At 66.1% G+C, this 54502-nt stretch carries 59 protein-coding genes, 1 tRNA gene and 1 riboswitch (2 of these 61 running past the window's edge); of the genes, 33 read left to right on the top strand and 27 right to left on the bottom strand.

The annotated features are described in order from the left end of the window. The 6 genes from DF286_RS10940 to DF286_RS10920 form a co-directional block, all read left to right on the top strand. Positions 1 to 232, top strand: the final stretch of a protein-coding gene (locus tag DF286_RS10940; protein WP_109271461.1) for a serine hydroxymethyltransferase. The gene continues 1079 nt to the left of window position 1, outside the view; the window shows 232 of its 1311 coding nt (coding positions 1080-1311); its start codon lies off the left edge, out of view; it ends in the stop codon at positions 230 to 232. 12 nt (positions 233 to 244) lie between these two features. Then, on the top strand, positions 245 to 706 hold the full coding sequence (gene nrdR / locus DF286_RS10935) for a transcriptional regulator NrdR (RefSeq protein ID WP_109271460.1): 462 nt from the start codon (positions 245 to 247) through the stop codon (positions 704 to 706). Positions 707 to 910: 204 nt separating this feature from the next. Further along, on the top strand, positions 911 to 2038 hold the full coding sequence (locus DF286_RS10930) for a TrmJ/YjtD family RNA methyltransferase (protein ID WP_243444872.1): 1128 nt from the start codon (positions 911 to 913) through the stop codon (positions 2036 to 2038). Positions 2039 to 2128: 90 nt separating this feature from the next. Beyond that, entirely contained in the window at positions 2129 to 2380 is a 252-nt protein-coding gene (locus tag DF286_RS14970) for a hypothetical protein (protein ID WP_146193604.1), read from the top strand. Between the two features lie 245 nt (positions 2381 to 2625). Continuing rightward, a complete protein-coding gene (locus DF286_RS10925) occupies positions 2626 to 2901 on the top strand; it encodes a hypothetical protein (RefSeq protein ID WP_109271459.1) in 276 nt (91 codons plus the stop codon). Between the two features lie 79 nt (positions 2902 to 2980). Then, on the top strand, positions 2981 to 3232 hold the full coding sequence (locus DF286_RS10920) for a hypothetical protein (RefSeq protein WP_109271458.1): 252 nt from the start codon (positions 2981 to 2983) through the stop codon (positions 3230 to 3232). 50 nt (positions 3233 to 3282) lie between these two features. Here the strand turns inward: DF286_RS10920 and DF286_RS10915 are convergent, their stop codons facing one another. Next, on the bottom strand, positions 3283 to 3594 hold the full coding sequence (locus DF286_RS10915; RefSeq protein ID WP_109271457.1) for a chorismate mutase: 312 nt from the start codon (positions 3592 to 3594) through the stop codon (positions 3283 to 3285). Positions 3595 to 3769: 175 nt separating this feature from the next. Between DF286_RS10915 and rpsD the strand changes: the two genes are divergently transcribed. Next, positions 3770 to 4384, top strand: coding sequence for a 30S ribosomal protein S4 (gene rpsD, locus DF286_RS10910; protein WP_109271456.1), 615 nt, complete (start codon positions 3770 to 3772; stop codon positions 4382 to 4384). A 51-nt stretch (positions 4385 to 4435) separates the two neighbouring features. On the opposite strand, the gene DF286_RS10905 is transcribed toward rpsD, so the two are convergent. Next, complete coding sequence (locus DF286_RS10905) at positions 4436 to 6430, bottom strand: S9 family peptidase (RefSeq protein WP_109271455.1); 1995 nt, start codon at positions 6428 to 6430, stop codon at positions 4436 to 4438. 144 nt (positions 6431 to 6574) lie between these two features. Between DF286_RS10905 and DF286_RS10900 the strand changes: the two genes are divergently transcribed. The 3 genes from DF286_RS10900 to aguB all read left to right on the top strand — a co-directional run bounded on the left by DF286_RS10900 (position 6575) and on the right by aguB (position 10262). Continuing rightward, complete coding sequence (locus DF286_RS10900) at positions 6575 to 8266, top strand: M28 family metallopeptidase (RefSeq protein ID WP_109271454.1); 1692 nt, start codon at positions 6575 to 6577, stop codon at positions 8264 to 8266. Between the two features lie 75 nt (positions 8267 to 8341). Then, positions 8342 to 9319 carry an agmatine deiminase family protein gene (locus DF286_RS10895; protein ID WP_109271453.1) on the top strand — a complete coding sequence of 326 codons (978 nt, stop codon included), beginning with the start codon at positions 8342 to 8344 and terminating at the stop codon, positions 9317 to 9319. 94 nt (positions 9320 to 9413) lie between these two features. Continuing rightward, positions 9414 to 10262, top strand: a complete 849-nt coding sequence (gene aguB / locus DF286_RS10890; protein WP_109271452.1) for an N-carbamoylputrescine amidase — start codon at positions 9414 to 9416, stop codon at positions 10260 to 10262. Positions 10263 to 10282: 20 nt separating this feature from the next. Here aguB and DF286_RS10885 read toward each other — a convergent pair whose 3' ends face one another. After that, on the bottom strand, positions 10283 to 10945 hold the full coding sequence (locus DF286_RS10885; RefSeq protein ID WP_109271451.1) for a uracil-DNA glycosylase: 663 nt from the start codon (positions 10943 to 10945) through the stop codon (positions 10283 to 10285). Between the two features lie 112 nt (positions 10946 to 11057). Here DF286_RS10885 and folK point away from each other — a divergent pair, with 112 nt between their 5' ends. The 3 genes from folK (at position 11058) to DF286_RS10870 (ending at position 13336) form a co-directional block, all read left to right on the top strand. Continuing rightward, positions 11058 to 11549, top strand: a complete 492-nt coding sequence (folK, locus tag DF286_RS10880) for a 2-amino-4-hydroxy-6-hydroxymethyldihydropteridine diphosphokinase (protein ID WP_109271450.1) — start codon at positions 11058 to 11060, stop codon at positions 11547 to 11549. A gap of 16 nt (positions 11550 to 11565) precedes the next feature. Then, a tRNA-Lys gene (locus DF286_RS10875) sits at positions 11566 to 11641 on the top strand. A 150-nt stretch (positions 11642 to 11791) separates the two neighbouring features. Continuing rightward, positions 11792 to 13336: a TIR domain-containing protein gene (locus tag DF286_RS10870; protein WP_109271449.1), complete on the top strand. Its 1545-nt coding sequence runs from the start codon at positions 11792 to 11794 to the stop codon at positions 13334 to 13336. Positions 13337 to 13370: 34 nt separating this feature from the next. On the opposite strand, the gene DF286_RS10865 is transcribed toward DF286_RS10870, so the two are convergent. Beyond that, positions 13371 to 13805, bottom strand: coding sequence for a very short patch repair endonuclease (locus tag DF286_RS10865; RefSeq protein ID WP_243444801.1), 435 nt, complete (start codon positions 13803 to 13805; stop codon positions 13371 to 13373). Here DF286_RS10865 and DF286_RS10860 point away from each other — a divergent pair. Further along, a complete protein-coding gene (locus DF286_RS10860; protein WP_109271447.1) occupies positions 13804 to 14649 on the top strand; it encodes an HNH endonuclease in 846 nt (281 codons plus the stop codon). The two genes, DF286_RS10865 and DF286_RS10860, sit on opposite strands and share 2 nt — an antisense overlap. Here DF286_RS10860 and DF286_RS10855 read toward each other — a convergent pair. After that, on the bottom strand, positions 14624 to 15577 hold the full coding sequence (locus DF286_RS10855) for a DNA cytosine methyltransferase (protein WP_109272149.1): 954 nt from the start codon (positions 15575 to 15577) through the stop codon (positions 14624 to 14626). The genes DF286_RS10860 and DF286_RS10855 overlap by 26 nt on opposite strands. A gap of 390 nt (positions 15578 to 15967) precedes the next feature. On the opposite strand from DF286_RS10855, the gene DF286_RS10850 reads away from it, so the two are divergent. Both DF286_RS10850 and DF286_RS15165 read left to right on the top strand, forming a co-directional pair. Next, entirely contained in the window at positions 15968 to 16180 is a 213-nt protein-coding gene (locus DF286_RS10850) for a hypothetical protein (RefSeq protein WP_146193603.1), read from the top strand. A gap of 125 nt (positions 16181 to 16305) precedes the next feature. Continuing rightward, positions 16306 to 16461 carry a hypothetical protein gene (locus tag DF286_RS15165; protein ID WP_158274667.1) on the top strand — a complete coding sequence of 52 codons (156 nt, stop codon included), beginning with the start codon at positions 16306 to 16308 and terminating at the stop codon, positions 16459 to 16461. A 68-nt stretch (positions 16462 to 16529) separates the two neighbouring features. On the opposite strand, the gene DF286_RS10845 is transcribed toward DF286_RS15165, so the two are convergent. The 6 genes from DF286_RS10845 to DF286_RS10815 form a co-directional block, all read right to left on the bottom strand. Beyond that, positions 16530 to 17255 (bottom strand): hypothetical protein, encoded by a 726-nt coding sequence (locus tag DF286_RS10845; protein ID WP_109271445.1) that lies wholly within the window; start codon positions 17253 to 17255, stop codon positions 16530 to 16532. 69 nt (positions 17256 to 17324) lie between these two features. Beyond that, the gene (locus tag DF286_RS10840) at positions 17325 to 17546 is read right to left on the bottom strand and encodes a hypothetical protein (RefSeq protein WP_146193602.1); all 222 of its coding nucleotides are present in this window, start codon (positions 17544 to 17546) and stop codon (positions 17325 to 17327) included. A 58-nt stretch (positions 17547 to 17604) separates the two neighbouring features. Continuing rightward, positions 17605 to 17877 (bottom strand): hypothetical protein, encoded by a 273-nt coding sequence (locus DF286_RS10835; protein WP_109271443.1) that lies wholly within the window; start codon positions 17875 to 17877, stop codon positions 17605 to 17607. A gap of 53 nt (positions 17878 to 17930) precedes the next feature. Then, positions 17931 to 18758, bottom strand: a complete 828-nt coding sequence (locus DF286_RS10830) for a hypothetical protein (RefSeq protein WP_146193601.1) — start codon at positions 18756 to 18758, stop codon at positions 17931 to 17933. A gap of 303 nt (positions 18759 to 19061) precedes the next feature. Continuing rightward, positions 19062 to 19493: a hypothetical protein gene (locus tag DF286_RS10820; RefSeq protein ID WP_109271440.1), complete on the bottom strand. Its 432-nt coding sequence runs from the start codon at positions 19491 to 19493 to the stop codon at positions 19062 to 19064. Between the two features lie 303 nt (positions 19494 to 19796). After that, a complete protein-coding gene (locus tag DF286_RS10815) occupies positions 19797 to 20462 on the bottom strand; it encodes a helix-turn-helix domain-containing protein (protein WP_158274666.1) in 666 nt (221 codons plus the stop codon). Positions 20463 to 20702: 240 nt separating this feature from the next. Here DF286_RS10815 and DF286_RS10810 point away from each other — a divergent pair, with 240 nt between their 5' ends. Continuing rightward, positions 20703 to 21098: a hypothetical protein gene (locus DF286_RS10810; RefSeq protein WP_146193600.1), complete on the top strand. Its 396-nt coding sequence runs from the start codon at positions 20703 to 20705 to the stop codon at positions 21096 to 21098. Positions 21099 to 21651: 553 nt separating this feature from the next. On the opposite strand, the gene DF286_RS10805 is transcribed toward DF286_RS10810, so the two are convergent. The 4 genes from DF286_RS10805 to DF286_RS10790 form a co-directional block, all read right to left on the bottom strand. Further along, on the bottom strand, positions 21652 to 23976 hold the full coding sequence (locus DF286_RS10805) for a DUF5906 domain-containing protein (RefSeq protein ID WP_158274665.1): 2325 nt from the start codon (positions 23974 to 23976) through the stop codon (positions 21652 to 21654). A gap of 66 nt (positions 23977 to 24042) precedes the next feature. Next, positions 24043 to 24300, bottom strand: coding sequence for a helix-turn-helix domain-containing protein (locus tag DF286_RS10800; protein WP_109271436.1), 258 nt, complete (start codon positions 24298 to 24300; stop codon positions 24043 to 24045). Positions 24301 to 24445: 145 nt separating this feature from the next. Continuing rightward, positions 24446 to 24676, bottom strand: coding sequence for a helix-turn-helix domain-containing protein (locus tag DF286_RS10795; RefSeq protein ID WP_109271435.1), 231 nt, complete (start codon positions 24674 to 24676; stop codon positions 24446 to 24448). A 45-nt stretch (positions 24677 to 24721) separates the two neighbouring features. Next, positions 24722 to 25936, bottom strand: coding sequence for a site-specific integrase (locus tag DF286_RS10790; protein ID WP_109271434.1), 1215 nt, complete (start codon positions 25934 to 25936; stop codon positions 24722 to 24724). A gap of 276 nt (positions 25937 to 26212) precedes the next feature. Here DF286_RS10790 and DF286_RS10785 point away from each other — a divergent pair, with 276 nt between their 5' ends. Continuing rightward, complete coding sequence (locus tag DF286_RS10785; RefSeq protein WP_109271433.1) at positions 26213 to 26842, top strand: phosphatase PAP2 family protein; 630 nt, start codon at positions 26213 to 26215, stop codon at positions 26840 to 26842. A gap of 85 nt (positions 26843 to 26927) precedes the next feature. Then, entirely contained in the window at positions 26928 to 27143 is a 216-nt protein-coding gene (locus DF286_RS10780) for a hypothetical protein (RefSeq protein WP_109271432.1), read from the top strand. Between the two features lie 117 nt (positions 27144 to 27260). On the opposite strand, the gene DF286_RS10775 is transcribed toward DF286_RS10780, so the two are convergent. The 7 genes from DF286_RS10775 to DF286_RS10745 all read right to left on the bottom strand — a co-directional run bounded on the left by DF286_RS10775 (position 27261) and on the right by DF286_RS10745 (position 34113). Then, positions 27261 to 27863 carry a DUF938 domain-containing protein gene (locus DF286_RS10775; RefSeq protein ID WP_109271431.1) on the bottom strand — a complete coding sequence of 201 codons (603 nt, stop codon included), beginning with the start codon at positions 27861 to 27863 and terminating at the stop codon, positions 27261 to 27263. Further along, positions 27860 to 29428, bottom strand: a complete 1569-nt coding sequence (gcvPB, locus tag DF286_RS10770; protein WP_109271430.1) for an aminomethyl-transferring glycine dehydrogenase subunit GcvPB — start codon at positions 29426 to 29428, stop codon at positions 27860 to 27862. Before gcvPB ends, DF286_RS10775 begins: the two co-directional genes overlap by 4 nt. Further along, positions 29425 to 30783: an aminomethyl-transferring glycine dehydrogenase subunit GcvPA gene (gcvPA, locus tag DF286_RS10765; RefSeq protein WP_109271429.1), complete on the bottom strand. Its 1359-nt coding sequence runs from the start codon at positions 30781 to 30783 to the stop codon at positions 29425 to 29427. Before gcvPA ends, gcvPB begins: the two co-directional genes overlap by 4 nt. Beyond that, on the bottom strand, positions 30783 to 31547 hold the full coding sequence (locus DF286_RS10760) for a class I SAM-dependent methyltransferase (RefSeq protein WP_109271428.1): 765 nt from the start codon (positions 31545 to 31547) through the stop codon (positions 30783 to 30785). The genes gcvPA and DF286_RS10760 overlap by 1 nt, the downstream gene beginning before the upstream one ends. 136 nt (positions 31548 to 31683) lie before the next feature. After that, the gene (gene gcvH, locus DF286_RS10755) at positions 31684 to 32055 is read right to left on the bottom strand and encodes a glycine cleavage system protein GcvH (RefSeq protein ID WP_109271427.1); all 372 of its coding nucleotides are present in this window, start codon (positions 32053 to 32055) and stop codon (positions 31684 to 31686) included. Next, the gene (gene gcvT, locus DF286_RS10750; protein ID WP_243444800.1) at positions 32052 to 33167 is read right to left on the bottom strand and encodes a glycine cleavage system aminomethyltransferase GcvT; all 1116 of its coding nucleotides are present in this window, start codon (positions 33165 to 33167) and stop codon (positions 32052 to 32054) included. Before gcvT ends, gcvH begins: the two co-directional genes overlap by 4 nt. A 149-nt stretch (positions 33168 to 33316) precedes the next feature. After that, positions 33317 to 33408: riboswitch (glycine riboswitch) on the bottom strand. 60 nt (positions 33409 to 33468) lie between these two features. Continuing rightward, the gene (locus DF286_RS10745) at positions 33469 to 34113 is read right to left on the bottom strand and encodes a hypothetical protein (protein ID WP_109271425.1); all 645 of its coding nucleotides are present in this window, start codon (positions 34111 to 34113) and stop codon (positions 33469 to 33471) included. Between the two features lie 100 nt (positions 34114 to 34213). Here DF286_RS10745 and ispH point away from each other — a divergent pair, with 100 nt between their 5' ends. Both ispH and rnhA read left to right on the top strand, forming a co-directional pair. Continuing rightward, positions 34214 to 35167: a 4-hydroxy-3-methylbut-2-enyl diphosphate reductase gene (gene ispH, locus DF286_RS10740; protein ID WP_109271424.1), complete on the top strand. Its 954-nt coding sequence runs from the start codon at positions 34214 to 34216 to the stop codon at positions 35165 to 35167. 2 nt (positions 35168 to 35169) lie between these two features. After that, positions 35170 to 35637, top strand: a complete 468-nt coding sequence (gene rnhA, locus DF286_RS10735) for a ribonuclease HI (RefSeq protein WP_109272148.1) — start codon at positions 35170 to 35172, stop codon at positions 35635 to 35637. On the opposite strand, the gene DF286_RS10730 is transcribed toward rnhA, so the two are convergent. Together DF286_RS10730 and DF286_RS10725 are read right to left on the bottom strand one after the other, a co-directional pair. Further along, positions 35610 to 36722, bottom strand: coding sequence for an NAD(P)/FAD-dependent oxidoreductase (locus DF286_RS10730; protein WP_109271423.1), 1113 nt, complete (start codon positions 36720 to 36722; stop codon positions 35610 to 35612). The genes rnhA and DF286_RS10730 overlap by 28 nt on opposite strands. Further along, positions 36719 to 37657 (bottom strand): alpha/beta fold hydrolase, encoded by a 939-nt coding sequence (locus tag DF286_RS10725; protein WP_109271422.1) that lies wholly within the window; start codon positions 37655 to 37657, stop codon positions 36719 to 36721. Before DF286_RS10725 ends, DF286_RS10730 begins: the two co-directional genes overlap by 4 nt. A gap of 48 nt (positions 37658 to 37705) precedes the next feature. On the opposite strand from DF286_RS10725, the gene DF286_RS10720 reads away from it, so the two are divergent. The 8 genes from DF286_RS10720 (at position 37706) to DF286_RS10685 (ending at position 45108) form a co-directional block, all read left to right on the top strand. Continuing rightward, entirely contained in the window at positions 37706 to 38176 is a 471-nt protein-coding gene (locus tag DF286_RS10720) for an A24 family peptidase (RefSeq protein ID WP_109272147.1), read from the top strand. Positions 38177 to 38222: 46 nt separating this feature from the next. Continuing rightward, the gene (cpaB, locus tag DF286_RS10715; protein ID WP_109271421.1) at positions 38223 to 39227 is read left to right on the top strand and encodes a Flp pilus assembly protein CpaB; all 1005 of its coding nucleotides are present in this window, start codon (positions 38223 to 38225) and stop codon (positions 39225 to 39227) included. Next, complete coding sequence (locus DF286_RS10710) at positions 39228 to 40799, top strand: type II and III secretion system protein family protein (RefSeq protein ID WP_109271420.1); 1572 nt, start codon at positions 39228 to 39230, stop codon at positions 40797 to 40799. A 32-nt stretch (positions 40800 to 40831) separates the two neighbouring features. Beyond that, on the top strand, positions 40832 to 41488 hold the full coding sequence (locus DF286_RS10705; RefSeq protein ID WP_243444799.1) for a CpaD family pilus assembly protein: 657 nt from the start codon (positions 40832 to 40834) through the stop codon (positions 41486 to 41488). Beyond that, positions 41485 to 42762, top strand: a complete 1278-nt coding sequence (locus tag DF286_RS10700; protein WP_109271418.1) for a P-loop NTPase family protein — start codon at positions 41485 to 41487, stop codon at positions 42760 to 42762. Before DF286_RS10705 ends, DF286_RS10700 begins: the two co-directional genes overlap by 4 nt. Positions 42763 to 42820: 58 nt before the next feature. Next, entirely contained in the window at positions 42821 to 43789 is a 969-nt protein-coding gene (locus tag DF286_RS10695; RefSeq protein ID WP_109271417.1) for a type II secretion system F family protein, read from the top strand. Between the two features lie 13 nt (positions 43790 to 43802). Beyond that, on the top strand, positions 43803 to 44801 hold the full coding sequence (locus DF286_RS10690; protein ID WP_170303956.1) for a type II secretion system F family protein: 999 nt from the start codon (positions 43803 to 43805) through the stop codon (positions 44799 to 44801). Positions 44802 to 44871: 70 nt separating this feature from the next. Continuing rightward, positions 44872 to 45108 carry a hypothetical protein gene (locus tag DF286_RS10685; protein WP_109271416.1) on the top strand — a complete coding sequence of 79 codons (237 nt, stop codon included), beginning with the start codon at positions 44872 to 44874 and terminating at the stop codon, positions 45106 to 45108. Between the two features lie 112 nt (positions 45109 to 45220). Here the strand turns inward: DF286_RS10685 and ppdK are convergent, their stop codons facing one another. The 3 genes from ppdK to DF286_RS10670 all read right to left on the bottom strand — a co-directional run bounded on the left by ppdK (position 45221) and on the right by DF286_RS10670 (position 51322). Beyond that, the gene (gene ppdK / locus DF286_RS10680) at positions 45221 to 47899 is read right to left on the bottom strand and encodes a pyruvate, phosphate dikinase (protein WP_243444798.1); all 2679 of its coding nucleotides are present in this window, start codon (positions 47897 to 47899) and stop codon (positions 45221 to 45223) included. Between the two features lie 72 nt (positions 47900 to 47971). Continuing rightward, complete coding sequence (gene glyS / locus DF286_RS10675) at positions 47972 to 50266, bottom strand: glycine--tRNA ligase subunit beta (protein WP_109271414.1); 2295 nt, start codon at positions 50264 to 50266, stop codon at positions 47972 to 47974. Positions 50267 to 50452: 186 nt separating this feature from the next. Further along, a complete protein-coding gene (locus DF286_RS10670) occupies positions 50453 to 51322 on the bottom strand; it encodes a glycine--tRNA ligase subunit alpha (RefSeq protein WP_109271413.1) in 870 nt (289 codons plus the stop codon). Positions 51323 to 51442: 120 nt separating this feature from the next. On the opposite strand from DF286_RS10670, the gene DF286_RS10665 reads away from it, so the two are divergent. The 4 genes from DF286_RS10665 to DF286_RS10650 form a co-directional block, all read left to right on the top strand. Beyond that, positions 51443 to 52369, top strand: a complete 927-nt coding sequence (locus DF286_RS10665; protein ID WP_109272145.1) for a TraB/GumN family protein — start codon at positions 51443 to 51445, stop codon at positions 52367 to 52369. A gap of 273 nt (positions 52370 to 52642) precedes the next feature. After that, complete coding sequence (locus DF286_RS10660) at positions 52643 to 53326, top strand: 50S ribosomal protein L25/general stress protein Ctc (protein WP_109271412.1); 684 nt, start codon at positions 52643 to 52645, stop codon at positions 53324 to 53326. Positions 53327 to 53455: 129 nt separating this feature from the next. Next, positions 53456 to 54025 (top strand): aminoacyl-tRNA hydrolase, encoded by a 570-nt coding sequence (gene pth / locus DF286_RS10655; protein ID WP_109272144.1) that lies wholly within the window; start codon positions 53456 to 53458, stop codon positions 54023 to 54025. Between the two features lie 66 nt (positions 54026 to 54091). After that, positions 54092 to 54502: the 5' portion of a TIGR02466 family protein gene (locus DF286_RS10650; RefSeq protein WP_109271411.1), read on the top strand. Its footprint extends 192 nt past the window's final position; 411 of the gene's 603 nt are visible here — the first part of the coding sequence; it begins with the start codon at positions 54092 to 54094; the stop codon falls past the right edge of the window.

The raw sequence follows: 54502 nt of genomic DNA, 5'->3' as shown, positions 1-54502 counted from the left end.
CGGCATCCCCTTCGACCCGCTGCCCCCGATCAAGACCAGCGGGATCCGCGTCGGCTCTCCGGCTGGCACCACCCGCGGCTTCGGCGTCGCCGAGTTCCGCGAGATCGGCGACATGATCGCCGACGTGCTCGACGGCCTGCGCGACAAGGGCGAGCATGGCGATCCGGCCGTGGAAGCCGACGTCAAAGCGCGGGTGCGCGCGCTCTGCGCCCGTTTCCCGATCTACCCGTAAACGGAACGAGCATTGCGCTGCCCCTTTTGCGGACATGAGGATAGCCAGGTGAAGGACAGTCGTCCGACCGAGGACGGCGCGTCCATTCGCCGCCGCCGCCAGTGCGAGGATTGCGGCGCGCGCTTCACCACCTTCGAGCGCGTCCAGCTGCGCGAGCTGACGGTGGTGAAATCCGGAGGCGGCCGGGAGGCGTTCGATCGCGCGAAGCTCGAGCGTTCCGTCTCGACCGCGCTCCGCAAGCGCCCGGTCGCTCAGGAACGGATCGACAAGCTCCTTTCCTCCATCCAGCGCCAGCTCGAGACCAGCGGCGAGAGCGAGGTGGCCGCGACCACCATCGGCGAGATGGTGATGAACGGCCTCAAGGCGCTCGACCCCGTCGCCTACATACGCTTCGCCTCGGTCTACAAGGATTTCCGCGAAGCCAAGGACTTCGAGGACTTCGCGGGAACGGTGAAAGAGGCAGCCAAGGAATAGGAGCGTTCTTCGATTCCTTCGAGATGCCGCTTCGCCAGGCTCAGCGGCTCCTCAGGATGAGCGGGATCGAGTGATTCTTGTCTCCTCCCGTCCCCGCTCAGCCCCAATACTGTCCCGCCCCGTTCATCCTGAGCACTTGTCCCGCTCCGCTCATCCTGAGTAGGGACTGAGGGCGGCGAAAGCCCGTATCGAAGGACCCGGCTCATTCAAGATTTCTATGCCTACCTCCTGCGCTGCTCGGACGGCAGTTACTACGCAGGCCATACGGACAATCTCGACGAGCGCATGGCGCAGCATCAAACGGGCGCGATACCCGGCTACACGGAGAAGCGCCGCCCCGTCACCCTGGTCTGGTCTGAGCGCTTTCCGGATCGCGACGAGGCCTTCGCGGCGGAACGTCAGATCAAGGGCTGGAGCAGGGCCAAGAAGGAAGCGCTGATACGGGGCGATTGGGACGCGGTGCGCCACCTTGCGAAACGCGGGCCCGTCCTTCGAGATGCCGCTTCGCCAAGCTCAGCGGCTCCTCAGGATGAGCGGGGACACCAGCATACCGACAGACCTCAATTCCTTCCCGCTCATCCTGAGGAGGGACTGAGCCACGGCGAAGGCCCGTCTCGAAGGACACCCGCCATCGTCCTCGTCCGTCCCCAGCTCGGCGAGAATATCGGCAAGGCGGCGCGGGCAATGCTGAATTTCGGGCTCACCGACCTCCGCCTCGTCAACCCACGCGATGGCTGGCCCAATCCTTCCGCCGGTCCCGCCGCGTCGGGCGCCGATGCCGTGCTCGAGCAGGCGCGCGTGTTCGACAGCGTCGCCGAGGCGGTGGCGGACTGCCCGTTCGTCTACGCCACCACCGTCCGCAAGCGCGGCCTCGTCATCCCGGTCGTCACGCCCGAAGAGGCGGCGAGGGAGATAAGAACGAACGGTGGCCCGTCCGCCATCCTGTTCGGCGCCGAACGCTCCGGCCTGGAGACGGAGGAAGTGGCCGTCGCCCAGAAGATCGTCACCGTCCCGATCAATCCCGAGTTCCGTTCGCTGAATCTCGCCCAGGCGGTGATCCTCGTCGCCTATGAATGGTCGAAGCACGCCGCGCTGATGATGCCGACCGAAGGCGAGCCCGCGGAGCCCCGCGCCACGCAGGAGCAGCTGGAGGGGCTGATCGGCCAGATGGACGCCGCCTTGGAGGCGGCGGGCTATTACCACCCACCCGACCGAAAGCCCGCGACCAAGAAGACGATGCGCACCATTCTCACCAAGGCGGGATGGTCCAATCGAGAGATCCAGGCCCTGCGCGGCATGATCCGCGCGCTCGTCCATCCGCGCCCGCGGTGACAATTTTGGAATGATATGTTATGACCTACGTTACGAAACGATCGGAGCTACTCGATATCGATTGAGGTCACAGCGACAGGGAGAAACCTGATGAGGATCATCGCCGCAGTATTGTGTCTGACCCTAGTTCCAGCAGCCGGTGCCCTAGCGCAAAGAGCGAATCTATCCGAAGACATGGGCAATTCCGATCGCATAATCTGCAAGGAAATCACCAAACCCGGCAGCCGCATCGCCAAGTCCAGAAGCTGTCACACCGCTGGCGAGTGGGCCGACATTCGTCGTCAGCAAAGGGACAATACCAGCCGGATCCAGTCGGCCATTCCGCGCCCGGGCGGCGGGTAATCGGCGAGCACTGGCGACCAGACGCCGGGATTCGGCGCGTCGGCGCAACTCGGGTCTGCACCATATAAGTGAGGTTGGGCGGGCTTGATCGATCTTGGAAGAGTCCTCGTGCCAATGCACGAGCATCGCTGCAAGCCGAGGCGGTTCGCCGGTTTATACTTGCCTTGACGGTGCCTTTATGCTGACATTTGTTGTGCCTTGTGGTAAGGCTTAGTCTTCGGGATTTCGATACTAAGGTTGGCCGGATGAGAGGATTTATTATCGCGGCGCTTTCTCTTTCGCTGACGCCTGCCCCGGCCCTCGCGGAGAAGAAGGCGGATCAATCGGCCGACATGGGCGATTCCAGCCGCATCATCTGCGAAAAGGTCGAGATAATTGGTAGCCGTCTTGCCGTGAAGAAGACGTGCCACACGGCTGCCGAATGGGCCGACATTCGCCGCCAGCAGCGTATGCAGACCGATCGCATTCAAGGATTCAAGCCGTGCCAAGTGGGCGGCGGCGGCTTAGGCTGTGCACAGTGATGGCGACATAGCGCCATGGCTCCGGAGCGTGACGGAGAGATCACACATTTAGAACGACACAGATGTTAGGAAGACTTTGATGAAAAAGATAATTGCCGTCGCCGTGGCCCTGTCGCTGGTTCCGGTTGCCGCCCTGGCTTCCGAGAAGAAGGACAAGTCGGCCGACATGGGCGATTCAAGCCGCATCATCTGCGAGAAGGTCAAGTTGACCGGCAGCCGGCTCGCCGTGAAGAAGACCTGTCACACGGCCGCCGAGTGGGCCGATATCCGCCGGCAGCAGCGGGACAATACGACCCGCATTCAGTCGGCCGTCCCGCGGCCGGGCGAATAATCACCCTATCGCGAGGGCCAGGAACGCCGAGGTCAGCGCCTCGGCGGTCCTTATCCGCTGCGCTCGTCGAAGCGCTCAAACTCGTAGGCGATCGAGCTTTCCACGAGCGCGTCGTAGAGGAGCGCGATCCGGGCCGCCGGGCCGCCTTCGCGCGCGGCCGTCGCTTTCACCTTGGCGATCACCTCTGCCTTGCGCCGTTCGTCGCGCACCGCGTCCCGATCCGGCTTGATCCGCGCAGCCGCCTCCATATAGCGGAAACGCTCTGCGAGCCGCGCCGCGATCTCTTCGTCCAGCCGATCGACGCCGTGGCGGACTTCGGCCATGGTGGTGCAATCCGCGGGCTTCACTCTGTTCTCGGTCATGCCCGCTGTTTAGCGTCCTCAAACCGGCTGTCGAGGTTGACTTCTCCAGCGCGAGCGGCCAAGAGCCCGCCTTCGCAATTGGCTCCGCACCCCTGGTGAAGCGGATGCCGCGCCGGGCCCTCGGTCCGGTGGTGCGGTTCCAGGGAATCAGACGCAAGCAAATTGGAGTAATCTCATGTCGAAGCGCAGCAGCGCCAAATACAAGCTCGACCGCCGCATGGGCGAGAACGTCTTCGGTCGTCCGAAGTCGCCCGTCAACAAGCGTGAATATGGCCCCGGCCAGCACGGCCAGCGCCGCAAGGGCAAGATTTCCGACTTCGGCCTCCAGCTCCGCGCCAAGCAGAAGCTGAAGGGCTATTACGGCGACGTCACCGAGAAGCAGTTCAAGCGGACCTTCACCGAAGCCGCCCGCATGAAGGGCGACGCCTCGCAGAACCTGATCGGCCTCCTCGAGCGCCGCCTCGACATGATCGTCTATCGCGCCAAGTTCGCCCCGACGATCTGGGCCGCGCGCCAGATGGTCAGCCACGGCCACATCCGCGTCAACGGCGTGAAGTGCAACATCGCCTCGCGCCGCGTGAATGTCGGCGACGAGATCTCGCTCGGCTCCAAGGCGCAGGAAATGGCGCTGGTTATGGAAGCCCAGAGCCTCGCCGAGCGCGACATCCCCGACTATGTCGTCCCCGACGGCACCGCCAAGGTCACCTTCACCCGCGTCCCGACGCTGGACGAGGTTCCCTACCCGGTGAAGATGGAGCCGAACCTGGTCGTCGAGTTCTACTCGCGCTAAGCGGCGGCCATCACCAGGACATGCAAGGGGGGCTCTTCGCCCCCCCCTTTTTTATGGAGCCAACCGTTCCGACGATGCGAGGTTGTCGGAGAGGAACGCGCCGATCTTCGTCAGCATGTCGGTACGGGCGTCCGAGTCCACCAGACTGTGGGCCAGCCCCTCGTAGACGACGAGCCGGCTAGGCTTGCCTGCCGCCCGAAGCGCTTCGTCCATGGCGCGGGCCTGGGCGATGCCGACATTCGCGTCGCGATCACCGTGGAACATGAGCACCGGCGCCGAGATGCTGGCGACGTTGCGCAGCGGCGACCCTTCCGCGATATGCGGGCCGCTTCCGATATAATCCAGATTGATCCGGGCGTTGGTGTAGTCCTTTCGCTCGGTCTTGAGCATGCCGAGGTCCGTCACCGGCGCGATCGCGACCACGGCCTTGAAGAGGTCCGGCGCGATCACCGAGGATTGAAGCGCAGCATAGCCGCCATAAGACCAGCCCAGAATGGCAAGACGCTTGGGATCGGCGATCCCTTGGCTTACCAGCCATTTCCCGGCCGCCGTCACGTCGCCGATGGAGGTCCGCCACCCCTGGTAGCCGTTCTTGGCGAGCCATTCTTCGCCATAGCCGGCCGATCCCCGATAGTTGGGCTGTATAACGGCATAGCCGAGGCTGGCGAGATATTGCGACAGCCAGTCGAAGCCCCATTCGTCGCGGGCCTGGGGCCCGCCGTGGGGAAGCACGATCGCCGGCAGGTTTTTCGATCCTTCCTTGCCGGGCGGCAGCGTCAGATAGGCGGGAATGGAGACGCCATCGCCCGCCGGATAGGAAACCGGCCTGACGTCGGCGAGCTTCACATTTTCGAGCTGCGGACGAACCAGCATGATCTCGTTCAGGGTCCGCGCCGCCTTGTCGTAGACATAGTAACGGCCGGGATCGGAATCGCTGCCGGCATAGACGAGCAGGCGGTTCCCATCGGCGCTCGATCCGGGGAACTGGATCAACGGCAGGTTGGGAATGGCCTTGGAAAGCGACGCGGCGAGCGTCTTATATTCCTCGTCGAAATAGACGACCTGACGCAGCTCCTCGGCGAAGGTGACGCCGATGACCCGCTGTCCGTGCGCGGCGCGCACGACATTGTCCACGTCGACCCTGTCGTTGGCGTAGACCAGCTCGCTCGTCCCCGATCCGTCGAGCTTCACCCGATAAAGCGCATCGCGCCCATTGAGCTTCTTGAGCACATAGGCAGCGTCAAGATCGGCCTCGACCGCGATCGGCATGGCGCCCTCGCCGGTGAGCACATTGTAGGTGGAAAACTCCACCCAGTCCGAACGCCCGGTCGGCCGATAATGATAGCGAATCATGGGCGACAGCTGTCCCGTCGCCCCTTCCGCCCGCGCCGTCTCCATGATCCGCACATGGCCGCGCGCATCGGTGATGTAGCTGGCCGCATGCTCCGCAGCGGGCTCGATTACGGAGCGCTTCAGGCTTCTCGTGTCGATCCGCTCGACCGCCAGGCCCCGCTTGCTCCGGATCAGCCGCGTCCCGATCCTGCCGGCTTCGGGTATATATTCCCGGCTCATCAGCACGTCGCCGCCTTCGCCCGGCAACCAGTCCAGGATGGAGCCGTCGAACTGGCGCAGATAGGCGTCATATTCGGACCGGCGCTCGCCCAGCTCTTTGGGATCGCTGCCGTCGGTGTCGATCGCGAGCAGCCGGGTTTGGCCGACTAGCGTGCCGTAGAAGTCGGTGAGCGCGTTGATCCTGCAGATCAGTCGATCGTCGGTGACGAAACTGCACCATGACAGGTTCTGCGGATTGGCATCGGAGGCCATGACCGGCTGCGGCGCGCCCCCGTCCAGCGACGCGACATAAGCCACCGTCTGCCGGCCAGGTCCGGGCGCGACATAAACGACCTTCGTTCCGTCCGGCGAAATGTCGATCGCCTGGACACTCTCCCTCTGGCCGAACATGGTCGCCTTGGAATCGACGGACTGGGCCTGGACCGGCGCCGCGGCAAGCGTGACGGCGCCGAAAGCGAGCAAAGACTTCAACATGTTAACCCCCCTGTACCCCGAGCCGGAATAGATCAGGCAGCGGGCAAATTCGCAAGGGACAAAAACCTCCTGAACCTTGCGCGGGGCCCGGCCCCTTGCCTATAGCGGCCCCTCGTTCCACCACCGCCGACGAGGAGATTTGGCATGCGCTTAGGGTTGATTCCGGCTGCACTGGTCGCTGCCTCGATCGGAGCCTGTGCTCCAGTGGACACGCCCCCGGCCCCGGCGGCCGCGCCTCAGGCCGTGAGCGCGCCGCCAGCAGCGCAGCCGGAGATCTCGCTGGAGACGCTGAAGACGGTAACGCAGACTCTCTCGTCCGACGAGTTCCAGGGCCGCGCCCCCGGCACGCCTGGCGGCGAGAAGACGGTCAGCTATCTCGCCCAGCAGTTCGACAAGGCGGGGCTGCAGCCCGGCAACAATGGCAGCTGGTATCAGGAAGTGCCGCTCGTCCAGGTCTCGCTGGAGGGCGATCCCGACCTCAGCTTCACCGGCGGCAAGCAGCCTCTCTCCTTCGACTATAAGGAAGACATGGTCGCGGTCAGCTACCGCTTCACGCCGCATACCGAGGTCAAGAATTCCGACGTCGTCTTCGTCGGCTACGGCATCAACGCGCCCGAGCGCGGCTGGAACGACTATGCCGGGCTCGACGTCAAGGGCAAGACGGTCATCATCCTGGTCAACGATCCGGATTATGAGACCCAGGGGCTCGAGGGTCCGTTCGAGGGTCGCGCCATGACCTATTATGGCCGCTGGACCTACAAGTTCGAGGAGGCCGCGCGCCAGGGCGCCGCCGCCGCCTTCATCGTCCACGAGACCGAGCCCGCCGCCTATGGCTGGAACGTCGTGCGCAGCAGCTGGACGGGGCCGCAGCTCTACACCGACGCTCCCGCCAACAACATGGACGAGACCGTCGTCAACGGCTGGCTGACAAACGAGGCGGCCCAGCAGGTCATGGCCGCGGCCGGGAAGGACCTCGCCACCCTCACCGCCGCCGCCAAGCAGAAGGGCTTCAAGGCCGTTCCCCTGGGCCTGAAGGCGAACATCGCCTTCGACAACAAGATCGAGCGGCAGGCGTCCCGCAACGTCATCGGCATCCTGCCCGGAAGCGAGCGGCCCGATGAATATGTGATCTACACCGCGCATTGGGACCATCTCGGCATCTGCGAGCCGGTCGACGGCGACAATATCTGCAATGGCGCCGTCGACAATGCGAGCGGCACCGCGGGGCTCGTCGCCCTCGCCGAGGCTTTCGCCAAGGCCGGCGCGCCCGATCGCTCAATCATCTTCCTCGCCGTCACCGCCGAGGAATCCGGCCTGCTCGGCTCGGCCTATTACGGCGCCAACCCGGTCTACCCGCTCAATCAGACGGTGGGAGGCATCAACATAGACGGCCTCAACCTCGTCGGGGAGACTCGCGACATGGTCGTGGTCGGCCGCGGCAAGTCGGAGCTTGAGGATTATCTCGAGCGTGCCCTTGGCCAGCACGGCGTCGCGCTGAAGCCGGAATCGACGCCGGAGGCGGGTTCCTATTACCGCTCCGACCATTTCAGCCTCGCCAAATATGGCGTGCCGATGCTCTATGCCGAGAGCGGCGATGACCTTGTCAACGGCGGCATCGCCGCTGGCCGCGCCGCGGCCGAGGATTATCGCGCCAACCGCTACCACGGGCCCGCGGACGAGTATGATCCCAATTGGGACTGGTCGGGCGCGCTCCGCGATCTGGAAATCTACTATCAGGTCGGGCGCGAGCTGGCCGATACGAACGAATGGCCGAACTGGTATCCGACGGCCGAATTCCGCGCCATCCGCGACAAATCGCGGGCCGGCGCGGAATAGCCGGTCTTGAAAGACTGCTCGCTCATCCTGAGTTGAGCCTTTTCAACGGCTACTCAGGATGAGCGGATCACGACAATGACATTTCGCCAACCGCCCGAATGGGCTCCCCACCAGTTCGTCTGGATCGGCTTTCCGAGCCACGCCGATCTGTGGGAGGACGATCTCGAACCCGCCCGCGCCGAAGTGGTGGCCTTCGCCCAGGCCGTCCATGCGGGGGGCAAGGGCGAGCAGGTGCGCCTGGTCGCGGCCGATCCGGAATCGGTCGAACGCGCTCGCGAGCTGGCGGGACCCGACATCGAAGTCGTCCAGGAGATTTTCGGCGATATCTGGCTGCGCGACACGGCACCGCTGATCCTCAAGAGCAGCGGCCAGCGGGCGGCGGCGGACTTCGCCTTCAACGGCTGGGGCGGCAAATATGAGCTGGAAGGCGACGACACGATCGGCCTCCGTCTCGCCGAGACCATCGATCTTAAGGCCGACCGTCACGACTGGATATTGGAGGGCGGCGCGATCGACGTCGACGGCACTGGCCTCGCCGTCACGACCGAGCAGTGTCTCCTCAATCCGAACCGCAATCCCGGCATGAGCCGCGACGAGGTCGAGGCGCGGCTGAAGCGCGACCTCGGCCTCGATCGCATCCTCTGGCTCGGCGACGGTCTCCTCAACGACCACACCGACGGCCATGTCGACAATCTCGCCCGCTTCGTCGGCGAGAATCGCCTCGCCATTCCCGTCCCCGCGGGCGACGACCCCAATGCCGCCGTCTATGAGGACGCGAAGGCACGCGCCAAGGCCTTTGGCGTCGAAGTCGTCCCGATCCCCTCCCCCGGCCGCGTCCTCCGCGATGGCGAAATCATCCCCGCCTCCTATATGAACTTCTACATCGGCAATGCGGCCGTCGTCGTCCCGCTCTATGGCGCGCCCAACGACGCCGCCGCTGTGGAGGCGATCGCCGCCCTCTTCCCCGGACGCGAGACGGTCGGTTTCAGGGCCGACCATGTGCTGACGGGCGGCGGCAGCTTCCACTGCATCAGCCAGCAGGGGCCGGTATAGGGGATTTGGTTCGTCCCGAGCGTAGGCGAGGGGCGGAATGTGATGAGTCCGGGCAGCGCCCTCGACTGCGCTCGGGACGAACGAGGATGAAGAGATGTCTGAGCTTACCGTCGCCGCCCTCCAGCTCGCCTTCACCGACAGCGTCGAGGAGAATATCGCCGCGGTCGGCGAGCTTGTGCGCGAGGCAGCGGCCAAGGGCGCGAAGGTGATCCTGCCGCCCGAGCTGTTCGAAGGCCATTATTTCTGCCGCACCCAGGATGAAGGGCATTTCGCCCGCGCCCTTCCGGTGGGCGAGCATCCGGCCGTGCTCGCCATGCAGGCGCTGGCGCAGGAGCTCGGCGTCTATATCCCGACCAGCTTCTTCGAGGCGGAGGGCCATCATCATTACAACAGCCTCGCCATGATCGACGATCAGGGCGCGGTGATGGGCGTCTATCGCAAGAGCCACATCCCCGACGGACCCGGCTATTCGGAGAAATTCTATTTCCGCCCCGGCAATACCGGCTTCAAGGTGTGGAAGACGCCGCTCGGCACGCTCGGCCCCGCCGTCTGCTGGGACCAATGGTATCCCGAAACGGCTCGCACCCTGATGCTGATGGGCGCCGAGATCCTGCTCTACCCGACCGCCATCGGCACCGAGCCGCACGATCCCGATCTCGACACCAGCCGCCTCTGGCGTCGCGCGATGATCGGACACGCCGTGTCGAACGTCGTCCCCGTCGTCGCCGCCAACCGCATCGGAACCGAGGGGGGCCAGCGCTTCTACGGCCACAGCTTCATCTGCGACGAGCGCGGCGACATCCTGGCCGAGTTCGGAGCGACCGAGACCGGGGTCCTTACCGCCACGCTCGACCTTGACCAGGTCAAGCGCCACCGCGCCGCCTTCGGCTTCTTCCGCGACCGCAGGCCGGAGCTCTATGAGCGGCTGACCCAGGACATTTGAACGAAGGTTCCGTTCGAGGCTTAGGATTTGCCTTTAACCTCCAGTGCCCGGGCGAACACCGCTTCGAACATCTCCGCCGTCAGCCGGCCGGTATTCTGGTTGTAGCGGGAGCAGTGATAGCTATCGATCAGGACGCGGCCATCGGGGAGCACATGCTCGGCCAGATGTCCGAACTTGTAGCGCGCCGGAACGCCGCCGCACGTCCGCACGGCCGCGCCGTGGGCGATCTGGCCGAGGGCGACCAGCACGCGCGCGCTGGGCAGCGCGGCCACGGACAGGCTGAGGAAACTGCGGCAGGTCTCGATCTCGCTCGGCAGCGGCTTGTTTTGCGGCGGCAGGCATTTGACCGAGTTGATGATCGCACAGCCGGTGAGGCGGAGGCTGTCGTCCACCCGCTCCTCATAGACGCCCTCGGCCAAACCGAACTTCTTCAGCGTGTCGTAGAGCAGCACGCCCGCATAGTCGCCGGTGAAGGGCCGGCCGGTTCGGTTCGCCCCATGCTTGCCGGGGGCGAGGCCGACGATCCCAAGCCACGCATCGGGATCGCCGAAGGCCTGAACCGGCGCGTTCCACCAGTCGGGATGTTCGGCTCTCAACTCCTCACGAAAGGCAACGAGACGCGGGCACAGCGGGCAATCGTGCGGCGGCTCGGCCTCAGGGACTGGGGAACTGGCGGGAAGCATGGGGACCGTCTAGAGCGCTTTCCGCAAAAGTGGGAACCGGTTTTGCGGCCAGAAAGCGCTTCCATCAACAATCTGGACCATTTCCCAAGGGAAATGGTCTAGGGCGCGCTTCATGGTCCTGACAAGCTACGCCATCGCGCTCGGGTCGAACCGTCGCAGCCGTCACGGTGCCCCGGCCGACACGGTTCGCGCCGCGGCGGAGACGCTGGGCGTCCAGCTCTTGTCCTCGATCCGCGCCACGCCCGCCCTCGGTCCGGCCGGGCGCGGCTTCGCCAATGCCGCCGCCATCGTCGCGACGGATCTGGAGCCGTCCGACCTGCTGGCGGAGCTGAAGTCGATCGAACGCGCGTTCGGCCGGCGCGGCGGTCGGCGCTGGGGCCCGCGCGTGCTCGACCTCGACATAGTGCTATGGTCCGGCGGCCCCTACGAGGGCGAGGGACTGGTCATCCCCCACCCCTCCTTCCGCGACCGCCTCTTCGTGCTGGAGCCGCTTTCCGAGATCGCCGCCGATTGGCGCGACCCCGTCACCGGCGCCACCGTCCGCCAACTCCTTCATCGCCTCCGCCGCCGGAACCCGGTTGACCCTCGCCCCGGCGGTACTTAGGGGAAGCACCCGGAAAGGGCCGTTAGCTCAGTCGGTAGAGCAACTGACTTTTAATCAGTAGGTCGCTGGTTCGAATCCAGCACGGCTCACCACTTTTTCCTTCTTTTTTAACTGCTTAGGCGTTGAACTCTACAACGCAACGGACCCGCCGCGCGTTCGGGCACCGAATAGACACCGAAGCGAGCGGCCTTGTCCCTGCCGACTCTCCCGCTACATTGACCCGCGGGATTAGGGGGGAATGCATGCCTGAGCCGAAGGTAGAGGAAGTTTTCAAGCGGTCGGGCATCCCGACGTTCACCTTCGTGGAGCCGCGCGAATATGACCACTTACGGGTTGCAATTCGTACGCCTGGCCGCGGAGTGGTCGTTGAGGGCCCCTCTGGCATTGGAAAGACCACGGCAGTCCTTTCGGTTATCGAGCAGATCGGGCTGCAAGGAAAGGCTCAAAAGCTCAGCGCTCGTAGGCGGGAGGATCGTGATGTCATCTCCCTCATTCCCGAGGTTAAGGGCGCTGGCCTCGTAGTCATCGATGACTTCCACCGACTTGAGGACGGTGTAAAACACGCGATCGCGGACTTTATGAAGGATCTCGCCGATCGCGAGGACGACTCCACCAAAATCGTTCTCATCGGCATCAATAAGGCCGGAAACTCTCTCGTCCACTTCGCTCCCGACCTGAACAATCGAATTGACACTATTCGATTCGAAGTGAACTCGAACGAGAAGGTGTGCGAACTGATCGCTAAAGGGGAACAGGCCCTCAATGTCCGCATTGCCGCGAAAGAGGAGATTGCAGCAGATGCAGCGGGCAGCTTCCATCTCGCGCAACTTTTGTGCCATGATATCTGCCTGCTGGCGGGCGTCACCGAGCGGTCGGATGCGGGCTCCGAAATCAGCAACAGCCTGGAGGCTGTGAAGGGTCGCGTTCTCGACGAGTTGGCGCGAACTTTCTCTAATAGAGCAATGAAATTCGCAAGGGGCCGCCGATTCCGACGCGTCGGTCGAGCGCCCTATCTGCTGTTGCTTAAATGGCTTTCAGACAGCGATGAGGGTGCGTTGTCGATTGACCAGGCACTGATGGCGCACTCAGAAAGCCGGGGCAGCGTTGGTCAGATTGTAGACAAGGGGTGGTTGTCAGACTTCTTGCGCGAAGAAGAAGATCTCCAAGAACTGCTACACTTCGATAGTTACACTCGGCAACTGGCCATCGAAGATCCGAAATTCATCTATTTCATCAGAAACATTCTATGGAGCAAATTTGTAAAAGAGGCTGGATTTCTAACCATTGAATTCCGCTCGCGGTACGATTTTGCTTTTAGCTTTGCCGGTGAAGATCGCTCGATCGTAGAGAAGTTGCGAGACATCCTGCAAGAAAATGAGGTCGAGGTTTTCTACGACAAGGATGAGCAGCACCGAATTCTGGCGTCAGATGTTGAGGATTACTTGGCACCGATTTACCGGAGTGAAGCTCGGTTCGTCGTCGCTTTCTTGAGCAATCATTACCCGAAGAAAATCTGGACCAAGTTCGAGTCGCAGCAGTTCAAGGAGCGATTTGGCGAGGGTTCTATAATCCCTATCTGGTTCTCTGACGCAACGCCAGGAATGTTCGATGAAAGCACGCGGTATGGCGGCCTTGGGCTCGACGTGGAAGGTGACTTCGAAGAACAGGCCAATGTCATAGCCAGCGTGCTATTGTTGAAGCTTGCCGAGGAAAGACAGGCCGAAGAGGCTGCGGAGAAGGAGGCAGAGGAGCCCGCGGTTGACGAGACAGCTGCGGTCGGCAAGTAATCGCTCACTGAGCAGCCTGAGAAGCGCTGGACTGTCATGTCGGCTTTGAGGCGGCGCGCATTGGTAGCGCGTGGCATTTTGGCCCAGGTGTATCGAGAAATCTGCGCAACCTCTCCAGCAATCCTACGGCTCCGGTCTTTTCGGTTTCGCACTCCCATACTGTCATGACATCCCAGCCCATCGCCCTAAGCGCGTCCTCATTTTGGCGATCGCGCTCCACGTTTCGGTGGAGCTTCTGGTGCCAGTAGCCGGTGTTCGACTTGGGCCTCCGGCCATCGAGGCAGGTTGTGTCCTCATGCTGATGCCAAAAGCACCCATGGACAAAGATCACCTTGCGCCGCGGCCCAAACACCAGGTCCGGCTTGCCCGGCAGGTCCTTCCTTTGAAGTCGATAGCGGTAACCCGCGGCGTGCAGCAGGCGCCGCACGACCATCTCGGGCCGAGTGTTCCGGGAACGTATCCGACTCATGTTGACCGAGCGCCGGTCCACTGTCAGCCTATCAACCATGTCATCCAAGCCATTGAACAAGGAGGGAACCGCCGCAGGTCGTGAGGTGCTCGAACTCCTAAAGAAGCACCCTAGCGGCCTCACGGCCCCGGAAATTCGCGCGCAGGTCGGCGGGGCCGGCGACCAGGAGCAGCTAATGAGGCGGTTGCGGCACCTGAGAAAACATTACGACATTCCCTATAGCAAGGAAGATGGGCGCTGGGCCTATCGCTACAAGGGCGAGAAGCAGAACGTTCAAACTGACTCCGGCGCTATCTCAGGCAAGCAGCGCGCGCGGATACTGAACCTAGCCAAGGGTCGATGCCAGATGTGCGGCCTATCCATCGAACGCGATGGGATAAGGCTGCAGGTCGATCATAAGGTGCCCCAGACCTGGGGCGGGCTGACAGTTGACGAGAACCTCTGGGCAATCTGCGTGCAGTGCAACCACGGCAAGCGGGACTTCTTTAAGTCATTCGACCCGACCGAGATGGCCGAGTTGATAGCCATCGAGTCAGTCCATGAAAGGATTGCCCGCTTTCTCAAGATGCATCAGGGCGTGGCCGTAGACTCCCACCTCATCGAGGACATCGCGAATGTCCACGAGAGGCAGGAGGATTGGCAGAAGCGCCTTCGAGAATTGCGCTATCCCGTGATCGGCATGGAGATTGAGACCGGGCGCTATAAGACGCCCGAGGGATTCATCCGGAGCACCTACAAACTCACAAAGTGGGTCGATCTACCGCCCAATCATCAGCAGCTCATCAGGGCGTGGGACGACAAAAAGAAGCGATCCGCACTCAAGCAGCAGCTAGGGATCGCCTGACGCTGATTGCCTTCTTCAATTGGGCTGCAACTGCGGCGGCCACCGGCGGCGGGAAAGCGTTGCCAACCTGGCGGTAGGCTGCGGTCTTTCGACCGGAGATTTTCCACTCTGGGGGGAAGCCCTGCAGCAGCGCCACCATGGGTACGGTCAGCCGCGGCATCCCGACAAAGTCCGGTTCGGGCGGAGCGTCGGCAACCGTGTGCCCATTCACGCCGAGCGACGCCCAGGCTTTCTTTGCGCGCGTCGGCCCCAGGTCCGGCCCTCCGTGCTTCTTCGAACCCCCGACGATCGTCGGTGCGATGTCGTTAGCGCGGGCCATCCACTGCTTGGCACCATGCCAGCCGTTCGCAGACATCATATCGACCAGCGTCTGTCCCACTGTCTTGGGGTTGACCCGCTCGACTGTGGGCCATTCGAAATCCGACCAGAAGCTGGCCTGCGTGGCCACGATGACGACGCGGGGCCTGAGCTGGGGAACACCAAAGTCGGAGGCGTTGAGCAACCGCCAGTCCGCTTCGTATCCAAGTTTCTTAAGCTGCTTCTTCAGCCCCAGCCTGTAATCTTCGAAAACCGCGTCCAGGAAACCGCGGACATTCTCGATCATAACTGCTTTCGGCCGGACAGCATCGATGATGTCGAGCGCATCCGGAAAGAGATTTCGCTCATCCAGTGCGCCGAGCTGCTTGCCCGCTACGGAGAACGGCGGACAGGGCAATCCGCCAGCGACGAGCTCCACGCCGGCATAGTCGCTCGCACGCTCCTTGAAGATGCGGAGGTCGTCCTCAATCACATTCCAAGACGGTCGATTTAGGCGCAGCGTGTCGCAGCAGTGCCGGTCGATCTCGACCAGGGCCTCGTGCTCGAAACCGGCCGTCTCAAGTCCGATGGCTTGCCCGCCCGCACCCGCGCAAAGTTCGATCGAATGCATGACGGCACCCCTTTTTGTCACCTCACTGTTCACGATGCGTTCTATGCCCAGAACGCGCCGGACCTTCAACCCCAGTAAAATAGATGCGAGCCGATTCCGTAAAGCGCCTTTGGCGCCGCTAGGCGAAAAGGTTGGGGATAAGCCTAGTTTTGGAGGAGATCGCACGGATGAACGCCAAGGCGCCGGCCGACGTACGTTCGTGCCTACGATCCCTATCTGACCGAGGCGTGTCTGACTTCAAGCCTGTACAGCGGTCCCTAGCCCGCATCCTCTCGCGGCAGCGAACACCCGCAACGAGAGGAGAACGCAATGACTACCGAGGTGCACGTCCCCGCCCCTAGGCGATCCATTCGCTTTGAAGTCCATCGGGAGCGTCGTGGCGAAGGCCCCGTGGTCCAGGAACACTACGGGCTGGACAGGGCCAGGCTTCAGGCCCTCGGCTTCGCCCTCGATGGGCCAGACCCCACATTCACCGGCCGGGTGCGGGTCGTCCAGGTCATCAAGAACGGCGACAAGCGCTGCGCAGAGCTGGAGCTGGACGTGCTCGACGAACGAGTGGCCTTCCTGGTGCTCAACCAGATCAAGCTGCCCCGCGCGGCTTAGGGTCCGGAGAATGGATTGGTCGCCGCATGAAACCGGCATCCGATGGCAGGTAGCACTCGCTGCCTAGTGGCCTCTGCCGCTCGTAGAGGTGAGCTGGTAAGGTGAATCAGATTAGGAGTCTCGGCATGTCAGTTCGAACACCGCCTAACGAAGGCCAAGCACACGAGCCCGTCGATCTCGATGCGCTCACTCAGCGAGCGGAGGCGAAGATCCGCAAGCTGCGCGGGGATAACCCCGGCGCCACCACAGCGGAGATACTGAAGCTGGCCTTCCCCAAGTAGGGACTCACCTACCTCGCGGGAGCCGTCCAGCCTTCCCTGGACGCCTTCGGTGTAGCGTGCCTGGCTGGCTAGTCCTGCGTCATGTCGGGGCTCTCAGGGAGCTCCGTGGCCGTCGTGGGCGCCTGTTGTGCACTCGGGTCGATGCCGCACTCGGCCAAAGCCTTCCGGAACGACGCGTCCAGCGGGAACGGCCTCTGCTCGTCGTCGGTGAGCTGGCCCACGCGGTAGGTCTCGCCGCTCGGCAGGCCATAGGCCGGAGCCGCGGTCGCCTGCCGGTAGATGAGCCCCTTCCCGGCGAGCATCTCGGCGAGCATCTCCCTCGCCTTCTCGCCACTGGCGACCGTGCTCGTGGCGGTCATGGAGGCAGCGAGGTTGGCCGTCTTGGCCATCGCGTCGGCCACGGCCCTGTCGGCCTGCTCGTTGCCGGTCTTGAACGGCTCCAGGGCGAGCGACGACCCGGTGACCGGATTGTCGGCCGCCTTCAGCTCGCGGTGCGGCTGCTGGTCGACCCGCCAGAGGATGTCACCGGTCGGGACGCGAAACCGCCCTCCCGAGCTCACACCGACCAGGAGGCCGAGCGAGGCATTGTTCTCGACGACCGGGTAGAGGTATCCCATGCGGGAGAACTCCATCTTGCCGACCCGGTCGTAGGCGGCGACCACGCAGCTCGACGCGCCCGTGATGGGGTCGGAGACGCGCGTGGTGGTCCAGGTCTCCTTGGGCTTTCGGGCCTCGGCGGGCGCTGCGGTGCACAGCGCGCTCGCCGCAAGTATCCCGTAGATCAGTCTCGTCATTTCTATCCCCTCCCCGAATTGACGTTGAGCCCTGATCCTAGTCGATCAGGGCTCATTGTCAGCGCCCGATCACTCGGGCCACTGGTCGTCCTCCGGCCAGTGCTCGTGGCGGACCCACCGGTCCTGGAGTTCCGGCGCGTAGAACTCGATCGCGACCTTCTCCAGCCGATAGCCGTGGGCCTTGAGGTCGCGGATGCAGTGCTCCTCGATCTCAGGCGTGAACTGGTCGGGGTCGCCGCCCATGAAGATGAAGAGCTCCATGGGCGTGACGACCGGCTCGCCTGCGAGCATGGCGCGCGTCGCCGCGTGCCGTGCGTCCCAGGTCAGGTGGACCTTGCAGCCGTCCACCTCAGTTCCCCGGAAGGGAGTCGCCGCCGCGCGTGCGGCCGGGCCAGACTGACTGGCCGCGCGAGCCGACCGGGCCGAAGCCCTCGACGACGAAGGCCGGGACGGAGTCGCCCAGCTCGACCGCCGCGAACGCCTCAAGGGCGCCGGGCTGGCGGATCAGGGCCTCAGCGACCGCTCGGGCGGCGGCCTCGGTGGCGCCCGCGGCTACCAGGGTGTTGCGCCCGTCGGCGCGGCGCTTGTGGGGCTCGTCGGCGTAGAAAACGAATGTGGCCATGGTCAATTTCCTTGCATTGGGACTGGCTTGATGGGTCTGTATGGCGCCACGGCTCAGGCCGCGGCGGATGCCTTCTCGCGGCGGGCACGAAGGCCGGCCGCGATGCGGTCGTTGGGCTCGTCCGAGTCGGTCTCTTCCGCCTCGTTCCCTTCGTCCTCATCGTCGGCGTCGAAGCCGTAGGCGCCGATCTCCTGCTCCCGCTTCCTCAGCATCGCGATCTGGAGCGACCGCTGCGGGTGGGGCCTGCCGGTCTCGAACTCGGTGTCGGCGTTGAGGCCCTCCAGGACCCGCCGCTCTGCCTCGACGAGCGCCTGGCTCAGCTCCCTGTGGAGCTCGCCGAACATCACGCCAGCGAGTTCGGCGGCTGAGAACGGCCGCTCGGCGCGCGGCAGGTCGGCCACTCGGCTGCACAGTGCGGCGGCGAGGTCCTTGTCCTGAGTGGCGGCGGCATACTCGGCCAGGCTGGCGAGTTCGACCGGGCCGGAGCTGGCGATCTGCTGGATGAGGCGGCTGCGCCGCTCGGAGCCGAGCGTCTCGCGCATGAGCATCTGGACCGGGCTCTTGTAGTGGACCGCCGCGGCCTTCAGCCGCCCGGCGAGCTCCGCCAGCTCGCGGGTGTGGGCCAGGCGGGCGTCGGCGCTCTCGCGGACGAGTTCGCTCCGGAAGCCGCTGACAGCCTTGCCGACGACGGAGGGGCGGTCCTTCGCGTCGAGGCCCTTGAGCGAGCGCGAGACGCTGTCGGCGTGCTGATGGAGCCTGTGGCCCAGGTTGCGGAGCAGGCTGTCGTGGGCGTTGCGGTTCGCGTGGATGCGGGTGAGGGTGGACCGGATGTCGGTCGGGCTCAGCCAATGGGCGCCGAGCTTGGCCTGGGGTGCGGGCATGGTCATTTTCTCCTTGAAGGCTCTCGCATCTCGCTCGGGGCTTCAGGGCTCGACCATGCCCGGGTCGCAGCCCAGGATTTTGCCCGCCATCGCGGACTGGCCGAGGCGCAACTGCCTCGAACTCGACACGGGTGGAGAGATGCGCCGCGGCGGCGGCGATCTGGACCAACATTGCCTCCGGGTGGCCCCGATCGGCCTTTGCCGGTGCTCGGGGCGGTGCCTGGGCGCACGGACGGCGCCCAGGCCGTTGGTCCGCAAGGCGATCGGAGGGACCGGCCCTCCGATCGTCGCTCACATGCTTGGTTAAGCGGCCTTCCGGCGACGGCGCTTTACCTTGGATGCGCGGCCGGCGAGCTCGTCAATGGTGGCGTCAGACAACTCCCCCAGGAAGTCCTCAGGGTTGGTTTGGACCCAGCCGGCGATAAACTCCCGCACATACTGTCCTCCGGACACCCCATTGTCGAACCGCTCTAGCAGCTGGAGATGCTCGGAAGGGGTGAGCGGCAGCCGGTTCATGAGCGTCCAGAAAACGGCGCAAAGTCCTTGGATATCCTCGAGAGGCCACTCGTCCTTGTGGTAGTAGTAAACAGGGCTGACTTCGAGGAGGTCATTCATGTGCTTCGCGGCCTTCGCGAAGCTACCAATCGGGACGCTCACCGAAATCTGCACTTCCCCGCCCGTGAAGGCCGCCTGCTTAACAGCTTCAGCGTCGGGCATCCGTATAATGTGATCCATGTCAAACTCCTCAATAAGGCCGAAATGGCGTTGAGGAGGACACTACATATACACACCTAAGCCACTGGCAACACAAGAATTTTCTGGCCTAGACCCATTTCTGAAAACCTAGTCTTGCCCCAGTTTTTGATCAGGTCGCGGGATCAACGGGTTAGTGGGGGGGCTAACTTTTTCTACTTGCAGCCCCTTCTGGCGCCTCGAAATGGCGTGCCGTCGGTGCCGGGCGCGGTCTTTGCCGCGAATCACCCAGCCTAAGACACTGATCCGCTTGGCGGCAGGACTGTCCGTCCCACCGATCCAGGATCAGCGGGGCAGATCGCCGGGCTGGGTTCGCTCCATCGCGAGGCCGTCGGGAAGCAGCGTGCGGGTGCGGATGGAGCCCCGCTGCGCCGCGGCCCTTAGCCTGTCCGCGCCTGGGGCGGCGGGGTCGGTCTCCGGGTTGCGGGTGCGGAACCTCGCCTGCTGGTCCCTGGCCTCGGCCTCCCAGTCCTCCACCGTCGCGGAGATGCCGGGGACGACCAGGACCCCGCCGCCCTTCTCCGTCTCCAGCTTCAGCTTAGCATCGTCGCGGTCACGCCAGCCGTGCCGCGCCTTCGCCAGGAAGATGGCCGCGACCGTGTCGCCCTTGCGGGCAAGCTCCATGAGGATGTCCCTGAGCTCGGCCTCCTCGAACGAGCGCTGCGCCTCGACGGCGTCCAGCATCTCGCGGTCGTCGGCCATTAGCCGCCGGAGCGTGGGCGTGGAGATGCCCAAGGCCCTGGCGATCGCGGCGCGAGGGTAGCCGTCCAGGAGGGCCCGGATGACCCGCTCGCGGTTGGCGTCGGAGAGGCGGACCTTGTTGTGAGGCTCGGGCCTGACGGGCTCCATGGACAGCTCCGGGCGCTTGCGGGCTACGGAGCTGCCCGGGCCCGGCTCGTCGAGGGGGTCCAGTCCAAGGCGCTTGGCGCGCTTCTTCGGTGATCCAGCCATGCGCCGCGCATGCCGCGGGCGCCCGCGCGCCCGACGCCAGTGCTCGCCGGGCCACCCAGGCTTCGCACCGCATCGTGCCGGTGCTAACCGGCCCCCATGACAGCCGCTTCCGAATACCGACTCATTGCCGACGCTATCGAGTTTACGCTGAGGCATGCACTGAAAGCTGAGGCCGGGGCATCGGCTGCTCTCGAGGAAGGAGCCGGAACGAGGGACGTGAACGCCCTGAGGATGTTGGGCATGCAGAGCGCGATCCTCGCCATCGGCGCTCTACAGGCGTTTGAGGGGCTGCTCCAGCAGGAGAAGGGGTGGACAAACACCTTCCAGGAGCTTGATCGGACGCTGCGGGCGTCCGGCCGCGCCGAGCTCGCCGATCGGTTCTTCGACTATCGAGACGCGATTAACGTGCTGAAGCACGGCGAAGGTAGGAGCTACGACAAGCTCGTGGCCCGGCGAGACGTGCTGCCGTTCAAGGTGAAGGCCAAGCACCAAGCATTCTTCGAGGAGGGCGACGTCTCCGAGGGCATCCGATTGGTCGAGGCAGACCACGTGTTCGTGCGACAATGCTCAGACACTATCCAAGAGATTGTCGAAGCCCTAGCGCTGCGCCGAAGCGTGCCCGACGCGGGCACCTGACCTCTCAGAGCGTGAGGCTTCGGTGCCTGGAGCGGTGCTCGCGAAATCACACTGAAGAAAAGGCCCTGATCTACAAGGATTTGGGAAGCCTTACCCCCTGATTTGCACTCAGAGGGGCCGCACCCACGCGCGCGCGGGCGCGTTTTCGGGGAGGACGGAGGGCGTGTCGGGTCGCTTCGCCTCTTCCCCGTCCAAGCACCCCGGGCCTGAGGGCTCCTCGCGCGTCCAAGGCCGATCGGCCGCAAAAGCGGTAAAGCGGTAGGAAAAGCGGTGTAGATTTTTTCCTTACTTTTCAGCCGCTTTACCTCTTTTACCACTTTTACCGCTTTAGAATAAGTTGAATAGAAATGAGGGATATGGGGAAGCCGACGCACCGGCACGAAGCCAATCGGCCCCCAGCCCCGGCGGAAGCGAAAGCAAAGTGGTAAAGCGGTAGATCGGGTAAAGCCACTGGAAATGCTGCGCTTTTTCCACACCGCTTTTCCTACCGCTTTCGCGCCGGGACGTGAAAGCGGTAGGGCGGCGCACTCACCCACGAGGGGAGCGCGTCGGCTCAGTCGGCCCAGTCGATCGACCCGCCCATCTTCGCCTCGAAGGCGCGCCTCGCGTCGTCAAGGGAGGGCACGGCCCACACCTTCTGGTTCTGCTTGTTCCTGACCCTGTCGCCCACGCCCACGCCGACGCCGCCGAGATACTGAGCGAGCCTGGTCTTCGAGATGCCCGCGGCGTCCCTGTGGCTTGCGCGGAGGGACATGAGCAGGAGTTCCTTGGTCGAGGGGTCGGCTTCCCAAGCCTTCGGCCAGTGCTCCTTACTACCGACAAGCTCGGAGACCTCCCCGGCCTCCAGGCAGTCATACCACCAGGCGTCCAGCGGGCTCTTGCGGAGCCCCTCCAGCTTCTGGTCGAGCAGGGCCCCGGTCTGAGGGACGTCCCGCCGCGGGTGCCAGCCGCCCAGGTCCATCGCGAGGAGGTCGTGGAGCATGGCCGCGAGGATGTGCTGCCGCTCCGCGTCCCCTTCGTCCTCGTTCAGGACGGCGAAGTGCGGGAACGCCCGCGCGGCGGCGTCGTCTGCCTCGAAGACCGCAAAGCGGCGCTCGTCGTGCGTGGCGGGCACTACCCAGTCCTCGTTCGAGGCCATGACCACGTGAAGCTGGTTCGGCCCCTCGACGATCGGCTTGCCCTTGCCCTCGAACGTGAGCGACTTTTCCGTGATGAGGCCCTTGAGCTGCCCCTCGGCTCTCTTGTCGCCCGCCCAGAAGCCCTCGTCCACGAACAGGAGGATGGTGTCGGCGAGGTGCTCGTTGAACCGACCGGTGAAGTGCTCGGGACTGGTCACGTGCCGGCCGTGCGGCCCGGCGAGCTCCTTCAGCGCGCGGCAGAGGGTGCCCTTGCCCGTCCCCTTGCGACCCTTGAACACGAGCGCGACCTCGGCAGGTCGGCTGGGGGACTGGACCATGTGCGCCATCCACCGGACGACGTAGTCGTAGCTGGCCTGGTCACCGCGGCAGAGCACGTCGCGGATCAGCCCCTGCATCTTAGACCAGTCGCCCTTCTTCGGCTCGACGGCCCAGCCTCGCCAGAGGTTATAGAGGTCGGGGTGCGAGGCGCCTGGGGTCGGGTCGAAGACGACCCCGTCATACTGCCGCCGCTGCGGGTGCCCGATCCACCAGGTGCCGAGCGGCACCCGCTTGCCCTCCGGCGTCTCGACCGACTTGACGTTCATGTGCTGCTTGACCGCGTCGGGCGAATACCACTCGACGCTGAACACGCCTGTCCTGGGGTCGGTCCGCTCGCGGCCTACCAGATACCTGCCGCCGGTCAGCACCGTGAACCGGTCGGCGTTCACCCGGTCGAGGAGCGTCGCCTTCGCCTCCTGCTCGCCGATGAAATCCGGCAGGTCGTCGAGGTCGTCGGGAAAGTCGTCGAGCGGGTCCGACCGCGTGAGCGCGTCGGCGAGCTCGCCCCTGCCGACCTCATTGAGCCGCTTGAGCAGGGTCCGCAGGGTGATCCGCCTGCCGCCCGCGTCAGCGTGCAGCGACGACCACCGGCGGCGGATGATGTCCTCCTCATGGGCGTAGGCAGGGTCGGACGTGCTCCAGGCGACGAACTCGTCCACCGCCTCACCCGCCGAGCCGTGGTGACAGGCCATCATCAGCTCTAGCCAGGCGTCGTGGTCGGCGTAGTCCCTCGGGTCCAGCTCCTCCAGGAGCGCGCCGACCTGTTCGGACGTAAGCTCGCCCGGCTCCTCGGCCGCCGCGCTGCCCTCGGGCCTCCGTATGAGGTTCAGGAGCGCGTCCGGCGCGGCGGGCACGGTCCCAAAGCCGTCGGAGAGGGGGTCGACTGTGTAGAGGCCGCCGGTCTCCGGGTGCACCGAGCCGGGCGCGACCATCTGCCTGCCGCCCGCGGGATGGCTCTTGAACTCGACGCCGGGATAGGCCTTGAGCCCGTTCACGAGCGGGTGGGCGTCGGCCGGGATCGCCATGTAGTGGTGGTGGCCGCCTGACCCTGTGACCACGGTCGGCCAGTCGTCGAGACGAATGGCGAGGTCGGCCTGGAGCCGCCCCACCGGGTCGTCACCGTCCTCGAAGTTCCTGGGATCGACATCCACGACCAGATCGGTCGGCCGAAGACGCACCCCTATGTTGTGACCACGGCCCATGAGCTCGCGGGCCTCGTCCAGGGACAGGATGGCCCCCTTTTCCCAGCCGCGCCTCAACGGCAGCTTCCCGGTCCGGACGATCCTACCGCGGAGCTCACGGACGGCCTCGACGTGGTGCAGGGGGATCAGCTCAAAGCCGGCGTCGATCAGCGGGCGCAGCGCCTCGAACGACGGCTGCTTGGATGCCGTCTCGGACGTATTCGTTGTTTCGTCAGACACACTCAATTCCTAGTCTCTCGGGTTGTTTAGGCTGTCTGTCGCTCTTGGTCATCCCATTCCGACCAGTCAGGGCCGCACCCGAGTCGAGCCGAGTGCGGCCCTCTTCTTTTCCGCGATCGCCCGCTCCATGCGAGACCTGCGCCCCGACGGCCCGCAGGAGGCGTGGTAGGCTTCGAGCTCGCTCCTCCTGTAGAGGGTGCGCCAGCCGTCCGGCTTGTGGAAGGGCGGGCCCTTGCCCTTGCTCCGCTGTGTGCGCAGCGAGCTCTCAGTCGTGTGCAGGAACTCGGCCGCCTCCTTGGCGGTCAGGAAGTCGTCGTCGAGCATGGATGCGTCCTCTTCGTCGAGCCGGACCTCGGCGATATTGCCGGGGCGCCTGTATGGACGGGGACGCTATGCGCCGGTCGGGCCTGCGCGAGGGACCAGCAATCAGCAATCAGCAATCAGCAATCCGATGGGAGGTCGGCGGGCGTCAGCGCTCGCCGCGGACGAACCGATCGAGGTCCTCGACGTGGTAGCGGACCAGTCGGGTCTGGATGAGGTGATACCTGGGCCCGTGGCCCGTAGCTCGCCAGTTCTTCATCGTGCCGGGCGTCGAGCCCAGGTATGCGGCCGCCTGCTCGGTATCGAGCCAGGGACTCACGGGCTTGCCGAGCTCCTCGCGCACGACGGCGCGGATGGCTTCAAGGGTCAGGTCGGTCACTCGGTCCTCCGTGAACAGATCGCGGAGGACCGAGTGCCAGATACGCTACCCCCGACTGACCATCACTTCAGGGGCGGGCTCGACGAGGACGAAGCCCATCGGGTCCATAAGGGTGCAGTCGGGCAGCCTGGTCATGCCGACGGGCTTGTGGGCGAAGACCAGTTCCTCCAGAGCCTGTGCGTGCCGGCGGAGCTGCTCCACCAGATGGTCGGCGTGCACGTAGCCGCCGGAGGCTCCAGGGAGCTTCTGGCCGAGCAGGAGGGCGCTCTCGGCGTAGGGCACGCCCGCGGCAATGTAGAGCGTCCTGGCGTGGTGCCTGTAGGCGTGAGGGCTGGGCAGCCCCTCCTCCTTCGGCTCTTCGACGTGGCCGCTCCTGCTGGTCGGAGACGGCCAGAGCCAGGGACTGTTCAGAGGCAGGTCCTCATTCATCCGGTCAGCCAGGATCGACGCGAGCCGCTCGCCCATCGGGAGCAGCATCGGCTCGTCCGAGGTCTTCATGTGCGTGAAGGTCAGCACTCCCCTCCGCACGTCCACGTCGTCGCGGCGGACCCGGACGATCGACGACCGGCGGGCGCCCGTGAGCAGCATGGCCACGTGGAGGTCGCGGCGGACCGGAGTGAGCGCCTCCACCCTCTCCCACCACGCCGCCAGGTCGAGCGGCGCGACCTTACGGCGCCTCGTCGACGGAACGTGAAGCGCGGCGACCGGGTTGCTGCCGAGGGTCTCGTCGATCCTCATGGCCGTGTTTATGACCGCCCTGAGTGTCCGCATCGTGCTCGCCGCCGTCGTCTCCCCGTGCTTCCGCTTGAGCTCGGCGTAGAGGTCACGGACCATCTGCCGAGAGATGTCGGCCACGGCCCGCTTTCGCCAGGGCTTGAGGTAGTGGTCGAGTTGGTAGCGGTAGCCCTCCTCGGTCCGAGGCCTGTGCGGCTTCTCCTCCAGGTGGGCGTCGAGCGCCCGCTCCAGCGTGATCCCGCTCTCCTCGGGCCCGTCCGTCGGATCGACGCCCGACTGTATCTGGCTCATCAGGGCCTTCGCCCGATTGCGGGCCTCCCTGAGTCCGATCCGGTCGCACCGGTCGATCTTGACCCGCACCGTCCTGACGTGGCGGCCGTTCCGCCTCACGTCACCCTGCACCGCATAGCTCTTGGTTGTCTTGTGGCAGATGACCATCAGGCCCTTGACCTGCTCGTCCCTATATATGCCAGACCCCAGTGGGAGGTCCCTGATCCGGGCCTCCGTCAGATTGATAACGGCCATTCCATTCTCCTGTAAGCACCGCGCCGAGCACCGTACGGCCGCTATCCTCGCGTGCCGCCGGGTGGCGCTGAGTGACTGGAATGTCGCGTTTCTAAGTGCTTGCGAGCCGCCCGATGACCATGATTGGCCTCGATTGACCCAGAAGAGCCGGGCTTTTAATCAGTAGGTCGCTGGTTCGAATCCAGCACGGCTCACCACCTTCCTTCAGCCGCTGGATTTTGGCCCACGCTTGCGGCATGTCGTTCCGGCCTCGCCACGACTATGGACCCCGCCGCCATGTTCAACGCCCGCGCACGTTTCTGGACCGGCGCCGTCATCACCGGCTCGCTGTGGCTGGCGATGCTGCTGCTTGGCGGCCTCGGCTGGGAGCCGGACGAGGCGCTGCGCCTGATGCTCCATGCCGGCGACAACCGGGTCCTCGCCCGCAATGCCGATCTGCTGACGGAGCTCGGCAGCTGGCGCATCCTCGTCCCGCTCGCCGTCGTGGCCGCCATCTATCTCGCTTTCACCCGGCGGATTCGGGCGGCGCTCCTCCTCTTCACCGTCTTCGGCGGCCGCCTGCTGGTGGAGTTGATGAAAGTGATCGTCGACCGCGACCGGCCCGGTGTCGACCAGCATCTCGAAGCGGTTCATTCGATGAGCTTCCCAAGCGGCCACGCCGCCAATGCGATGATCACCTATCTCGCCATCGCCCTGCTGGTGCCCGTGCGCCAGCGCAACCGGGCGATCGCGGTCGGCATCGGAGTCGCGATCGCCCTCCAGGTCGGGTGGAGCCGGATCGCGCTCGGCGTGCATTGGCCGAGCGACGTGGTCGGCGGCTGGGCGTTCGGCATGCTCTGGGTGATGGTCTGCCTCCGCCTCGCCAGCGCCCGCCCCGAAACCGAGACTACCGCGCCCGCGCGCTGAGTTTGCGCCGGTCGGCGCGCAGGCGAGGATGCGTCGAGGAACAGGGGCGGCCGCGCTTCATTGTCCTTTTCGAAGGAGATGAAACATGGCGGACAAGCAACGCCCCGACGACAGCGAACTCATCGACAAGATGGAACGAGGACCGAGCCAGAGCGGCGTCAGCGGCGGCAATCTGCAGCGCGACATCGCCAGCCAGGCCGAGGAAGAGCATGACGTGGAGGGCAAGCCCGGCGCCACCCGCGTGCGCGGCGAGGACAAGCCTGCAAAGGGCGACGAGCCGACACTACCGAATCGCAGCTAATCGTCATCCCGGCGAAAGCCGGGACCCAAGAACGCCGCGATCGGCGGTTTTCGACCGTGGGGGCATGTCACCTCCAGCAACAGTGTTCTTGGGTCCCGGCTTCCGCCGGGATGACGGCTAGGCCTTGCGGAACACCACAGACAGGTTGTTGGCCGGCATCTCGACCACGCTCTCCAGTGCAAGGCCGTGCTTCGCCGCTTCCGCGACCACATCCTCCAGGTCCCGCACCCCCCATTCCGCGTCGCGGCTCCTCAGCGACAGGTCGAACGCCTCGTTGCTGGGGGCCGTCGCCACGCCTTGCCGGCGATAGGCACCGTAGAGATAGAGCGGCGCGCCCGAAGGCAGCCGCCGCCCCGCCCCGGCCATCAGCCCCTCGGTGGCCGCCCAGGGGCTGATGTGAACCATATTGATGCAGAGGATGGCATCCGCGCGGTCGAGCGGCCATTGGTCTTCGCGCGCGTCCAGCCGCACCGGCGGCAGGAGGTTGGGCGCCCCGGCGTCCACCCGCCAGGAGTCGATCGAGGCGAGCGCCGCCGGGTCCGGATCGCTCGGCTGGAAGGTGAGGCTTGGAAAGACCTGCGCGAAATAGAGTGCATGCTCGCCGGTGCCGCTGGCGATCTCGAGCACGAGCCCCTTGTCGGGCAACAGCCCGCCCAGCACATCCGCGATCGGCCCGGCATTGCGGGCGACATGCGGTGCGCTGCGGCGGGCGTCGCTCACTCCGCCGCCTGCGCCTGCTCCGGCTCCTTGTAGACCAGCACCGGCTTCCTCGCCGCCAAGGTCTCGTCGAGGCGGCGGCGCGGTGCATGGACCGGGGCGGCTTTCAGCGAAGGATCGCCGGCCTTGGCGCGCTCGGCGACATTCCGGATCGCGCCGATGAACTGATCGAGCGCCGCCTTCGACTCCGTCTCGGTCGGCTCGATCAGCATCGCGCCGTGGACGACCAGCGGGAAATACATGGTCATCGGGTGGAAGCCCTCGTCGATCAGCGCCTTGGCAAGGTCGAGGGTCGACAGCCCCCCTTCGAAGCCCTTGTCGCTGAACAGGGCCTCGTGCATGCACGGCCCGCTCTTGCCGAACGGCGCATCGAGGACATCTTCCAGCGCGCGCAGCACGTAATTGGCGTTGAGCACGGCATCTTCGGCGACCTGGCGCAGCCCGTCGGCTCCGTGGCTCAGAATATAGCTCAGCGCGCGGGTGAACATGCCCATCTGGCCGTGGAAGGCGGTCATGCGGCCGAAGGTCCGGCCGTGATGCTCCTCGGCCGTCTCCTCCTCGATCAGGGCGTAATGGTCGCCCTGCTTCTCCACGAAGGGAAGCGGCGCGAAGGGTGTCAGCGCTTCGGAGAACACGACCGGGCCCGAGCCCGGCCCGCCGCCGCCATGCGGAGTCGAGAAGGTCTTGTGCAGGTTGATGTGCATCGCGTCGATGCCGAGGTCGCCAGGGCGGACCCGGCCGACGATGGCGTTGAAATTGGCGCCGTCGCAATAGACGAGGGCGCCGGCTTCATGCACGGCCTTGGAAATCTCGATCATGTCCGGCTCGAACAGGCCGCAGGTGTTCGGGTTGGTGATCATCACCGCCGCCACATCCGGCCCCAGCCGCGCCTTCAAGGCCGCAAGATCGACTCGGCCGCGCTCGGTGGCCGGGATGTTCTCGACCCGGTAGCCGGCGAAAGCGGCCGTCGCCGGGTTGGTGCCATGGGCGCTCTCCGGCACCAGCACCACCTCGCGCTTGTCCCCGCGCGCTTCCAGCGCCGAGCGGATGGCCAGGAGCCCGCAAAGCTCGCCATGGGCGCCCGCCTTGGGGCTCATCGCGACGGAGTGCATGCCGGTGAGCTTGATCAGCCATTCGCCAAGGTCGGCGATCAGCTTCAGCGCCCCCTGCACCGTGTCCACCGGCTGGAGCGGGTGGATGTCCGCGAAGCCCGGCAGCCGCGCCATGCGCTCGTTGAGGCGCGGATTGTGCTTCATCGTGCACGATCCGAGCGGGAAAAGCCCCAGGTCGATCGCATAATTCTGGCGGCTGAGGCGCGTATAGTGGCGCACCGTCTGCGGCTCCGAGAGGCCGGGAAGGTCGATGTCGCGGTTGCGTTCCAGGCTGCCGAGGCGACTGGACACCTTCGGCGCCTCGGCGAAATCGACGCCGGTGCCGCCGCGCTCATCCATCTCGAAGATCAGCGGCTCCTCCAGCATCAGCGCGCGATTGCCGGTGAAGGTATCCGCGCTCGCCTCCACGCCCGTCTGCGGGCTTTCGGGGCGCCAGCCGCTCTGATTGATGCTCATGCCAGGGTCTCCTGAAGCGCCTTCGCCAGCGCTTCGATGTCTTCGTCGGTAACGGTTTCGGTGACGGCCACGACGAGGCCGTTCTGCAGCGCCTCGGCGCCCGGGAAGAGGCGGCCGAGCGAGACGCCACCGAGCACGCCCTGCTCCGCCATCGCGCGGACGACCGGCCGGGCGGGCTTGGAAAGCCTCAGCGTGAATTCGTTGAAGAAGCTGTCGTTGACCAGTTCCACGCCCGCGACTTTAGCCAGCCGCTCGGCCGCCTGGACGGCCTTGGCATGGTTGAGGTTGGCGAGCTGCCTCAGCCCCTTCTCGCCGAGCAGGGTCATGTGGACCGAAAAGGCCAGCGCGCAAAGCCCTGAGTTGGTGCAGATGTTGGACGTCGCCTTCTCGCGCCGGATATGCTGCTCGCGGGTCGACAGGGTCAGCACGAAGCCGCGCTTGCCTTCCGCGTCCACCGTCTCGCCGCAGAGGCGGCCGGGCATCTGGCGGACGAACTTCTCCTTGCAGGCGAAGAGGCCGACATAGGGCCCGCCGAAATTGAGGCCGACGCCGATCGACTGGCCTTCGCCCACGACGATGTCGGCGCCCATCTCGCCGGGGCTGCGGATCGCGCCCAGCGCCACCGGCTCGGTCACGACGGCGATCAGCAAGGCGCCCTTCTCATGCGCCTTGTCGGCGATCGGCGTCAGATCGGTGATGCGGCCGAGAATATCGGGATACTGGACGACGACGCAGCTCGTCTCTTCGTCGATGGCGGCGAGGAGCCGATCGGCATCCGTCTCCGCCGTGAGCTCCGGCAACGCCTTGTCAAGCACGTCGCCCGTGAACTTGGCCATGGTGTCGGCGACGGAGACATAATGGGGATGAAGCCCAGCGGAGAGCACGGCCTTTCCGCGCCGCGTGATGCGACGGGCCATTACGATCGCCTCCCAGCAGGCGGTCGAGCCGTCATACATCGAGGCGTTGGCGACATCGCAGCCATAGAGGCGCGCCACCTGCGTCTGAAACTCGAACAGCGCCTGGAGCGTGCCCTGGGCGATTTCCGGCTGATAGGGCGTGTAGCTGGTCAGGAACTCGCCGCGCTGGATGAGATGGTCGACGCTCGCCGGGATGTGGTGGCGATAGGCGCCGGCGCCGAGGAAGAAGGGCACCTCACCCGCGACCATGTTGCGGCGGGCCATGGCGGTGAGCTGCCGCTCGACCGACAGCTCGCTAGCATGGTCGGCCAGCCCTTCGATCTTGGTGGAGAGGTGCGCCGCCTCGGGAACGTCGACGAACAGGTCGTCGATCGAGGACGCGCCGACCGCGCGGAGCATCTCCTGGCGGTCGCTGTCGGCTAGGGGAAGATAACGCATCAGTGGGGCTTTCTCATCGTAAAGCGAAGGCGGACATAATCGGCGAACCAGCTGCCGTCGGGGCGGCGGAGCTTCGAAGCGAGACGCCGCTCGACGGCCGCGGCGACCTCGGCCTGCTCCTCGTCGGGCACGCGGGCGGCATCCATCCAGCCGGTGCGGAAGGTCCTCACCCAGGCGGCGACGCCGCTGGGCAGGTCGGTCTCACGCGGGATGATTTGGGCCTCGATGTCGGTGAAGCCGGCGCGGCTGTAGATACGGCTGAACTCCTGGGCGCTCGGATACCATTGCGGATCGCCCGCCGGCAGGGGATAACCCCGCTCGGTCAGCTCCTCGCGGATGCCGGCGCGGAGGATGGCGATATTCCCTTCCCCGCCCATCTCGCCGACAAAGCGGCCGCCGGGCACCAGTGCGCGAAAGACGCCGTGTGCGACCGCCTCCGGATCGAGCATCCAGTGGAGCGCCGCGTTCGAGAAGATGGCATCGAACTGGGTGTTGAAGTCGAGCGCCTGAGCATCCGCCACATAGGCGTCCACGCCGCGCCCACGGGCGGCGGCCACCATTTCCTCGGAGGCGTCGATACCGATCACCTTGGCCCCTGCGGCGACGATCTTCTCGGTCAGCACGCCGTCGCCGCAGCCCAGATCGAGGATCGCCTCTCCCGGCTTGGGATCGAGCAGGTCAAGCGCCGCCGCGCCCAGGGCCGGCACGAAGGCGGCGTTGGCTGCGTAATCGGCCGGAGACCAGCGGGAGGCGGGATTTAGCAAGCTTCCCCCCTCCTCCGTTCGTGCCGAGCGAAGTCGAGGCGCGCCAGTGCCAGCGCCCCTCGACGCAGTTCATCCTGAGCGCAGGCGACGTCGAAGGGCTCGGGACGAACGAGGCTGAGGAGGCGCAGCGTGCCGATCACAGGCTCTCGCAGAAGCTCTTATAGTCGTCAGCGCTCATCAGGTCCGACAGCTCGTGATTGTCGGACAGGGTGATCTTGAAGAACCAGCCCTCGCCTTCCGGATCGCTGTTGACGAGCGACGGATCGGCTTCGAGCGCCGCATTGCCTTCGACCACCTGGCCGGACACCGGCGCATAGATGTCGCTGGCGGCCTTGACGCTCTCGACCACGGCCGCATCGCCGCCCTTCTTCACTTGGGTGCCGGCGGCCGGGACCTCGACGAAGACGATGTCGCCGAGCTGGCCCTGCGCGAAATCGGTGATGCCGACGGTGGCGTTGTCGCCGTCGACGCGGATCCACTCATGTTCTTTGGTGTAGTAGACAGTCATTGGCCGGCTCCCTTCCGGTGGTAGCGATGGGGGACGAAGGGCATGGGCACGACCTTCGCCTCGAAAATCTTGCCGCGCGAGGCGAGGCGGATGTCGGTGCCCGGCTCGGCGCTGGCGGTCGGCACATAAGCCATGGCGATCGGCGCCTCCAGGCAGGGCGAGAAGCCGCCGCTCGTCACCTTACCGACCTCGTTGCCTTCGGCGTCCACGACCATGGCGCCCTCGCGCACCGGCTGGCGGCCGAGCACGGCGAGACCGACGCGGCGGCGGACGGCGCCGTGCTTCAGCTCGCGCAGGACGCGCTCGTCTCCGGGAAAGCCGCCCTCTTCCTTGCGCCGCTTGGAAATGGCGAAGGCGACATCGGCCTCGACCGGCGTCGTCTCCTCGTCGAGATCGTGGCCGTAGAGACCCAGCCCGGCCTCCAGCCGCAGCGAATCGCGTGCGCCAAGGCCGATCGGCTTCACTTCCGGCTCATTCGCCAGCAGGTTCGCAACGATCTCGGCGTCCTTCGCGAGGATCGAGATTTCGAACCCGTCCTCCCCGGTATAGCCCGACCGGCTGATCCAGGCCGGGATGTCGCCAATGTCGAACCTGCCGCCGGTCATGAAGCCCAGCGTCTCGACGCCCGGCGCCAGGCGGGAAAGGACGTCCACCGCCTTCGGCCCCTGCAGGGCGAGCAGCGCATGATCCTCGAGATGGTCGAGCTTGACGCCGACCGGCAGCTTGTCGCGCAGATAGGCGATGTCGCCATATTTGGTGGCGCCGTTCACGACCAGGTAGAAATGGTCGCCGCGCCGCGTCGCCATCAGGTCGTCGACGATGCCGCCCTCGTCGTTCAGCAGCAGCGAATAGCGCAGCCGGCCGTCCTTCAGCAGCGAGAGATCGGCCGGAAGCACCGTTTCCAGCGCCGCGTCGAGATCGTCGCCGTGAAGCTCGATCTGGCCCATATGGCTGACGTCGAACAGTCCCGCCGACTGACGGGTCCACAAATGCTCGGCGAGGATGCCTTCATATTGAATCGGCATCGAATAGTCCGCGAACGACACCATCCGGGCGCCTATCGCGCGATGCCAAGCATCGAGCGGGAGTTTCTTGTCCAGTACGTCGGCCATTCCAGTCTCCAGAGTGTGCATGGAACGTCGCGGATTGCGATTGGTCCCAGGCTGCACCCCCTCTGTCACTGGACCTGAGAGCTTTCGCGCGTCCTTTGCGGCGGCTTACCCCTTCGGTGGGATGCGTCGCATCCGCTTTCCAGAGTGTCTCAAAACGCGCGGTCCTTCTGCCTGAGAGTTTCCGGGGCGGTTGCTCCTTCGGCGACGGCGCTTTCGCACCGCTCTCTCCCGCGCGTTCTTCCGGCGATTCCTCGCCAGCGACCGGCCCGCTCTGAAGCGGGGCCGGCCTTGAGTCAATCGCCTAACGTGTGGCGTTGTAGCGAAGCTGCTCCTCGGTCAGCTGGAAACCGACGAGCAGCTCGAAGCTGGCGCGCTGGACGGCGGCGCGAACCTTGGGATCGGCCATTGGATCGAGCGCGGCGTCGACGTCGCCGGGCTTGCGCTCGCGGGTGATCTCGCGGCGAATCTCCGTCGGCAGCGTGGCGGCGGAGCGAAGCACCTGGCTGGTGGCGCTCCCCGTCGTGCTTGCCCGCAATTCACCCTCGGCGAAGTTCAGCGCAACCCGCCCGACGCTCTTGGAGACGACATTGTCGCTGCCCTGCACCACTACCGCGAAATAGGGCAGCACCACCTGGCGCGCGCCGCTGGCGTCGCGGCGCTGGGCGTGAACGTCGAAGGTAACGTTGGAGACGATATATTCGCCGGTCTCGTCGCAGGTGCTGCGGACATTCGTCAGATAGCCGACGACATCGATCGCGCTCGCGTCCCGGCTGGTTTCGGGGTTGAACAGGGTGATGTCGCCGGTCGGCGCCGGGATCGCCACCGTCGGACAGGCCGAGCGGGTCGCGAGGATACCGCCGGAGGTGATGTCGCCTTCCTTGGCGCACCCCAAAAGGGCAAGCGAGACGAGGGCGGGCAGAGCCACTTTGGGGTTGAACACGGACATCGTTCCTCAAACATTGGGTGAGCCTGGTCGCCCCTAACCGGGCGGCGGGATCATAGGAAGCGGCTTTCAAGGCTGCAAGCAATCGCGTAGAGGCGCAGCCATGGCGACATCGAAGAGGCCCATCACCCTGCTGATCGCGGCACCGCGCGGCTTTTGCGCGGGCGTCGACCGCGCCATCACCATCGTCGAGCTCGCGCTCGAACGCTACGGGGCGCCGGTCTATGTCCGCCACGAGATCGTCCACAACAAGTTCGTCGTCGACAGGCTGAAGGCCAAGGGCGCGGTGTTCGTCGCCGAGCTGGACCAGGTCCCGGACGGGGTGCCGGTGGTCTTCTCGGCCCATGGCGTGCCCAAGGCGGTGCCGGCGAAGGCCGAGGCGCGCGGCCTCAACTATCTCGACGCCACCTGCCCGCTGGTCTCCAAGGTCCATCGGCAGGCCGAGCGTCTGGTGGAGAATGGCCGCCACATATTGTTCGTCGGCCATGCCGGCCACCCGGAAGTGATCGGCACCTTCGGCCAGGTGTCCGAAGGCTTGATGACGCTGGTCGAGACGGCCGCCGACGCCGAGACGGTGCAGCCCGCCGATCCCGACAATCTCGCCTTCCTGACGCAGACCACCCTCTCGGTGGACGACACGGCGGAGATCATCGCGATCCTCCAGCGCCGATTCCCGACCATCAAGGGCCCGCGTGGCGAGGACATCTGCTATGCCACCTCAAACCGCCAGCAGGCCGTCAAGGAAATCGCCCGCCGCGCCGATGCGGTGCTGGTGATCGGCGCGCCCAACAGCTCCAATTCGGTGCGCCTCGTCGAAGTCGCGCAGCGCGAGGGCGCCAAGGCGAAGCTGGTCGGCCGCGCGACCGACATCGACCTCGCCTGGCTCGACGGCGTCGCGACGCTCGGCATCACGGCCGGAGCCTCCGCGCCGGAAGTGCTGGTCCGCGAGGTCGTCGATTTCCTCTCCGAGCATTTCGAAGTTGCCGAGGAAGCGATGGAGGGGGTTCAGGAGCGGATGGTCTTCAAGCTCCCCCGCGGGCTCGAAACGGCGGCCTGACCCTGTCTGCCGTTCCCGACCTGCCGCGCGTCGAAATCTTCACCGACGGCGCCTGCAAGGGCAATCCGGGCCCGGGCGGCTGGGGCGCCGTCATCCGTTCCGGGCGGCACGAGAAGGAGCTGTCCGGCGGCGAGCCGCTGACGACCAACAATCGGATGGAGCTGCTCGCCGCGATCCGGGCGCTGGAAGCCCTGAAGCGGCCCTGTGAGGTCGCCCTCACCACCGACAGCGCCTATGTCCGCGACGGCATCACCAAATGGATCCACGGCTGGCGCCGCAACGGCTGGCGCACGGCCGATCGGAAGCCGGTCAAGAATGCCGAGCTGTGGCAGGAGCTGGTCGACGCCGCCCAGCCGCACCGCATCGAATGGCATTGGGTGAAGGGTCATGCCGGTCACCCGGAGAATGAGCGGGCCGACCGGCTCGCCTGCGACGCCGCGCTTCAGTTCCTGAACCGGCCGGCCAAATAAGGCGACGGGTCGATGTCCGCGACGAGCGGATCGGCCGGCACCTCCAATAGCAGTCCGGCGGCGAGCTTGGCGGCCGCCGGCGCCGTCTGGATGCCGAACCCGCCCTGTCCCGCGAACCAGAAGAAACCCGGCACGTCGGAGTCGAAGCCGTAGACCGGCAGGCGATCGGGCGCGAAGCTGCGAAGGCCGGCCCAGCTATGCTCGACTCGCTCGACCTTCCAGTCGACGACCCGCTCGAAACGATCGATGGCGAGCGCGACATCGATCTCCTCGGGCCCGCAGTCCGCGGCGACGCAGGGCGTCTCGTCATGAGGGCTGAGCCAGAGCCGGCCCGCCTCCGGCTTGAAATAGAAGCGGCCGAGCGCGTCGATCACGAGCGGCATTTCGGCCGGCGCGGGCGGTGTGGTGCGGAGCTGCACGATGGTTCGGCGGTAGGGCTGGATGCCCAAGGGCGCGGCGCCCACCAGCGTCGCCACCTCGTCGGCCCACGCCCCGGCGGCGTTGACGATCACATCGGCCTCGAGGCTTCCGGCGCTGCTATCCAGCCGCCAGCCTGTCCCTCGCCGCTCTGCCCGCGCAACCCGCGCATCCGTCACGAGCCGGACGCCTTGTGCGCGGGCGGCCTTCAGATAGGCGGCATGCAGCCCGCCGACGTCGATGTCGGTGCAGCTGCCCTCCAGGACGCCCTCGTCCCATCCGGCGCGGAGGCCTGGGATCATCGTCTCCAGCCGAGCACGGTCGAGCCGTTCCAGCGCGACCGCACCACCGGAAAATTCGGCACAAAGCGCGTCCAGCGCCGGCCGGCCTTTCGCGTCGGCCAGGTGAAGCGCGCGGCGCGGCGAGAGGAACGGCCGCTCGGAAAAGCTCGGCGGCGGAGCGGCCAGGAACCGCCCCGACGCGCTCGTCAGCGGCTGCACTTTCGGCCCGCCATAGGTTTCCGACCAGAAAGCCGCCGACCGCCCGGTGGAATGATAGCCCGGCCGTGCCTCCGCCTCGAGCAGCAGCACGGACGCACGCCCCCCCACCTCCGCGGCCAGGCTGGCACCGGCCATGCCGGCGCCGATGATGGCGATGTCGGCCTTCATGGCGCGGCGTGATCGTCGAGGAAGCGGTCGATACGGGCCATGGCGACGAGGCGGACGGGATCGCTTTCGCGAAGCAGCTCATGGGCGGCGGAGCGGAACATCATCAGCTCCGCCTTCGGCAGCAGCCGCGCCGCACGACGGATGGCCGTAGGGCTCACCAGCCGATCGGCGGCGGTGCCGAGGAGGAGGATCGGCAGATCGATCGTGCGGAGCAGCGCCGGCGTCAGGACCGCCATCGACCGATAGGCGGCATTGAGCCAGCCCCAGGTCGGCGGTCCAAGGTCGAAGCCGGGCTGCCGCGCCTTCCACCAAAGCTCGTCTTCGTAACGGGCCGGGCAGGATGTGAGATAGGCCTGGCGGCTGGACCCGGATGGCGCCGGCCGCTCATTCTCCCTCCAGGCCCGCCTCTTCGACCAGCCGAGCCCGTTGAAGGCACCCGCGATCCGGCGCCCGAGCCAGGTCGGGATCGGCGTGACGTTGAACGCGATCATCGGCGCCACCAGCACCGCCGCCGTCAATCCGGGCCGATGCTGGGCAAGGGTGCGCAGCAGCAGGTGGCCACCCATCGAATGGCCGATCGCGACATGCGGCGCGGGCGTCCCCTCGATCCACTGCTCCAGCAGACGAGCGCAATCGTCGACCAGCGAATCGAAGCTTTCGACATGCCCGCCGACGATCGAGCCGCGCGAATGCCCCTGCCCCCGCCAGTCGAAGGACGCGACGTTCCAGCCGCGCCCGTGCCAATGGCCCATCGGCTCGAGATATTTCTCGATGAAGTCCCCGCGCCCCCCGGCGAAGAACAGGCTGCCGCGAACCTCGGCGGCGCCGGGTTGCGGCCAGTCCATGCGCCTCAGCAGCCAGCCATCTTCCGCCCGCCACGAGGAGAACTCGGACCCGGCGGGATGGGCGCGCCGGTCTATCGCGGTGACATTCATGCGCGCTGGTTACGGTTTGGCAAGCAAGCCCGTCTAGACCTGCCGATCATGCCGGGGGTTATCGCAGACATATTGGTCGCCGCGCTTGCCGCGATGCTGCTCGTCGCCGCGGTCGGCGATCTCAAGAGCCGCATCATCCCCAATCGGCTGAACGCCGCCATCGCGCTTACCGCCATCCCCTTCTGGTGGCTGGCGGGCCTGTCGCCCTGGCCCGACATGGCCGTGCAGGTTGCTGTCGCGGCCGGCGTCTTCTTCCTTTTCGCCCTCGCCTTCCGGATCGGCGCGATGGGCGGCGGCGACGTCAAGATGGTTGCCGCCGTCGCACTGTGGCTGCCGCCGCTGGCGGTGCTGAAGCTGCTGGTCGTCATGTCGCTGGCGGGCGGAGTCATCACCCTCGCCATGCTCGCCCGGCAGCGGATCGGCAAGTCGCGGGCGCAACTTGAAATTCCCTACGGGGTCGCGATCGCCTTCGGCGGTTTCTGGGTCCTTAGCGAACGATATCTTAACCAGTTTGGATGATGAATAGGCCGGGTTCGACCAAGCCCTGCAGGAGGCGACAGGCGTCATGGATGTGAGAAAAATCGTGCTGCTCGTGGGCGCGCTCGTAGTCGCCGCGGTGACCGCGGTGATGGCCAAGAACATGTTCAGCGGCGCCGGCGCGCCCGTCGCAGCCGCGACGCCCGTCGTCCCGGTCGGACCCGAGGTCCTGGTCGCGACCCGCGCCCTGCCGGTCGGCACCATCATCGATGCCGAAGCGCTTCGCTATCAGCCGTGGCCCGAAGGCCTCGTCCAGAACGCCTATTACATCAAGGGCAAGGAAGGCGGCGTGAATCCCGCCGACCTGCTCGGCACGGTCGTGCGCCACGAGATTACCGCCGGCCAGCCGATCAGCCAGGGCTCGCTCATCAAGCCGGGCGACCGCGGCTTCCTGGCGGCAGCTCTGGGCCCGGGCATGCGGGCGATCACCGTCTCCGTCTCCAACACCAGCGGCGTCGCCGGCTTCATCTTCCCGGGCGACCGCGTCGACCTGGTCCTGACCCACGAAGTCACCGGCGAAGGCGACTCGCTCAAGGTTTCCGAAACCATCCTGCGCAACGTGCGTGTGCTCGCGACCGACCAGCGCATGAATTCCGTCGACGAGGAAGGCAAGCCCGTCGTCAAGACGGCGTCGACCGTCACCCTCGAAGTAACCCCCAGGATCGCCGAGAAGATCGCGGTCGCGCAGACCATCGGCCAGCTGTCGCTGTCGCTGCGCTCGCTCGCCGACAGCACGGCCGAACTCGAGCGGGCCATCGCGGCCGGCGACATCGACGTGCCGGAGACCGCCGATCCCGAGGCGGAGCGCCAGATGCTGGTCGATATCGCTGCCCGGCCGCTCGACAAGAATACGACGTTCACCGTCGGCGCCGATGTCTCTCGCTTCGAGCGGAGCAGCGTCCCCGCCCAACAGGCCGCGGCTCCCGCGGCAGGCGCGCCGGCCGCCCAGCCCGCCGCCGCCGTTCCCACGGGTCCGGTGGTTAGGGTCGCGCGCGGCAATGCCGTCACCGTCATTCCCGTTGGAGCCAAGTAAATGACCAACAGCATCAGCATCAAGCGCGCGGCGCTCGGCACCTGTATGGCCGCCCTGCTCGCCGCCGGCATGGCCTCGGCCGTCGCCACCCCCGCGCTTGCCCAGTCGCAGGCGGTGCGAGCGACCGACGATGTGACGCTCTCGGTCGGCACTGGCCAGCTGGTGACCCTCGATGGCACCATGTCCGACGTATTCGTCGCCAATGAGGCGATCGCCGACGTGCAGGTTCGCTCCGCCGAGCAAATCTACATCTTCGGCAAGGGTCCCGGCCAGACCACCGTCTTCGCCACCAACCGCACCGGCAAGGTGATCTACTCGGCCGACGTCCGGGTCGGCACCAACATCGCGTCCATAGGCGAGATGCTGGCGCTGACCATGCCGAACGCGGACATCACGGCGACGCCGATGAACGGCATGGTCGTGCTGACCGGCACGGTCGCCGCGCCCGAAGACGTCGCCGAAGCCGACCGCCTCGTCCAGACCTTCGTCGGCGAGGGCACCCAGGTCATCAGTCGCCTCAAGACGGCGACCCCGCTGCAAGTGATGCTGAAGGTCCAGATCGCCGAGGTCAGTCGCTCGCTCCTGCGCGACATCGGCGTCAACCTGCTCACGCGCGACAAGAGCGGTGGTTTCCTGTTCGGCATCGGCCGGGGCAACCCCGGCACCATCACCGACCGGGTCAATCCCGATATCATCGACCCCCGCACGGGTGCGCCGCTGGTAATCGGGACGGATTTCACCTTCAACAACAATCCCAATGCGACGACCCTGGGTTTTGCCGGCAGCCTGCTCGGCCTCGACGTCCTGTCGACGCTCGATCTCAATGAGAATAGCGGCCTCGTCACCATGCTCGCCGAGCCGACGCTGACGGCGCTTTCGGGGGAAACCGCCAGCTTCCTCGCCGGCGGCGAATTCCCGATCGCGACGACGAGCGGCCTCAACGGCACTCAGGTCGAGTTCAAGGAATATGGCGTCAGCCTGGCCTTCACGCCCACGGTGCTCGACGGCGGCCGCATCTCGATGCGGGTCAGGCCCGAAGTGTCCGAGCTCACCAGCGAGGGGTCGATCCGCCTCAACGGCATCGAGATCCCGGGTCTTTCCACCCGCCGGGCCGAAACGACCGTGGAGCTCGGATCCGGGCAGAGCTTCATGATTGGCGGCCTGCTGCAGAACAACGGCAGCAATTCCGTCGAGAAGGCGCCCTTCCTTGGCGACATTCCGATCCTCGGCGCGCTCTTCCGCTCGCAAGGCTTCCGCCGCAACGAGACGGAGCTGGTGATCGTGATAACGCCCTATCTCGTGAAGCCCGTGAACGCGAACCAGATCGCTCTCCCCACCGACGGCTTCCGCACCAGCAACGATACGCAGCGCGTCTTCGTCGATCAGCGCGAGGACAGCCACAGCGGTGAGCAGCGGCCCATGCCCCGCGTCGCGGCGCCCCAGACCGTCTCGCCCGGCATCGGTGGGCTGGGCCAGTCGGTGCCGTTGCCGGCGCCGGGCCAGTCCGCACCGCCGGCGGTGGCCGCATCCCAGGCGCCCGCTCCCGCGGCCAAACCCGGATTCAGCTTCTGATGGCCGCCCGAGCGCGAAAGGAAAGCACGATCATGCGACGCTTCAAACTGTCCGCAGCCCTGATCACGGTCGGCCTCGGCGCCGCCGGGTGCGGCCCCGTCACCAACGGCCTGACGCCGATCAGCAACCCCAGTCTCAACTCGGTCAATCAGCCGGTCGTGCACCGCACCGACTATGTGCTCGACCTCAGCACGAGCGGCAACGGCGTCCCGGCGGCCGAGCAGGACCGGCTCGCGGGCTGGCTGGATTCGCTCCAGCTCGGCTATGGCGACCGCGTGTTCATCGACCAGGCCGGCTACGGCGATCCGGCCAGCCGTGCCGACGTCGCCGCCGTTGTAGGCCGCTACGGCCTGCTCCTCAGCGAGGGTGCGCCGATCACGGCCGGCGCCGTTCAAGCCGGATCGGTCCGGGTGGTGGTCAGCCGCATGACCGCCTCCGTCCCCGGTTGCCCGATCTGGGAGGATGAGATCGTGGGTGCGCCGGAGCGCACTTCGACCAACTATGGATGCGCCACCAACTCCAATCTGGCCGCGATGGTCGCCAATCCCTCCGACCTGGTGCGCGGCCAGGCCGGCAGTGTCGAAGGCGACCCTGCGACGACCAACAAGGCGATCGATGCGTACCGGAGGCGCCTGCCCACCGGATACAGCGGCGAGGTTCGGGCTGAATCGACAGGTGAGAAGAAATGAACGCACCTTTTCATAGCATGCGCGGGGCTTCGCTGCGCGATCCGTTCACCGCCTTCGTTTGCGACGAGGAGACGGCGGAGATGCTCCGGCCGATCGCCGTCGAACATGGCTGGGCGCCCGAGAAGGTCAACAAGGGGGGGCTGCGCAACGCCGTCCAGTCGCTGTCGGTCTCGGCCAGTCCGAACATCCTGTTCGTCGATCTGAGCGAGTCGGGAGACCCGCTGAACGACATCAACGCGCTGGCCGAGGTCTGCGAGCCCGGCACGGTGGTGATCGCCGCCGGGCAGGTCAACGATGTCCGCCTCTACCGCGACCTCGTCGCGAGCGGCATCCAGGATTATCTGCTGAAGCCGTTCAACCCCGATCAGGTGCGCGACGCCTTCGCCAACGCGCAGATGACCATCTCCGGTCCGCGGACCAACGAGCCGACCATGGAGCGACCGCATATCGTCGCCGCCGTGATCGGCGTGCGCGGCGGCGTGGGCGCCTCCACCATCGCGTCCTCGGTCGCCTGGCTGATGGGCGACAAGGCCGGCCGCTCGACGGCGCTGCTCGACCTCGACGTGCATTTCGGCACGGGGGCGCTGTCGCTTGATCTCGAGCCCGGCCGAGGCCTTACCGACGCGATCGAGAATCCGAGCCGCATCGACGGCCTGTTTATCGAGCGTGCGATGGTGCGGGCGAACGACAAGCTTTCGGTGCTGTCGGCCGAGGCCCCGATCAACCAGCCCATGCTGACCGACGGCTCCGCCTTCTTCCAGCTTCAGGAGGAGATGCGGAACGCCTTCGAAACGACGGTGCTCGATCTGCCGCGACAGATGCTGGTGCAGCATCCACACCTCGTCAACGACGCCCATGTCTGCGTCGTCGTCGTCGAGTTCACCCTCGCCGCCACGCGCGATGCCATCCGCATCCTGTCCTGGCTGAAGGCGAACGCGCCGCAGGCGCGGGTGCTGGTCGTCGCCAACAAGGTGTCGGGGGCCAATCTCCAGGAAATCAGCCGCAAGGATTTCGAGAAGTCGATCGAACGCAAGGTCGATGTCGTGGTGCCGCTCGATCTCAAAGCGGCGGCCAAGGCCGCCAAGCTCGGCCAGCCGCTCGCCAAGGCGGCCGCCGGCGCCAAGATCGGCCAGCCGTTCGGCCAGTTGCTGACGATGACCGTCTCGACGGTCGATGACAGGGGCGAAGCGGCCGAGGCCAGCGGCTCGCTGATCGGCAAGCTTGGCAACCTCAAGGCGCTGATAGCCAAGAAACCCGCCGGCGCGGCGGCATGAACGTCGCGGCTCCACTTGAAGGGGAGCCGCTCGACAAAAGAGTGAGGGGCGAGACACGATGTTCCCGATGGTGATGATGGCGGCAGGGCTTCTCGGCGTGCTGGCGCTCCTCTACGTCGCCTTCGCCGGCCCTTCGCCAGCCAAGGCCCAGCTGCGCCGCCTCGAAAGCGTCCGCGAGCGTCACAGCAAGTCGTCCGAGGTCGCCGCCCAGGCCCAGCTGAAGAGGATCCAGTCGGGGCGCCCGACCAAGATGGATGGGCTGGCCCAGCGCTTCATTCCGAACCCGGCCCTGCTCCGCAAGCGGATCGAGCAGACCGGCAAGCCGTGGTCGATCGGTCAATATCTCGTCGCCTCGGTCGCCCTGGCCGTCGTCGTCGCCCTGCTGCTGATGCTGAGGGGCGCGCCGCTCTTCCTCGCCATTTTCGTCGGGCTGTTCGCCGGCGTCGGCTTGCCGCATTTCGCCATCGGCATTCTCATCAAGCGCCGCGTGGCCCAGTTCACCGCGCGCTTTCCTGACGCCATCGAGCTGATGGTCCGCGGCCTTCGCTCGGGCCTTCCCATCTCCGAGACGCTGGGCATCGTGGCGAGCGAGGTTCCGGGGCCGGTCTCGGTCGAGTTCCAGGCGGTCACCGACAAGATGAAGATCGGCCGCACCATGGAGGCGGCGCTTCAGGAGACGGCAGACCGGCTCGGCACGCCCGAATTCCAGTTCTTCGTCATCACGCTCGCCATCCAGCGCGAAACCGGCGGCAATCTCGCCGAAACGCTCGCCAACCTCGCCGATGTGCTGAGAAAGCGCGCGCAGATGAAGCTGAAGATCAAGGCGATGTCGTCGGAGTCCAAGGCTTCGGCCTACATCATCGGCGCCCTGCCCTTCATCGTCTTCGGCCTCATCTACTTCATCAATCCCAGCTATATGGGCGACTTCTTCGTCGACGATCGGCTCATGATCGCCGGCGGCGGCGGGCTCATCTGGATGAGCATCGGCGCCATGATCATGGCCAAGATGATCAACTTCGAGATCTGAGGGGAGACGGATCATGACACCTCCCCAGAGCGGTCCCACCATCATGGGCGTGGACGTGACGATGGTCGCAACGGTCATGGCGGCCGTTGCCACCTTCTCCGTGCTCATCGCCATCTACGCCGCCACCACGGTTCGCGACCCGATGGCGAAGCGCGTCAAGGCGCTGAACGAGCGCCGCGAGCAGCTGAAGGCCGGCATCGTCGCCTCGACCTCCAAGCGCCGCAAGAAGATCACCAACAAGAACGAGGCGGCGGACCGGGTCCGCACCCTGCTCGGCTCCCTCAAGATGCTGCAGGACGAGCAGGTAGAGAAGGCCCAGATCAAGCTCATGCAGGCGGGCATCCGCTCCAAGGATCTCGCCTTCGTCCTCATCTTCGCCCGCTTCGTCATGCCCGTCGTGCTCGGCACCATCGCCATCGTCGGCGTCTATCTGCTCGACTGGTTCCCGGACTGGGGCGCGCTCAAGAAATATGGCGCCGTCGCCGGCACCTTGATCGGCAGCTACAAGGCGCCGGACATCTGGCTGAAGAACAAGATCGACAAGCGCACCGCGGCGATCCGCAAGGGCCTTCCCGACGCGCTCGACCTGCTCGTCATCTGCGCCGAGGCCGGCCTCACCGTCGACGCCGCCTTCAACCGGGTCGCCAAGGAGCTCGGCCGCGCCTATCCCGAGCTCGGCGACGAGTTCGCGCTCACCTCGATCGAGCTCGGCTTCCTCACCGACCGCCGCTCGGCCTTCGAGAATCTCGCCATGCGCATCGACCTGGAATCGATCCGCGGCGTGGTCACGACCATGATCCAGACCGAGAAATACGGCACCCCGCTGGCCAGCGCGCTGCGCGTCCTTTCCGCCGAGTTCCGCAACGAGCGGATGATGCGGGCCGAGGAAAAGGCGGCGCGACTCCCGGCGATCATGACGGTGCCGCTGATCCTGTTCATCCTTCCGGTGCTGTTCATCGTCATCCTCGGGCCCGCCGCCTGCGCCATCTCCGACAATCTGATGAAGGGCTGATACGGGGGCGGAACAAGCGTCCGCCCTCGGGGATTATCGTCACAAGCCCTTGTTGTGACGGAGATTCGAGATGGCGTTCACCCTGGACCAGTGGGTCATTCTGCTGCTCGTCTTCCTGCTCGGCCTGTTCCTTGGCGGAGCGATGTTCGCCAGCCCCAAATGGAAGCGGCGCCACCGCGACGAGGTCCGGCGGCGCGAGGAGCTGGAGCGCGAGCACGCCCAATTCCGCAAGGAAGCCCAGGAGCGCGACATGCTCCGCGACGCCGCCATGCGACACCCGATCGACCGGGATCGCGGCCCACTCTGAGGTGTCGTCATCCCGGCGGACGCCGGGACCGCTCTTTCCGGTGAGGCGCCGATGCCGTCGCCATTCCGACGACAATGGTGTTCTTGGGTCCCGGCCTTCGCCGGAATGACGGTTAGCCCTTGCGCAGCGCGGCCTGCGCCGCCGCGAGGCGGGCGATGGGGACGCGGTAGGGAGAGGCGCTGACGTAATCGAGGCCGGTCTTCTCGCAGAAGGCGATCGACGTGGGATCGCCGCCATGCTCGCCGCAAATGCCCAGCTTCAGGCCCGGCACGGTCGCCCTCCCCCGCTCGGCCGCCAGCGCGATCAGCTCCCCTACCCCCTCCTCGTCGATGCTGACGAAGGGGTCGCGGGCGTAGATGCCCTTTTCGACATATTCGGTGAGGAAGCGGCCGGCATCGTCGCGGCTGACCCCCAGGGTGGTTTGCGTGAAGTCGTTGGTGCCGAAGCTGAAGAACTCGGCCTCCTCGGCGATGCTCCCGGCCCGGAGCGCGGCGCGGGGCAGCTCGATCATGGTGCCGACGAGATAATCGACGGATCGGCCCTGCTCCTCGAACACCGCTTTCGCGGTGCGGTCGATCAGCTGGCGGATGATGGCGAGCTCCGCCTTGGTGCCGACCAAGGGGACCATCACTTCGGGGATCGGCGCCTCGCCGCTGTCCTTCGCCACGGCGACGGCGGCCTCGAAGATGGCGCGGGCCTGCATCTCGTAGATTTCGGGATAGGTGATGCCGAGGCGGCAGCCGCGATGGCCGAGCATCGGGTTGAACTCGTGCAGCTCCGACACGCGCTGCTTCAACCCCTCCGCCGTCTCGCCGACCGCCCTCGCGACCTCGGCGAACTCCTCTTCGCTGTGCGGCAGGAACTCGTGGAGCGGCGGATCGAGTAGGCGGATGGTGACGGGCAGGCCCGCCATGACGCGGAAGATCTCGGTGAAGTCGTCGCGCTGGGCCGGGAGCAGCTTGGCGAGGGCGGCGCGCCGGCCGGCCTCCTTGTCGGCGAGGATCATCCGGCGGACGTTGGTGATCCGCTCCGCATCGAAGAACATATGCTCGGTGCGGCAGAGGCCGATGCCCTCGGCGCCGAACTCGCGCGCGGTGCGGCAGTCCGCCGGAGTCTCGGCATTGGCGCGGACCTTGAGGCGGCGGGCGCGGTCGGCCCATTCCATCAGGATGCCGAAATCGCCGACCAGCTCCGGCTGGACGGTCGCCACTTCGCCCAGCATCACCTCGCCGGTGGCGCCGTCGATGGTGATGACATCGCCCTCGGCGATCTCCTGGCCGGCGACGCGCATCCGCTTCGCCTTATAGTCGATCGAAAGGCCGCCGGCGCCGCTGACGCAGGGCCGGCCCATGCCGCGGGCGACAACCGCGGCGTGGCTGGTCATGCCGCCGCGCGCGGTCAATATGCCCTTGGCGGCGTGCATGCCGTGAATGTCCTCGGGGCTGGTCTCGATCCGGACGAGGATCACGCTTTCGTCGTGCCCCGCCATCCGCTCGGCCGTGTCGGCATCGAAGACCGCCTTGCCGGACGCGGCGCCGGGCGAGGCCGGAAGCCCCTTGGCGATGACCTTGCGTTCCGCCTGGGGATCGAGGGTCGGATGGAGAAGCTGGTCGAGCGCCGCCGGATCGACGCGAAGCACCGCCTCCTCTTCCGAGATCAGCCCTTCGCGCGCCATGTCGACGGCGATCTTGAGCGCCGCCTTGGCGGTGCGCTTGCCGCTGCGCGTCTGCAGCATCCACAGCTTGCCGCGCTCGACGGTGAACTCGATGTCCTGCATCTCGCGATAATGGTTTTCGAGCGTGTCGAAGACGCGGGCGAGCTCGGCATAGACGTCCGGCAGCGCCTCCTCCATTGACGGCGCCTTGGCCGCGGCCCGCTCGCGCGCCCCCTTGGTCAGATATTGCGGCGTGCGGATGCCGGCGACGACATCCTCGCCCTGGGCGTTGATCAGATATTCGCCGTAATAAGCGCGCTCGCCGGTCGAGGGATCGCGGGTGAAGGCGACGCCGGTGGCCGAGGTGTCGCCCATATTGCCGAACACCATCGCCTGCACGTTGACCGCCGTGCCCCAATCGCCGGGGATCGAGTTGAGCCGCCGGTAGACGCGGGCCCGCTCCGACTGCCAGGAGCCGAACACGGCGCCGATCGCGCCCCAGAGCTGTTCGTGCACGTCCTGCGGAAAGGGCTTCTCCCAAAGCTCCTCGACCAGCTCCTTGTAGCGGCTCACCAGCGCCTGCCAGTCGCCGGCCTCCAGCTCGGTGTCGAGATGGACGCCCTTGTCCTCCTTGGCGATCTCCAGCGCTTCCTCGAAGGCGCCGTGCTCGAGGCCGAGGACGACGTCGGCATACATCTGGATGAAGCGGCGATAGCTATCCCAGGCGAAGCGCGGATCGCCCGAGGTGGCGGCGAGGCCCTCCACCGTCTCGTCGTTGAGGCCGAGGTTCAGCACCGTGTCCATCATGCCGGGCATCGAGACGCGCGCGCCCGAGCGGACCGAGACGAGCAGCGGATCGGCGGCATCGCCAAAGCGCTTGCCGGTCACCTTCTCGATATGCGCCACGCCGTCCGCCACTTCCTGGCGCAGGCTGTCGGGAAAGCGCTCCCCTTCCGCATAATAACGCGCGCACATTTCGGTGGAGATGGTGAAGCCCGGCGGGACCGGGAGTCCGATCGAGGCCATCTCGGCCAGGTTGGCGCCCTTGCCGCCGAGAAGGTTCTTGTCGCCCGCCTTCCCGTCGGAGACGCCGCCCCCGAAGCGGTAGACATAGCGGACGGCCGGATCAGAGTTCACCAAATTCATGCGCCCCACCAATGGTCAAAGGGAAGACTTACACGAAATTCCGAACATCTCCGGGAGCGTGGCTCAGCCCTCGATCTTCGAGAAATCCGCGACCTGATGCACCGCCGCCCGCATGCGGGCGAGCAGATTGAGGCGGGCGGTGCGCTTGTCCTGGTCCGGATCATTGACGGTCACCTTGTCGAAAAACGCGTCCACCGGCGCGCGAAGACTGGCGAGCGCCGCCATGGCCCCCTCGAAATCCTCCGCCTCCACCGCCGCCCGGGCACGAGGCTCGGCCGCCTCAAGCGCGGCGATCAAGGCAGCTTCCTCATTTTCAGGCGTATAGGGAAGGGAATTCTGCCCCCCCTCGTCATCCCGGCGAACGCCGGGACCCAAGACCTCCGAGCTGGAAATGCTGGCGCCTGCCGGGCCGCCCAACTGCTCTTGGCTCCCGCCTTCCGCCGGGATGACGCCGTTGCCCCACGCCTCCTTTTTGAGGATGTTGGCGGCCCGCTTGTAGCCGGCGAGGAGATCGGTGCCTTCGGACGTTTCGACAAAGGCCTGCAGCGCCTTCACCCGCGCCAGCAGCCGGACGAGATCGTCCTCTCCACCAAGGGCGAAGACGGCGTCGATCAGATCGTGGCGAACGCCGGCTTCGCGCTGCTGGACCTTGAGGCGATCGGCGAAGAAGTCATGAAGCTCCTCCCACCAGTCCGTTCGGGCTGAGCCTGTCGAAGCCCTGCTTTCGTCTTCCCGACCGAAGTAGGATTGCCCTTCGACAAGCTCAGGGCGAACGGTAGCGAGGGGAAAGCGGAGACCGTTTTCCACGATCAGGCGAATGACGCCGAGAGCGGAGCGCCGTAGTGCAAAAGGATCGCGAGATCCCGTCGGCTGCTGGTCGATGGCGAAGAAGGCGCCGAGACTATCCAGCTTGTCCGCCAAACTCACCGCCACCGTCACCGGCGCGGTGGGCACCTCGTCGCCCTGGCCTACCGGCTTGTAATGGTCGCGGATGGCGTCGGCGATGGCGTCGCCATGGCCCTGTGCGCGGGCGAGATAGCCGCCGATGAGACCCTGAAGCTCGGGGAACTCGCCGACCATGCCGGTGACGAGATCGGCCTTGGCGAGGCGAGCGGCGGTTTCGGCCATCTGGGCAAGATCGCCCACCTCGTTCGTCCCGAGCGTAGTCGAGGGACGCTCGTGAGGAGTCTGTGCCGGCGCCCCTCGACTTCGCTCGGGACGAACGGAGTCCTGCGCGCCGACTATGCCTTCCTCGACCAGCCACCGCGCCAGCTTCGCCACGCGCTCGACCTTGTCGGCGACGGTGCCGAGCTTTTCGTGGAAGACGATCTGGTCGAGCTTCTTCGCCTGCTCCTCCAAGGGGACCTTGAGGTCCTGCTCCCAGAAGAACTTTGCGTCGGAGAGGCGGGCGGCGAGGACCTTTTCGTTGCCGGCGACAATGGCCCGGCCGCCGTCGGACGCCTCGATATTGGCGACGCACACGAAGTTGGGGGCAAGGCGTCCCTCCCCATCCGTCAGCGCGAAATATTTCTGGTTGGTGCGCATGGTGAGCTGGATCACCTCGCGCGGAACGTCGAGGAAGGCCGGGTCGAAGGCGCCGAGCAGCGGCACCGGCCATTCGGTGAGGCCGGCATTTTCGTGGATCAGGCCTTCATCCTCGACCAGCGCCAAGCCGGCAGCGGCGGCGGCCCGGGCGGCGCCCTCCGCGATGATGCGGCGGCGTTCGGCCGGATCGATGATGACGTGGCAGGCGCGCAGCTTCTCGGCATAATCGTGGGCGCTGCCGATCGTGATGATGCCGGGATGGTGGAAGCGGTGGCCGACGGTCGCAGCGCCCGACCTGACGCCGGCGACCTCGAACTCCACGACATCCTCGCCGAGGATGGCGACGATGCCCTGCAGCGGGCGGACCCAGCGCAGGCTCTCGGTCGACTGCGAAGCGGCGCCCCAGCGCATCGACTTGGGCCACGGGAAGGCGCGGATGATCTGCGGGATTGCTTCGGCGAGGACGTCGGCGGTCTTGCGGCCGGGCTTGTCGATTATCGCGAAGAGAACGCCGTCGCGCTCGACGAGCTGCTCGCGGGTGAGGCCGGTCTTTCTGAGGAACCCTTCGAGCGCCTGCGGCGGGGCGCTGGCGCGGGGCCCCTTGATCTCCTCGCTCACCGCTTCGGTTTCGGCAGGGAGGCCGCGGGCGATGAGGGCGAGGCGGCGGGGGGTGGCGTAGGTTTCGATGGCCTCGGCCTTGAGGCCGGCGGCGGTCAGCTGCTCGGAGAACAGGCGGGCGAGATCGGCCGACGCCTTCGCCTGCATGCGGGCGGGGATTTCTTCTGAGAGGAGCTCGAGGAGGAAACCTGACATCCTAAAATCCACTGCCCGCGCGACGCGCGGAATACGCTATGGGTTCGCGCAGAGACGCGGAGACGCAGAGAGGCTGAGCAAGTGCCCATTCCGAACCTTTTTCTCTGCTGTTGAACGAAAAGGCGCTTCGCGCCGGGACAGGCATTGGCTTCCTCTGCGTCTCTGCGTCTCTGCGCGAACAAATTCTCACGCCGCCCATCCGTTCTTTTCCATCCAGGCGGTGGCGACGCTTTTCGTCAGATCGCGCACCCGGCCGATATAGGCCTGCCGTTCGGCGACGGAGATGACGCCCCGCGCCTGCAGCGTGTTGAAGATGTGGCTGGCCTTGATCGCCTGGTCGTAGGCGGGAAGCGGGAGCTTCGCCTCGACGCAGTTGCGGCATTCCTCGGCCGCCTCCTTGAACCAGCGGAACAGCGTCTCGGAGTTCGCGACCTCGAAATTATAGGCGCTGAACTGCTGCTCGTTGGCGAGGAACACGTCGCCATAGGTGACGCCTTCGTCGTTGAAGGCGAGATCGTAGACGCTGTCGACGCCCTGGATGTACATGGCGAGGCGTTCGAGCCCGTAGGTAAGTTCGCCCGACACGGGCTTGCAGTCGTAGCCGCCGACCTGCTGGAAATAGGTGAACTGCGTCACCTCCATGCCGTCGCACCAGACTTCCCAGCCGAGGCCCCAGGCGCCGAGCGTGGGCGATTCCCAGTCGTCCTCGACGAAGCGGATGTCGTGCAGCAGCGGGTCGATGCCGATGGCGGCGAGTGAGCCGAGGTAAAGCTGCTGAAGGTCCGGCGGGCTCGGCTTCAGGATCACCTGATATTGGTAATAAGCGCCGAGGCGATTGGGGTTCTCGCCGTAGCGGCCGTCGGTCGGCCGGCGGCTCGGCTGGACATAGGCGGCCTTCCACGGGTCGGGGCCGAGGGCGCGCAAGGTGGTGGCGGGATGGAAGGTGCCGGCGCCCATCTCGACGTCATAGGGCTGCAGGATGACGCAGCCCCGGTCGCTCCAATAATCGTGGAGGGTCAGGATGAGCTTCTGGAAACTTAACGGTTTCGTGCCCAAATCGGACGGCCTTCGCAGATGCAACAATGGCGCCGCTTTGGCGCATGGGCGGAATACGGTCAAGCAAGCTGGGGTTAAGGCCGCCGCGCCATGATAAGAACGAACGAGCGGGAGATGACGATGTCGAAATGGTGGTCCGGCCTCGGGAAGAAGGCGGCACGATGGCTGTCGCCGCTGGCGGTCCTGCCGCTTACCGCTTGCGCCACGGCGCAGCCGGCCGCGCAGGTAGCCGAGGCGACCGAGGCCAAGCCCGCCCTGTGGAAGGTCGCGGACGAAGACACGACCATCTACCTGTTCGGCACGATCCACCTGCTGCCCAAGGAGCTGGAATGGCGGACGCCGGCGATCGACAAGGCGGTGGCGCAGTCGGAGGCGCTGGTGCTGGAGACGTCGCTCGGCACCAACCTCGCCCATACCGGCCGCAAGATGATGGAGATGGGGATTTCCCCGGGCCTGCCGCCGCTGCTGGAGCGGGTGCCGGAGGAGAAAAGGCCGGCGCTCCAGAAGCTGATCGAGAGCGCCAGCATCCCCACCCGGACGCTCGACCGGATGGAGACCTGGGCGGCGGCGATGAGCCTCTTTGCCAGCAGCTTCCGCGGCATGGGCTTCAAGGCGGAAGCCGGCGTCGAGCAAGGCCTGGCGGCGGACTTCCGCGCGGCGGGCAAGCCGATCAGCGGGCTGGAGACGGTGGAGCAGCAGTTCGGCTTCTTCGATAGCCTGTCCGAGGACTCCCAGCGCGCCTTCCTGGTCGGATCGATCGACGACCCCGAGGCGGCGCGGCGCCAGCTCGAGGCGATGATCGCGGCCTGGGCGGCGGGCGACACCGACGCCATCGCCCGCACCTTCGACAGCGAGACGGCGCTGTCGCCGGAGCTGAGGCAGGTGCTGATGGTCAACCGCAACAAGGCCTGGGCGGAATGGCTGGACAAGCGGCTGGACGAGCCGGGAACGGTGCTGGTCGCCGTCGGCGCGGGCCATCTTGCCGGCCAGGATTCGGTCCAGGCGATGCTGAAGGGGCGCGGGATCAAGATCGAGCGGGTGCAGTAAAATCCTCCCCGGAACGGGGAGGGGGACCATGCGCAGCATGGTGGAGGGGTCGCGAGTGAAGCGAGCCAGGCACCGGCCGAGCTGACGCCGAGTCCGTCGCCCCCTCCACCACGCCGCTTCGCGTCGCGGTCCCCCTCCCCGTTCCGGGGAGGAGCTGTCGCTTGCCATCCCCCGCCCCCTCGCCTATAGGCGCCGCTTCCCCGCACATGGTCATCCCTGGAGGCGTGCGCGGCGGATTGTGAACATTCAATTTTGAACTCTGGAGACATGCAAATGAGCGAACAGCTTACGCTGTCGGCCGAGACGCGCGATCGGGCAGGCAAGGGAGCCTCCCGTGCCATGCGTCGCCAAGGCCGCGTCCCCGCCGTCATCTACGGCGACAAGCAGGAGCCCCTTTCGATCCACATCGAGGAAAAGGCGCTGGTGAAGCTTCTCAACACCGGCTTCTTCATGAACTCGGTAGTGATGGTCGACGTCGGCGGCAAGGCCAACCGCACGCTGCCCAAGGACGTGCAGTTCCACCCTGTGACCGACCGCCCGCTGCATGTGGATTTCCTGCGCATCTCCGAGCACGCCAAGGTGACCGTCGGCGTGCCGGTGAAGTTCGTCAACGAGGAAGCCTCAAAGGGCCTGAAGCGCGGCGGCGTGCTCAACATCGTCCGCCACGAGCTGGAGCTGGTCTGCGACGCGGCCTCGATACCGGATGAGATCGAGATCGATCTTGCCGGCCTCGACATCGGCGATTCGATCCACATCAGCAATGTGACGCTGCCTGGCGGCGCCAAGTCGACGATCGAAGATCGCGACTTTACCATCGCCACCGTCGTCGCCCCGTCCGGCGTCAAGGCGGAAGCCGCTGAAGCGGCCGCGGCCGCCGAGGAGGCCGAGGCAGTCGAAGCGGGCGAAGTCCCGACCGTGGGCGAGGAAGAGGCTTCCGAAGGCCAGTCGGAAGCCTGAGGCTTCTGATCCTTGTCGCTGCGCCGGTTCCTGGAGGGCCTGTTCGGTTCGAAGCCGATCGAGGTTCTCGGGCAGCCGAGTGAATCCGGGACCGGCGCGGCGGCAGAGGATTGGGGGGATTTCGAGCCCGTGCAGATCTGGGTCGGCCTTGGCAATCCGGGTGCGCAATATGCGATGCACCGGCACAATGTCGGCTTCATGGCGATCGATGCCATCGCCCATGTCCACGGCTTCGATCCGCCGAAGAAGGCGTTCCAGGGCTGGGCCCAGCAGGGCCGCATCGGCGGCACGCGCATCCTGCTGCTGAAGCCCGCCACCTTCATGAACCGGAGCGGCCAGGCGATCGGCGAGGCGATGCGCTTCTTCAAGCGCGACATCTCGGACGTCACCGTCTTCCACGACGAGCTCGACCTTGCCGCCATGAAGGTGAAGGTGAAGATCGGCGGCGGCACCGCCGGCCATAACGGCCTCCGCTCGACCGAAGCGCATATCGGCAATGAATTCCGCCGCGTCCGCATCGGCATCGGCCATCCGGGTCACAAGGACAAGGTGACCCCGCATGTCCTTGGGAATTACGCCAAGGCGGAGACGGACGCCCTCTCCGACCTCCTCGGCGCCATCGCCGCCGAAGCCGAATGGCTCGCCAAGGGCGATGACGCACGCTTCATGAACGAGGTGGCCCTGCGGATGCAGGGGTAACGCCCTGCATTGCCGTCGCGGGTGGATTTGCTCGCGCTTGCCGGAGCGATCGGCTAGCAGGCGGGCGTGACCGTCCGCTCGCTCTTCGCCACCCGCTTCTACGACGGAGTGCTCAATGATCCCGCCCTGCTCGCGGGCCTCGAAGACTCCTGCCATGTACTGGCGGAAGAGGACGAAGCGGGGCGGCGCTGGTCGAAAGCCCATGGCTATCGCGGCTACACTTCCTACGCCTCGCTCGACGACCTCCCGGCGCGCGACCCGAATTTCGCCGACCTCGTCCGGCACCTCAACCGCCACGTCGCCGCCTTCGCCGCCGAATGCGCGCTGGAGCTCGGCGGACGGCGCCTGAAGCTCGACAGCCTGTGGGTCAATGTCCTGAAGCCGGGCGGCACCCATTCCGGGCACATCCATCCCCACAGCGTCGTCTCCGGCACCCTCTATGTCGCGGTGCCGCCGGGCGCCGGCGCGCTGAAGCTG

Origin of the sequence: Sphingosinicella humi (assembly GCF_003129465.1) — a bacterium.
GTDB lineage: Bacteria > Pseudomonadota > Alphaproteobacteria > Sphingomonadales > Sphingomonadaceae > Allosphingosinicella > Allosphingosinicella humi.
The sequence above is the reverse complement of the archived record's forward strand: the minus strand, read 5'-3'. Positions and strand labels throughout refer to the sequence as shown.

Bases quoted from the DNA above. Each gene is read 5' to 3' on its own strand.
- DF286_RS14970 (WP_146193604.1), top strand. From the start codon at position 2,129: ATGAGGATCATCGCCGCAGTATTGTGTCTGACCCTAGTTCCAGCAGCC.
- DF286_RS10925 (WP_109271459.1), top strand. From the start codon at position 2,626: ATGAGAGGATTTATTATCGCGGCGCTTTCTCTTTCGCTGACGCCTGCC.
- DF286_RS10920 (WP_109271458.1), top strand. From the start codon at position 2,981: ATGAAAAAGATAATTGCCGTCGCCGTGGCCCTGTCGCTGGTTCCGGTT.
- DF286_RS10915 (WP_109271457.1), bottom strand. From the start codon at position 3,594: ATGACCGAGAACAGAGTGAAGCCCGCGGATTGCACCACCATGGCCGAA.
- rpsD (WP_109271456.1), top strand. From the start codon at position 3,770: ATGTCGAAGCGCAGCAGCGCCAAATACAAGCTCGACCGCCGCATGGGC.
- DF286_RS10905 (WP_109271455.1), bottom strand. From the start codon at position 6,430: ATGTTGAAGTCTTTGCTCGCTTTCGGCGCCGTCACGCTTGCCGCGGCG.
- DF286_RS10900 (WP_109271454.1), top strand. From the start codon at position 6,575: ATGCGCTTAGGGTTGATTCCGGCTGCACTGGTCGCTGCCTCGATCGGA.
- DF286_RS10895 (WP_109271453.1), top strand. From the start codon at position 8,342: ATGACATTTCGCCAACCGCCCGAATGGGCTCCCCACCAGTTCGTCTGG.
- aguB (WP_109271452.1), top strand. From the start codon at position 9,414: ATGTCTGAGCTTACCGTCGCCGCCCTCCAGCTCGCCTTCACCGACAGC.
- DF286_RS10885 (WP_109271451.1), bottom strand. From the start codon at position 10,945: ATGCTTCCCGCCAGTTCCCCAGTCCCTGAGGCCGAGCCGCCGCACGAT.
- folK (WP_109271450.1), top strand. From the start codon at position 11,058: ATGGTCCTGACAAGCTACGCCATCGCGCTCGGGTCGAACCGTCGCAGC.
- DF286_RS10870 (WP_109271449.1), top strand. From the start codon at position 11,792: ATGCCTGAGCCGAAGGTAGAGGAAGTTTTCAAGCGGTCGGGCATCCCG.
- DF286_RS10860 (WP_109271447.1), top strand. From the start codon at position 13,804: ATGTTGACCGAGCGCCGGTCCACTGTCAGCCTATCAACCATGTCATCC.
- DF286_RS10865 (WP_243444801.1), bottom strand. From the start codon at position 13,805: ATGAGTCGGATACGTTCCCGGAACACTCGGCCCGAGATGGTCGTGCGG.
- DF286_RS10855 (WP_109272149.1), bottom strand. From the start codon at position 15,577: ATGCATTCGATCGAACTTTGCGCGGGTGCGGGCGGGCAAGCCATCGGA.
- DF286_RS15165 (WP_158274667.1), top strand. From the start codon at position 16,306: ATGTCAGTTCGAACACCGCCTAACGAAGGCCAAGCACACGAGCCCGTC.
- DF286_RS10845 (WP_109271445.1), bottom strand. From the start codon at position 17,255: ATGACGAGACTGATCTACGGGATACTTGCGGCGAGCGCGCTGTGCACC.
- DF286_RS10840 (WP_146193602.1), bottom strand. From the start codon at position 17,546: ATGCTCGCAGGCGAGCCGGTCGTCACGCCCATGGAGCTCTTCATCTTC.
- DF286_RS10835 (WP_109271443.1), bottom strand. From the start codon at position 17,877: ATGGCCACATTCGTTTTCTACGCCGACGAGCCCCACAAGCGCCGCGCC.
- DF286_RS10830 (WP_146193601.1), bottom strand. From the start codon at position 18,758: ATGCCCGCACCCCAGGCCAAGCTCGGCGCCCATTGGCTGAGCCCGACC.
- DF286_RS10820 (WP_109271440.1), bottom strand. From the start codon at position 19,493: ATGGATCACATTATACGGATGCCCGACGCTGAAGCTGTTAAGCAGGCG.
- DF286_RS10815 (WP_158274666.1), bottom strand. From the start codon at position 20,462: ATGGCTGGATCACCGAAGAAGCGCGCCAAGCGCCTTGGACTGGACCCC.
- DF286_RS10810 (WP_146193600.1), top strand. From the start codon at position 20,703: ATGCAGAGCGCGATCCTCGCCATCGGCGCTCTACAGGCGTTTGAGGGG.
- DF286_RS10800 (WP_109271436.1), bottom strand. From the start codon at position 24,300: ATGCTCGACGACGACTTCCTGACCGCCAAGGAGGCGGCCGAGTTCCTG.
- DF286_RS10790 (WP_109271434.1), bottom strand. From the start codon at position 25,936: ATGGCCGTTATCAATCTGACGGAGGCCCGGATCAGGGACCTCCCACTG.
- DF286_RS10785 (WP_109271433.1), top strand. From the start codon at position 26,213: ATGTTCAACGCCCGCGCACGTTTCTGGACCGGCGCCGTCATCACCGGC.
- DF286_RS10780 (WP_109271432.1), top strand. From the start codon at position 26,928: ATGGCGGACAAGCAACGCCCCGACGACAGCGAACTCATCGACAAGATG.
- gcvPB (WP_109271430.1), bottom strand. From the start codon at position 29,428: ATGAGCATCAATCAGAGCGGCTGGCGCCCCGAAAGCCCGCAGACGGGC.
- gcvPA (WP_109271429.1), bottom strand. From the start codon at position 30,783: ATGCGTTATCTTCCCCTAGCCGACAGCGACCGCCAGGAGATGCTCCGC.
- gcvH (WP_109271427.1), bottom strand. From the start codon at position 32,055: ATGACTGTCTACTACACCAAAGAACATGAGTGGATCCGCGTCGACGGC.
- gcvT (WP_243444800.1), bottom strand. From the start codon at position 33,167: ATGGCCGACGTACTGGACAAGAAACTCCCGCTCGATGCTTGGCATCGC.
- DF286_RS10745 (WP_109271425.1), bottom strand. From the start codon at position 34,113: ATGTCCGTGTTCAACCCCAAAGTGGCTCTGCCCGCCCTCGTCTCGCTT.
- ispH (WP_109271424.1), top strand. From the start codon at position 34,214: ATGGCGACATCGAAGAGGCCCATCACCCTGCTGATCGCGGCACCGCGC.
- DF286_RS10730 (WP_109271423.1), bottom strand. From the start codon at position 36,722: ATGAAGGCCGACATCGCCATCATCGGCGCCGGCATGGCCGGTGCCAGC.
- DF286_RS10725 (WP_109271422.1), bottom strand. From the start codon at position 37,657: ATGAATGTCACCGCGATAGACCGGCGCGCCCATCCCGCCGGGTCCGAG.
- DF286_RS10720 (WP_109272147.1), top strand. From the start codon at position 37,706: ATGCCGGGGGTTATCGCAGACATATTGGTCGCCGCGCTTGCCGCGATG.
- cpaB (WP_109271421.1), top strand. From the start codon at position 38,223: ATGGATGTGAGAAAAATCGTGCTGCTCGTGGGCGCGCTCGTAGTCGCC.
- DF286_RS10710 (WP_109271420.1), top strand. From the start codon at position 39,228: ATGACCAACAGCATCAGCATCAAGCGCGCGGCGCTCGGCACCTGTATG.
- DF286_RS10705 (WP_243444799.1), top strand. From the start codon at position 40,832: ATGCGACGCTTCAAACTGTCCGCAGCCCTGATCACGGTCGGCCTCGGC.
- DF286_RS10700 (WP_109271418.1), top strand. From the start codon at position 41,485: ATGAACGCACCTTTTCATAGCATGCGCGGGGCTTCGCTGCGCGATCCG.
- DF286_RS10695 (WP_109271417.1), top strand. From the start codon at position 42,821: ATGTTCCCGATGGTGATGATGGCGGCAGGGCTTCTCGGCGTGCTGGCG.
- DF286_RS10690 (WP_170303956.1), top strand. From the start codon at position 43,803: ATGACACCTCCCCAGAGCGGTCCCACCATCATGGGCGTGGACGTGACG.
- DF286_RS10685 (WP_109271416.1), top strand. From the start codon at position 44,872: ATGGCGTTCACCCTGGACCAGTGGGTCATTCTGCTGCTCGTCTTCCTG.
- glyS (WP_109271414.1), bottom strand. From the start codon at position 50,266: ATGTCAGGTTTCCTCCTCGAGCTCCTCTCAGAAGAAATCCCCGCCCGC.
- DF286_RS10665 (WP_109272145.1), top strand. From the start codon at position 51,443: ATGTCGAAATGGTGGTCCGGCCTCGGGAAGAAGGCGGCACGATGGCTG.
- DF286_RS10660 (WP_109271412.1), top strand. From the start codon at position 52,643: ATGAGCGAACAGCTTACGCTGTCGGCCGAGACGCGCGATCGGGCAGGC.